The organism is Mesorhizobium sp. M4B.F.Ca.ET.143.01.1.1 (assembly GCF_004792275.1).
GTDB lineage: Bacteria > Pseudomonadota > Alphaproteobacteria > Rhizobiales > Rhizobiaceae > Mesorhizobium > Mesorhizobium abyssinicae.
The window spans coordinates 271954-328375 of record NZ_SRSR01000002.1; the positions used below are offsets into that span (position 1 = coordinate 271954).

Sequence of the window (56422 nt, forward strand, 5' to 3'; positions counted from 1 at the left end):
CGACCTCAGGCCATTCTTCTGGCGGGCGACGGCCTTGAACACCGGGTGGGCGGGATCGCCGAACTCGGCCAGCGCATGCGCGAACAGACAGCCATGGAAATCGGCGCTGCGGAACCAGCGCTCGTGCCAGTCGAGGATCGTCGCGATTTTTTGCCCGGGCGTCGCGGCTGCCGTCGCGAGCCGGTCGAGCTGGCGCTCGAAACGGCGGGCGCGATGATCCAGCACCGCGACGATCAACTCGTCCTTGCTCGGGAAATTCCGGTACATCGTCATCTTCGCGATGTCAGCCTCGGCGATGATCCGGTCGATGCCGGTGGCATGGAAGCCGTCGCGCTTGAACAGCGCATAGGCGGTGTCGACAACGTGCTGGCGTTTGGCCGAGGTGCGTGCGGGTGCCATGGCATCGCCCCGTGATGAGACAGGTCTGTCTCTTTTCTAGGACGTGAGCGTGCCTATGTCAACTGGCGAGTCGGCGCGATGGCTCGGAGACACAGACTATGGACTCACAGTTCGGGTCCGCGATGGCCAATCGCAGGCGAGCACCCGCCTTCCTGGGCCGGGAGCCGGCGGTCAGCGCTGCCCTTAGCGCGTGGCGACCACGGCCACGCCGGCGCCGATCATCGCGCCACCGGCGGCGCGATTCACGCGGCGCACGACGGCGGGCGTCCGCAGCAGGCCGCGGGCGCGGCCGGCGAGAAGCACATGCCCGCCGATGACCACCGCCTCGACGACCAGGATCACCATTGCCAGCACGCCGAGATGACCGGGTGCGAGCGATGCGCCGACCACGTTCGGCAGCAACGCCACATAGAACAACGGCATCTTCGGATTGCCGAGATTGAGCGCGACGCCGGTGGCGAAGGTCGCCAGCAGGCCCCGCCGGCCGGAGACGGGCTGCAGGTCGGGCACCACTGGCACGGCGGTCCACAGCCTGATGCCCATCCAGATCAGATAGGCCGCGCCGCCATAGCGCAGCATGGTCATGACGATCGCCATCTTGGCGGCGATGATCGACAGGCCGAAGGCGGCGAGCGCCAGGAAGATGAGGATGCCGACCACCGTGCCCACGCCGTAAGCGATGCCCGACGCGGCGCCATTGGAGATGGTGCGGGCGACGATCGTCATATTGTCCGGACCGGGGCTCGCGGCAAAGACGAAGAAGGCCGCCGCGAAGGCAAGCAGGGTCGCAATGTCCATGAAGACTCCCGAGTGTGATCAATCGCTCTCGGGAGATCAGGTTAGCCGATTTGCCACGCGGCGAAACCCGGCAAAGCCGGAATCTTCGCTACGACAACCGCGCTTGCGCCTGGCTCAGCGCAGCACGCGGCAGCGGCCGTTATAGACCATCCAGCGGTCGAAGCCCGAAACGCAGAATTCGACATTGTCGCCGATCGAGGCAAAGCCCTGGCCTTCCTCGATCAGGTACCAGATGGTGCGGGCGCGGCCGTCGGACAGGCTGACCGTGGCGCCGCAATAGCGGCGGCCGATCGGCCATTCCTCGCTGGCCGGCAGGTAGCGGTGCTGGTGGATGCGGCTGAAATCGGTGATCGCGACATCGGGCAGATGCGGCACGTGGCGCACCTGATAGGCGAAGCGATTGGTGATCTTGTTCAGCACCCAGGCCTCGCCGCAGATGCCGCCGTCCTCCTCGGAATAGACGGCGAGGTCTGCGGCATGCGCCGTCTGGGTGAAGCCGAGCGACGTGGCCAGCGGCGTGCAGAACGAAATCAGGGCGGCAAGAGCGGAACGAGCGAAGCGAGTCATGGCAGCCTCTCAAGGTCGATTGCGCGCACTGTGCGGATTCGCCGCTCAACGGTCAAGCGGTTGCGCTGGCAATGGTTTCCAAGGCATGGCCAGCGGCATCGGCGGTCGATCGTCAGTCCTCACAAGGCACCGCGCGGCCGAAGCCGGCGACACTTTCCCGCTTGGCTAGCGCCGGCCCTGCATGGGGGCAAGCTACTCGCCCGCCAGCCAGTCAATCGTCCAGCGCGACGGCTGCGCGACCGCCATCGCCTTGTGCAGGGCCGGCAGCATCAGGCGCAACTCGCTTTCCAGCGTGAAGGGCGGGTTGACCACCACCATGCCGGTGCCGTCGAGGCTGGGCTCGGCTGATGCCGGCCGGATCTCGAAGCCGATGTCGAGCAGCTTGGGGATGCCGGCATTCCTCAGCGCTGCCCTGAAGGCAGCGACCGCCTTGCGGTCCTTGATCGGATACCAGAGCGCGTAGATGCCGCCCGGCCAGCGCCTGTGCGCTCTCGACAGCCCGTCGACGAGGCGGGCGAACTCCCCCTCCTCCTCGAAAGGCGGATCGACGAGCACCAGGCCGCGTTTCTCCTTCGGCGGCAGATGCGCGCCGAGCGCCAGCCAGCCGTCGAGTTCGATCACCCTGGTCTGGAAATCGCCGGCGAAGACTGCCTTGAGCCGCTCCGCGTCCTGCGGATGCAGTTCGATCGCCGTCAGCCGGTCCTGCTTGCGCAGCAAGTGCCTGGCGATCAGAGGCGAGCCGGGATAGTTCTTCACCCCGCCTTCGGGGTTCACGGCGCGAACGGCCTCGAGGTAGGGCGCCAGCAGGCCGGCGACCCTGGTATCCAGATCCGCGCCGACCAGCCGGCCGATGCCGCCCAGCCATTCGCCGGTCTTCTGCGCTTCAACCGACGACAGATCGTAGCGGCCGATGCCGGCATGCGTGTCGATGACGCGAAACGCCTTGTCCTTCTGCTTCAGATAGTCGAGCAGTCGCGTCAGCACGGCATGCTTGACGACATCGGCGAAATTGCCGGCGTGGTAGGCGTGGCGGTAATTCATGCCGGGCTCAATTCGACGTGCCGCCGCGGCCCCAGCGCGGCGGTGGTGGCTGCGAATTCGGGTTCTGCGGCCGGCCGCCGCGACCGCCGAACGCGAAGGAAAGCACCAGCCCGATCAAGCCGGCTGCCATCAGCGCATAGCCGGCCGGCCGCGCCCGCTCGTCGATCGCGCCGGCCTCTGCACGCAGCACGAGATCCACCGCCCTGATCGGGATATCCTCGGCATCGCCCGGACCGACGGTGAAGAGATAGGGGCCGGCGCTGACCGTCTGGATCACGCCTGCCTCGTCGCGAAAGATCTTGTCCGGCGGTTGCGGGCTTGCCTGGCGCGGATTGTCGGAGTGGTTGAAGTGGAGCGTCGAGGCGAGCGCGGTGCGACCGCCCGTGGCGGCGGTGAGCGTTAGCACGGTGCGCTGCTGCGAGACGATGCGTTCGGCCCGAGCGGTGAGATCCACCAGCACCCGCAGCGGCGCGTCGCGCGCGGCAAGCGGGATCGTCACCGGCCGGAAGCGGCCTTGCTCGTAGACCCGCCAGGTGCCGATCTCGTGGCCGGAGAAATTGCTCATCGCCCAGGGATAGAGGACGCCGATGGCGACGCCGGCGAGGAGAACAAGAACGAAGAGAAAGCGCATCGAGGGCCTTGGCTAGCTAATTGCTGTGGCCGCGATCGCTTCCAGCTTTTGCGGTCGCGGCCCGGGCACCATCGCGAATCCGCTCCATCTCGTCCAGCAGCATCTCCAGGCCGAGATCGAAGGTCTTGTCGAAACCGGTGGTGCCGAAATAGGCCCCGGCCGCCACGACGCTGGGAAAATCCCGCGCCATCTCCTCGCTGCTGACGGTGGTGACCGCCGACGGGCCCTTGGCATAGCCGGCGGTCTCGTCGAGGATCGCCCCCATCAGGTAATAGCCAGCGGCACGGAACAGCCGGGCGCTGAGCTCGGGCCCGAAGCCGCCCGCCTCGAACAGGCCGATGATGCTGTTCAGCTTGGCCAGACATGGCGGCGAGTTCATGCGGTAGACGACGATGAACGGCGCGAAGGCCGGATGCTCGGTCGCGACGCGGCGGAACTCCTGCATGCCGATGCGGACCCGTTCGCGCCAGGGCAGGCCGTCGCCGGGGATCACCAGCGCGTTCATCTGCCGGTCGACCAGCGCCTCATAGAGATGCGCCTGCGAAGGATAGTGATGATAGATGCTCATCGCCTCGCAGCCGAGCGCCGCGGCGAGTTTTCGCATCGAAAAGCCGGAAAGGCCCTCCCGGTCGATCACCTCGAAGGCGGCGTCCTCGATCATCTCGCGGGACAGCCGGCCGCGCGCTCGCTTTTTTTTGATCGATGAGTCCATGGCGTCGCTTGACAGCTTACACTGTAAGGTTCATTTTCTACCCTACCTTACATCGTAAGGCTAACAAACACCAGAGGAGAAAAACATGTCGGCCCGTCGCACGCTTTCGATCACACAGTCCTCCCTTCGCCTTGCCTCCGCATCCATGCTGGCTACCGCTTGCGCGCTGACCCTGACCCTGGCCTCGGCGCCCGCCCAGGCCGACGACTACGACGCCACCATCAAGGACATCCAGTCGACCATGGGCGGCGTGCCAAGCTTCGTGAAGCAGTTCCCGAAGGCCGGTCTGCCCGGCGCCTGGGCCGAGGTCAAGGCCATCGAGCTCAGCGACAAGACGGCGCTGCCGCCCAAGGTCAAGTCGCTGATCTCGCTGGCGGTCGCCGCCCAGATCCCGTGCAACTACTGTATATGGTCGGACACGCAGGACGCCAAGCGCGCCGGCGCCACCGACGAGGAGATCCAGGAGGCTGTGGCGATGGCTGCGCTAACCCGCCACTGGAGCACCATCTTCAACGGCATGCAGGTCGATTTCGAGCAGTTCAAGAAGGAAATGGGCGGCGAATAGGAGAGGAATGGGGCGGCGGGCAGCCCGCCGGCAGCAAGGATCTGGTTGATCGACAAGGCCCGTCATCGGCGGGCCTTGCTTGCTGCCGCCGATGGCTACCGCGCTCTTCCTCCAACTCGCGCGGCGCGGCATGCTGCGCCCTTCGGTCGCCGGATCAAGCCCGGCCGTTCAATGCATCCCAGAGTGGCAGACCTCACGCCGTTCCGGTTGAAACCGGGCCGCGGCGCCCGGATGACGGGCACGCCCGCCTGCCCGGCGAGATATGCGGCAGTCGCCGTCCGGCGCCGTCGCGCCTGTTTGCGATCCGGGCGAGTGCTGACAGAAATCGCGCCAACTCTTTACCGACATAGAACGGAGCCTGGTCAAGAAAACCTGTATTTCCCAAGATTGAGAAAAGCACATCCGCAGCGCACGGAAAGACAGACACCCGCTGCATTTGCCGGTTCGATAAGTCGACACCTTCAAGTCCGCTGGCCCCTTCGCCAACAAGCTTTGCGAGGCTCCCAGAGAGCCTGCCTCGCCGGGGGCCGCAGCCGATTTCGCCCACCATTCCGGACCGGCAGGCAGCCCGATTCGTAAGGTGCATGATTAACCAATCACCAATGTATGAGGTTAACGGATCGCTAATTTAGTTGACTACAATCGCCATAGGTATATTTTTATATGCGTTGGGTGTGCAATTTGGGCGAGCAAGATCGGCGATGGTGGCAACCAGACGCGTGATCGCGATTCACGGGGCATAGCGGGCTGAGCGGCAACCAATAAGCCGTACGGCACTGCTCCCGCAAACTCAGACGTTTTTACGCACATCATGGGTGATGGCGCCTCGGCTTACGCTGAGGGTCGCTACTGTTTCGGGACTTGGTCGAGCAACGCTCTTGCTTGGCCGGGGTGGTGGTGCGCGTGCTGCGTAAGGGGGAGTCATGAGCAGGGTGATGAAGGTCGTGAAGCTCGACCCAAGGGGTGGTCGCAAGGGTGCCAATACCGATCGCGGCCGGGCGCTGGTCGCTGGCGGCGCCGGGTTCCTGGGTTCGCATCTGTGCGAGAGGCTGCTGCATGACGGATACGAAGTCGTCGTCCTCGACAACTTCCACACCGGAAAGCGCTACAACCTCAACGGCATGCATCGCGATCCGTTCTTCACCTGCATCAAGCACGACATCGTCGACGCCTTGCCGATGGATCTCGCCGTCGACGAGATATACAACCTCGCCTGCCCCGCCTCTCCGCCGCACTATCAGGCCGATCCGATCCATACATTCAAGACGAGCGTGCTGGGCTCCATCAACCTTCTGGAACTCGCCCGGCGGCACAATGCCAAGATCTTCCAGGCTTCGACGTCGGAGATCTATGGCGACCCGCTGGTGCACCCGCAGCCCGAAAGCTATTTCGGCAACGTCAACACGCATGGCCCGCGCTCCTGCTATGACGAGGGCAAGCGCTCGGCCGAGACGCTGTTCTTCGACTATTCGAGGACATACGGCATCGACGTGCGCGTCGCGCGCATCTTCAACACCTATGGCCGCCGCATGCAGCCCGATGACGGGCGGGTGGTGTCGAACTTCATCGTCCAGGCGCTGCGCGGCGAAGACATAACCGTCTACGGCAGCGGCATGCAGACGCGCTCGTTCTGCTACGTCGACGACCTCATCGAAGGCTTCATCCGGCTGATGAACGCCCCAACTTCGCCCGCCCATCCGGTCAATCTCGGCAACCCCGTCGAATTCACCATCATGGAACTGGCAGAGCTGGTCATCGACTATACGAATTCGCGCTCGCGGATCGTGCACCGGCCGCTGCCGGTCGACGACCCCAAGCAACGCAAGCCGGACATCTCCTTCGCCAGGCAGCATCTCGACTGGGAGCCGAAGATCAGCCTGAGAGAAGGGCTCGCCCATACCACGCAGTATTTCGACGCCTTGCTCGGCAGTCGCCGGCCCGTCAAGGAGGCTGTCACGTCATGAAACGCCGCCCGATCCTGGTGACAGGTGGGGCCGGATACATCGGCAGCCACACCTGCAAACTCCTGTCGGAGGCGGGCTACCTGCCGGTGGCGTACGACAATCTGAGCCGCGGCAATGAGGGGTCCGTAGCCTGGGGTCCTTTGATCGTCGGCGACGTCCGCGATCGTCGGACGCTCGAGCGGGCGATCACGACCCGCCGGCCGCAGGCGATCATCCATTTCGCAGCGCTGGCCTATGTCGGGGAGTCGGTCAGCGAACCGGCCGACTATTATTCGACCAACGTGGCGGGAACGATCGCGGTGCTCGACGCGGCGCGGGCAAACGGCATCGACAACATCATCTTTTCCTCGAGCTGCGCGACCTACGGCGTGCCGGCGTCGCTGCCGGTCAGCGAGACCTCGCCGCAGCGCCCGATCAGCCCCTATGGCCGCACCAAGCTGATGGGCGAAGAGATCATCCGCGACTATGCCTCGGCCTATGGCATGAAGTACGCGATCCTGCGCTATTTCAACGCCTGCGGCGCCGACCCGGACGGCGAGCTCGGTGAATGGCACACCCCCGAAACCCATCTCCTGCCCAGGGTGCTGATGGCTGCGTCCGGCATGATCGATGCGATCGAGGTCTTCGGCACCGACTACGACACGGCGGACGGCACCTGCGTGCGCGATTATATCCACGTCAGCGATCTTGCCCGTGCCCACCTGAAGGCGCTCATTCATCTGGAAGCGGGCGGCGACAGCCTGTCGGTCAATCTCGGCACCGGCCGCGGCGTTTCCATCAGGGAGATCCTGGAAACGGTCGCCCGGATGACGGCGCGACCGGTTCCGGTCGTCTACCGGCCGCGGCGTCCCGGCGATCCGGCCGAGCTCTATGCCGATCCGAGCCTGGCGCGCGAGCAACTGGGCTTCGTGGCGGAACTGTCCGACATCGACACCATCGTCAGGACGGCCGCGCCCTTCTTCGGTCTCGGCCCGGCAATGCCGGCGCCCGCAATTTCCGCTCCGGATCCCGTGACAGCGCCGCGCACTGCTGCGCGGGCACCGGTAAACACCAGCCCACAAGGCTGGCAGTCGTCCCTGTGAGTAATGTGTCGGGGCGTGGGCTCGCTGAGTTGGGTTGAAAACTCGCTCAGCGGGCCTCTTCTTTTTGCTGATTGCTGCGGTGGGCCGACCAGTGCCTGACGGTCACGGTTTCCACCGAAACGGAGAACCGCTCTATCTCTTGTTTTGTCGCAATTCCGGACGGAAAACCGCCTCACGCGTTTCCTGCAATTGCTTAGCCCTTGGGATCCACCAGCTTGCGGGCCGTTTCGAACTCTATGTTCTTGGCGTCGCCTTCCTGGAACTTCCGGTGCTCCCCGGAAGCATCGTCCGAAGCGTGCTTGAAGCTGTACCAGCCGCCGTCCGGATCCTTGCGCTGCTCGACGTTGCCGTCCTGGATGCGATGGCTGAAGCAGGTGCGGATCGGCGTCGCGGCATAGGCCGTGGACCGCCAGACGAGCTCCATGCACATCTTGCCGTTGCTGGTCAGCAGCCATCTGCCTTCGGCGATGGAGGTCGAATCCGGTCCGGCGGTCCAGGCACGCAAACGCCTGTCCTGCGCGAAATAGGCGGCTCCATCCTGCCAGTTCCACGTGCGGTCGGCGTAGAACAGCTGCATCTCGAACGCCGTCGGAACGGTGGCGGTCTGGGTAGGCGCTCGATCCTTCGCGGCGGCCGTGTGCGCAACGCCGGCAAGCGCCATTTCGCTGCAGGCGACGAGGGCGATCAGCAAGGCGTGCCGCGCAAGCGGCCGGCCCCTTCCGGCTCGTTGAATTGTCGGCATGATAGACGGTCGCATGTCGGTGTTCGCCTCCCCCATCCGGCGCCAACACGCACACGCAAGCCTTCGCCCCAAAGGCATCGCGGTTGCCGCCCCCGCCTGCTATTAACCGCGAGGCAAGGAGCGGTGTCAATCGCTGTTGCCCACGGATCCACGACACCGTCTCGACGGGCGGGACCAAGCTTGTGGATTCGAACAGGCTGCTGGTCTATAGGAGCAGCCGCCACCACAAGGAGCCGCGACCTTTGGGCTTAGGGGCCGCGGACAATCGGCAAGGAACCCGATGCCGGGCATCTCGGATCTTCCCGATGAGCCCACCGGAACGCGGCGGCGAAAGCCTGCGGAGAATTGGTTGAAACGAGCAATCTCGATAGTCGTTACCCTGGCGCTGCTGGCCTGGCTTGCCAGCGACGCGCGCTGGAAGATGGTGGGCGATGCCTTCGACCGCGTCACGCCAGCCACCTTCGTGGCTGTCGCCCTTACTCTGTTCGTTACCTATGGGCTGCGGGCGCTGCGCGTCTGCGACGAATTCCGCGACGAGGTGCATGGTCGTTTCGGCGCCTGCCTGCGCGTCATCCTGATCCACAATGCGATGATCAACGTCGTGCCCTTCCGCGGCGGCGAGACCGCCTTTCCGCTGCTTTTGCGCCAGGTCTTCGGCATCTCGATCATGCGCGCCAGCGCCTCGCTTTTGTGGTTCAGGCTGCAGGACGCCTTCGTCGTCGGCATCCTCGCTTGCCTGGTCTGGCCAGGGTTGCACCCGGCGCTGAGAGCCGCGGGGATCGCGGCGCTGATCGCCGCCGCCTGGTACCTGCCGCGCTGGGCGCGCGCGCCGCATGACTGGGACGGGCGGGGCCGGCTGGTGGCCAAGCTCGGCCGCATTCGCGACATCTTCACCGAAGCGACCGGACGCTCGCGCTATGGCTGGTGGTGGACGGTCGCCAACTGGGCGCTGAAGCTTTCCGTTCAGGCCTGGCTGCTGGCGCTGATGCTGGGGACATCCTTCACGACCGCCTTTCCGGGCGTGGTCGGCGCCGAGGGCGCCGCCATCTTGCCGGTGCAGGGCGTTGCCGGCTTCGGCACCTATGAGGCGGGCGCGGCGGCGGCGCTGCTCACCTCCGGCATCGCCATGAAGAGCGGCCTGCAGGCGGCGCTGGCGCTGCACCTGTTCATCTTCGGCTCGGCGATCGCCACCGGCGCGATCGCCTGGCTGTTCCCCTCCAAATCGACGCTGCCGGAAAGCCCGGCGGCGGAACCTGCAAGGAAGCCCTCGCTATGAGCCTGCTGCCCATCCCTGCGTCAGGTTTGCCCGACGGCGCGGTCATGCCGGAACATATGCTGTCGATCGTCGTGCCCATGTACAACGAGGCCGAGAATGTCGAGCCGCTGCTGGCGCGCATTCACCAGGCGATGGAGCACTATAGCCAGCCCTGGGAGGTCGTGCTCGTCGATGACGGCAGCACCGACGCGACGGCAAACGAAATCCGCCGCCTGGCGGCGCATTACGGGGCGCATGTGCATGCGGTCGAGCTGGTGCGCAACTACAAGCAGACCGCTGCCATGCAGGCAGGGCTCGATGCCGCGCGCGGCGACGTCATCGCCACCCTCGACGGCGACCTGCAGAACGATCCTTTCGACATACCGCGCATGGTCTATCGCCTGCTGACCGAGGACCTCGATCTCGTGGCCGGCTGGCGCAAGGACCGCCAGGAGGGCTTTTGGATGCGCCGGCTGCCCTCGCGCATCGCCAACAGGCTGATCGGGCGCGTCACCGGCGTGCGGCTGAAGGATTATGGCTGCAGCCTGAAGGTCTTCCGCGGCAGCGTCATCCGCAGCGTCCGGCTCTATGGCGAAATGCACCGCTTCATCCCGGCCTGGCTGGCGACGGTGACGACGCCGCGGCGCATCGCGCAGGAAGTGGTGACGCATCATGCGCGCATCTACGGCCAGTCCAAATACGGCATCTCGCGCACCTTCAGGGTCGTGCTCGACCTGGTGTTCATGTACTTCTTCATGCGTTACCGCACCCGGCCCGGACATTTCTTCGGCGGCATCGGCATCGTGCTCGGCGCGCTGGGTTCGCTGGTGCTTGCCTATCTCTTCTGCGTGAAACTGTTCCTCGGCCAGGACATCGGCACGCGCCCGATGCTGTTCGCCGGCTTCTTCCTGCTCATCGCCGGAGTGCAGATGGTGACGTCCGGCGTGCTGGCGGAAATGCTGGCGCGCGTCTATCACGAGGCGAACGGGGCGTCGGCCTATGTTGCGCGGCCGCGGCCGGATGAACAGGAAAGTGACGGCTGGCGTCGCCCGGCGTCATGATTTGACCGGACTTCCATGGAACTTGCGCCAGCAATGATCCCGCCAATACGCAGGCGCGGCAGTGCGCTTGCCGCCTCGCCGCAGGAGGTTCGATGTCGATAGTGGTGACCGGAGCCGCCGGCTTCATCGGCAGCCATGTCTGCCAGCGGCTGCTGGCGCGCGGCGACGATGTCATCGGCATCGACAATATGAACAGCTATTACGACCCGGCGCTGAAGGCGGCGCGGCTGGCGCGGCTTTCCGGCAGGAAAGCATTTTCGTTCCACCAGCTCGACATCGCCGAGCCGGGCGCCCTGGCGGCAGCGCTGGGCAAGCGGCCGGTGCGCGGCATCGTGCATCTGGCGGCGCAGGCGGGCGTGCGCTATTCGCTCGAAAATCCGCGCGCCTATATCCACGCCAACATCGCCGGGCAGCTCGAAATCCTGGAGCTCTGCCGGGCCTCCTCCGGGCTCGAGCATCTGGTCTATGCCTCGTCGAGCTCGGTCTATGGCGGCAACACGAAAGTGCCGTTCGCCGAGAGCGACCGCGTCGACGACCCGGTGTCGATTTACGCGGCGACGAAGAAGGCGGACGAGCTGATGAGCTCGACCTACGCGCATCTGTTCGGCCTGCCGCAGACGGGCCTGCGCTTCTTCACCGTCTATGGCCCGTGGGGCCGGCCAGACATGGCGAGCTGGATCTTCACCGAGGCGATGCTCGCCGGCAAGCCGATCCGCGTCTTCAACCATGGCGAGATGTGGCGTGACTTCACCTATATCGACGACATTGTCGAGGGCGTCGTCGCCGTCCTCGACAAGCCGCCCGCGTCCGACGGCCCGCGGCACAGGCTCTACAACATCGGCAACAGCCAGCCGGTGCATCTCGGCCGCTTCATCGACACGCTGGAGAGCCTGCTCGGCGTCAAGGCGATACGCGACAACCTGCCCCTGCAGCCCGGCGAGGTCGAAAAAACCTATGCCGACACCAGCGCGCTGGAGCGGGATTTCGGTTTCAGGCCGAAGGTGCGGATCGAGGAAGGCCTGCGGAAATTCGTCGACTGGTACCGGCAGGAATGGCGGCCGGAGGGCAAGAGGTAAGGCGCAAGGCCTGCGCCAGCCTCTCGCCCTCGGCTCGCGCCCCCCGGCGAAGGATCAGTGTCGCGAGCGGCGGCTTGAACGCCAGCCGCTCTTTTCCACTGCCCTTCCATATTAGTCGACGCTGATTAAAATTCGGGCAAGCGGCGTGGTGAGCACCGTCTTTCGCCATTGCGCCAGATATTGTTAAAATGCCACCTATTGGCTTTGCTGCCCGCCCTCGGAAGGCGGCGCGTCAACGCGGTACGCAGATCCTCGCTCCTACACGCATCCGTCGACGAAGGGACCGCCGACCCATAGCGAGCCGTTGTTGTACATGCTGGTGCCGCTGCCATCGGTGTAGCCGGTGGCCCGGTTGTCGATATGCAGCCTGCTGTTTGGGACCAGCTGGCCGTTCACCTTAATGCTCTTGATGAACAGGTTGCGATCGCCTGGCTTGCCCTGCCCGGCCCACAGATCATTGGCAAAGCGAAGCTCGATCAAATGCGGACTGGCCACGGCGCTGAGGTCGACGAAGAATGGCTTCGCATCGGCCGACGCCGCCTGCAGCTCGGCGCCGATCTGGTCGGGCGTTATGGCCTTGCTTTGCACGCCCGAAACGTTGATCTGGGCGACGGGCTTGCCATCCACCAGGACATCCAGGCGCGGCGGTCCTTCGAACTCCGTGCCGGTGGCGTCGATCTCCAGGTTGGTGACGGTGCAGCGCGCAGTGTCTTTGGCCTCGGCAGCGACCAGATCGGCGACGCGCCGCCGCTGCGACTGCACCCATCCGGCGATTGGCTGCAGCAGCGCGTTGCGATCGCTGGCGTCGTTGAAGAGATTTGTCCGCTCGTCGGGATCGGCCTTGAGGTCGTACTGCTCGACCTTGCCGGTGGTCGCGTTGAAGACGACCTTGCGGTCGTCCTCGCGGTAGCCGAACAGGAAGCCAGCCCAGGGATTGAAGAAGAAGATCTTGTTCGGCCGCTGCTCGCTGAACAGGCTGCGCCCCTGCCACTGCTTGGGCAGCGGAAGACCGAGTATGTCGAGGATGGTCGGGGCGATGTCGACGATGCCGCCGACGGAATGTACGACCTGATCGTGGAAGAGATGCTTGTTGATCATGATCAGCGGGATGTGGACGTTCTCCTCATAGATCGCGCTGGCATGGACATAGTCGTCATGCTCGCCGAACGCCTCGCCATGATCGCCAAGGATCACGACCAACGTTGAATCGAGCTTGCCCGACTGCTTCAGCGACTCGAGGATTTCGCCAAGCGCCGTATCGCCGACCTTGAGGGCATTGAGGTAGGCATTGAATTTTTCGTCGTCCGAGTAGTGGACCAGCCCGGTGTGGGAGGACGGCGCCATCTTCGAGAACATCGGGCTGTCGGTGATGTAGGGATAATGGGTCATCGCCGTGAACATGATGGCGAAGAAAGGATTGCCCTCGTCCTTGTTCATCCAGTCGATGGTCGACTGCGCCGTGCACAGATCACTGTTGTAATCCATATTCTTCCACTGCTCGGAACTGAGCTTGAAGGTGGGAGTGGCGCATTTCTGCCCGCGATAATCCTGGATCGTATCAAGCCCCTTGTTGAGCAGGAATTCGTCGACGCGCTGGAACCGGGAATCCGCGCTCCAGAAGAAGCCGGTGCGAAAGCTGTGCGCGGAAAGGATGTTGGAGATCGAGTCCAGCGGCAGATACGGATGCTGCATCGTCATGCCGTAGTATGAGATGTCGTTGTACATCGAGGTAAACAGAGAAAATAGCGAGTAGTGCGTGGAAGGGGCATGCGCATAGATGTTGTCAAAGCGCACGGAATCCGCCGCATAGCTTTTTATGTTTGGCGTGACGGGGTATTTACCGCCAAAGGTCTCGATATATTTGGATGGCACCGACTCCATCATGAAAATCAGCACGTTCTTGATCGGGTTCGGTACTGGCGCCTTGAAGCTCGAGGTTTCCGGCGGCCGCTCCGCGACGCTGGCGGTGTCGGGGTCATTGGCGCTGGCGTTCATCGTCAGGACCACCGGCGTCGGACTGAGCAGGGCCGATTCGACGAAATGCACGATCGGATTGTCGATCTTCGCCGCTGGCAGCGCTTCCGCATGCACGTGATAGGCCGTGCCGGCCAAGGCGCCGGCGACGCCCAGCACGAGCGTGGCCAGAAGGACCCTGTGACCGACGACACCGAGCCGCAGCCACAGTCTGGCCGCCGCGTAGCCTAGGACAAGCACCAGAAGGATGGACAACGACACGATGGCGACGTCCCTGGTGTTGAGCGCGTCGCCCATGGCGTTCCGGGCGTCGGCATTCTGCAGGAAGTCGCCATAGACCAGCCATTGGAAGGTGAACGGCTCGCCCAGCATCTTGACGAGATTTATGTTGGCAAAGCCCCAGCCCAGCGACACCAGGACGGCGAGGTAGAAAATGAAGCCGACGACAGCGCAGCCAAGCCGGCTGGCCTTGACCGGAAAAAGAAGGATCAACGCCGTCACGGTCAGGGACGCCATGACGATCAGGTCGTAGTAGCTCGATGCCAGTCCCTTGGGCATGGACGCGACAAGGCCGCCGAGCGTCGTTTGCGGATCGACGATGACGCCCCGGTAGACGCCCAGAAGCAGCCACGACAACAAGCCCGTGCAAATGATCTGCAGGCTCATGCGCCGGAAGCGCGTGTCCCGAGACGACGCTGGCGGCTCGTTCGACACCATACGGCCGCTCACGGCAATGCCCTGCCCGGCGTGCCGGAACGGCTCGCCCAGCCCGTGCCGCCAATGACGCCGGCAATCGCGAAAACACTCATAGGACTATCCGCCGCCAGTTTGCGCTTCGGCCCAGCTACGGCCGAAAGCCTTCAAACCCCCATGACAGAATCGGTCCGAGCTAAAAAAGAGTCAACAAAATCAAGTATTCGTTAACCAAACTTGTCGTGAACTGGTTAACCGGACGCGTTGACCTCACCCGAACGCGTAGAGGGCTTCCGTGGAAATGGCCCTGAAGTAGGCGGTGAATTCCCAGTAATTCTCGATGCGCTCGGCGAACGGGCGCGATGGCGGCTTCAGGATGTCGGTCTCGAAACGGTCGAGGCGCTGAGAGCCGCCGAGATAGGCTATGATCGCGTTGCCGACCAGCGGATCGGCGATGTCGCTGTAGTGGATCGGGAAATAGGGCTGCCCGGTTTCGAACAGTACGGATTTGATCTTGGCCCGAAACAGGTTCAGTTCGTGGAGATAGGCATTGAAGCGGTCGATGTCGAAATGCACCTTTTTCCGGTAGTCGCCGGCGGGCAGCGGATCCGAGGCGTGAACCGCCCAGACTCCGGACGCCTCCGCCTCGAGCAATGAAACGAACGACGCGACCGGGTTCCTGACGAGCCAGAGTTTCTTGACGCTCTCGTCTTCCAGCACCGGAAGAATGGCGGGGCGCGTCTGTTCGGGGAATATGTGGAAGCCGACAAAGCGGGCCGCGGGGTCGTCGAAAATCCGCGCTATGAATTGTTCTGGGTCGGCGTCGCGCATCTCAACGCCTTCACGCGGCAGGCTCAGCTTCTCGTGGTAGTCGCTGCGCAAGCCGACAAAGCCCGCGTTGAAGATCTCGCCATGCATCACCATCCCCTCATACTGGTTGAGATGACGGTTGAGCGCTTGCGATCCTGTCCTTTGCGAGGCGAGAAGCACGAACTTTTGGCAAGACTGCATTCGCACCAGGCCCGTGACGAATAAGACGGCTTCGAAAATACACCAATGACTTCTTGGATCAAATGCGGGCAGCCGCGGGCATGAATCGGCTGTGGCGGGCCTGCGCCCGCCACCCGTCAATGCCTTTCAGTACTGGTTCGCAGGATCAGCCGCCACGCAGGCGCGTCGGGCCGAAGCTGGCAATGGTCGTGCCGCGCTGCTCGGAAGGACATGTCGGCAGAAAGCGGCTGGCATCCGCATATGTCATGGTCGCGATCGAACCCTTCAGTCCGCCGCGCTTGGCGATCCAGCCGCGAACCCAGCCCGGATAGTTCTTCATCATGAAATTGGCGGCGACCTGGTTGCCCCGCGCCCCTGCGCCATAAGGCAGGTGGAAGCCGAACGACGCGCGCTGCGTGACGCACACCTTGCTCTTGGGCATCGACAGATAGAGCGTACAGGCCGAGTCGCACGCACCGTTGAAACGCACGAAGGTGCCGCTGCGGCGCATCTTCAGCGCACGGATAGCATAGTCGATCACATAGCCGCCGCGGTCGCCGCTGATCGTCTTGACGTTGGCACTGCCGAGGTTGATGCGCGGCCGCATAAGTTGGTCGGCGGAGCTCGCCGAGACCGTTGCGCCCATTACGACGAGCGCACCGAGAAACTTCATTGTCGTTTTCATTTGCGCCTCCTGGTATGCCGTCATGACTAGCCAGGAGCCGTAAAGATTGCTTATGCCGGGTCGCTAAAGTTGTAACAGTCGATTGTTTGCACAGTCATTTTAGCACCTGCTTGACGAGTTGGTTTACCGATGGCGCAAAAGCATGATCACCGAAAAGTAAACCTGACGCGGGCATAGTGGCGGGTGGACCGCGTCGCGAAGGGCGCTGTCGGCGGGACCGAACAGGGAATTTCGATGGTCGTTGGTGGCAAGGAGCTGGGGCCGGTGGAGCCGGAAGGCAAGCCTCGCCGCGTCTGCGTCGTGACGAGCGTGATCGGCCGTCCCGGCGAGGACGATGCTGCCATGCCCGCGCTGGCCAGGCTCTTCGCCGGAGACGGCGACGACGTCACCCTGGTTTGGGTGCCGGGCCCGGACGCGCCGTCTTCCGAGGTGGTGGCGACACACCGCGGCGAGTTGGAGGCGGCCTCCATCCGGCTGCAGGTCCTCGACCGATCGGATCAGCTGCTTCCTTGGCTGGCGACGCCCGAGAGCCGGTCGGCCGCCGTGCTGCATTACCTGGAGCGGTCCGGCCATGACCTGGTCTATGCGCCGCTCGAGGGCGGATTGCCCTACTTCACCTTGCTCGCGGCCGAGACGGCGGCGTTCGTCGCGCCGCCCATCGTGATCGTGGCCCATGCCCCCAGCGAGTGGGCCGATGAAGCCGACAAGGCGTTCATCGACAGTACCCAGGCGATTGCCGTCGCCCATATGGAAAAATACTGCGCCGAGATGGCCGACAGCACGATCTGTGCGTCGGCCGCCCTGCGAAAATGGATGTTGTCGCGGGGCTGGAAGGTCAGGAAGGCGACAGTGGCGCCGCTGCTGCGCGATCCGCTCGACCAGACCGGCGCGCGCACGATCGCCAGGAAGAGCGCAAGCGAACTCGTCGTCCTCGCCGGGTGGCGGGTCCGCGATGGCCTGACGCTGTTCTGCGATGCGCTGGACATCCTCGCGCCGACCGCGCCCGAAGGCCTTAAGGTCACCGCGTTCGGCCCGTTCGGAAGGATCATGGGCGAGCATAGCGGCGGACTGCTTCTGCGGCGCGCCGAGCGATGGCCGTTCAAGCTCAACCTTCTGCCGGGCGCCGACCTGAACGCAAGGCTCGACCACGTCGCGCGGACCGGGGGGCTCGCTGTCGTTCCCGCGCGGGCGGCATCGACCGGCGGAGTCGTCGCTGCCTGCATCGCGGCGGGAGTGCCGATCGTTGCGACCAATATCGGCGCGAACGCCGAGGCCTGGATCGCCGAGGCCGGTCAGCCCGGGCTGGTCGATCCCGATCCCGCCGCGCTGGCGCGGGCGATTTCGGCCGCGCTCGACAGCCCGCCCCGCCCCCAGCCGATCGTGCGTCAGAATCGCCAGGCCTGGCTGGATACGCGCGCTGCGCCGCGCAAGCGGGCCCGCAAAGGCGCCGCCCCATCGCCGCTGGTTTCGATCGTCATGGCCCATCGCAATCGGCCGCTCTATCTGAAACAGGCGATCGCTGCGATCGAAGCGCAGACTTACCGGGATCTCGAGCTGGTGCTGGTCGACGATGGCAGCGACCAGGACGAGGCCAGGCGATTGCTGGATGCGCTGGAACCGGACTTCCGCCGGCGCGGATGGAAGATCCTGCGCCGACCGCACCGGCATCTCGGCGCGGCGCGAAACGCCGGCGTTCGCGCCGCCAAGGGCGAGTTGATCCTGTTCGCGGACGACGACAACGCATTGTTTCCGGAGGCGGTGGACCATTTCGTGCGCGCCATGGCAGCAACGGGCGCGGACATCTGCACGGCGTTCCAGCTGATCTTCTACGAGGACGTCGTGCCGGAGAAGCGGGCCGACGGGCTGATCCAGTATCTGCCGCTCGGCGGCCCCGACGCGCTCGGCCTGATCCACAACGTCTATGGCGACGCCAATGCGATGGTGCGCCGGTCAGTCTTCTCGCGGATCGGATTCCTGGTCGAAGAGCCTGGCTACGCCGTGCACGACTGGGAATTCTTTGCGCGAGCCTCGCTTGCCGGGCTGAAGATCCGACCGATCCCGAAGCCGCTCTACTGGTACCGCTCGAAACCGGATAGCATGTTCCGGACGTCGAACTGGTACGATAATCGCCGCCCTGTCCTGGAGACATTTGGCTCCGGCCAGTTCGATGGCGCCGGGCCGCTCTACCAGCTCGCCATCGCCCAGAACACGACGCGATCCGAACTGGAAAGCGCGCGCGAAAACCTGAGGTACACACCCGCCTATCGAGACTATCTGGAACTCTGCGATCTCGAGCCGAACAGCGATGTGGCCCTGCAGAAACTGGCGGGCATTGCCGGCTCGATCGGCCGTCCCGAGACCGCGGCCGGTCTGCTTGGACGGCCTGCCACCATGGCCGTTGATGCCCCCGGTCGTCCGCGCGACGGCGGCGGTTCAACCACCCTCGCCTACGAAGTGCTGCGGAGCGCCAGGTTGCTGACGCCACGCGCCTCGGCCCTGCCACTGTTGCTTGTCGCGCCGGATGGCGGCGGCGTGTTCCTGCGCCCGCACGCGGACGGCGTCGTCGCGGCCTCGCTTGATCTCCATTTTCCACCCTTCTTTCGAAGGGTGGAGGCAACGGTCGAGATCGCGCATGCCGAGGCGTCGGCAATGGACTTCGCGCTTGCGCTTGCCCGCCCCGATCAAAGCATAGACTGGCAGGGGGATATCGCCGCCCAGACCTTTGCCTTCTCAGGCTGGACGACCGTCGAAGAAAAATTCGTGCGCCACTCGCTGGTGGCGGCGCTTCGCGCGCGGCGCAAGATGCCGCTCTCGATCGCGCTTGCGGTTCGTTTCGCGGGAAGGCCGAATGGTTCGCCGACCAATGCCTTCTTTCGGCAGCTTGTATTGTTCAGCGACTAGCGCCTTCGCGGCGGATTCGGACGTTAACCTTGCGCCAGGATGGGGCTCGGCACACCCGCAGTTATGGTTGACAAAATGCTAACAAAACAATAAATTCAACGTGGTGCGTGGTGAAAGGGGTTAGTTATGCGTAAGATCCAATCGCTACTGTTGGGTGGGCTTAGTATTCTTGGTGTAAGCGTCGCTTTCTCGGGCGCGGCGCAGGCGCAATTCGAAGTCGGGGTCAAGGAGGCCGAGCTCGCATGTGAGCAGGCCCTCAGGATCGGCACGATCGAGGCGCTCGAGGACTATCTGCATCGCTATCCGAATGCTCCGACGGCATGCAAAGCGCTTGCTTTGAACAGCCTGGCGCAGTTCGATCCGGATGGCGACGGCGGAGATCATGGAGAGGGTGGCGGCGGCTACGGCGGATAGGTACCCGCCGCAGTTTCCAGTTCGCTATGTCAGGTGGCCGTGCCTTGGCGCGGCCCGACGGCGTTTGCGACGAACTCGGCGTAGCGATCCGAGGTTTTCATCCAGCCGAGGTCCACAAGCTGCGCGGCGTCGTGATAGCGAACGGAGCGATGGTTCCGGAGCGACAGTTTCGGATTGCGCTCCAGCGCCTCCATGTAGGCGGCGCGCTCCTCGAGCGTCTTTTCCTTCAACTGCGTGTTCTCGCTCAGCGACGACGCTGATTTCTGGCGGAAGCCCCAGACGAATTTGAAGTGCAGCAACGCGACGCGGAGCTCGCTGAACCGGACCTTGCTGATCGTGTGCTGCGCCACGTGATAGTGCCTGCCGCGCTCCCATCGCACGATCGGGACCTTGCTCAGGCACGGCGGAAAAGTCTGCTTGAACCGGCCGTGCCAGAAGACGCGCTCCCGCACGCCGCCGAACATCTGCTGCGGCGGATACAAGCCGTCACGCGCACGCAGCCAACCCGGCTCCGGATCGAAATAGGGTGAGGCCTCGATAAGCGGGATCTTGCCGTCATAGCTGCACTCGGCCAACGGGCCGTCGGCGTACATGTCGATCATGGAGCCGATCACCGCGTCCGAGCCGGTCGCGTCGAGATAATCGCAAAGCCGGTGCAGATCCACCCGCTCGAAATCCGGGTAGACGAGCAGTTCGTCGGCGTCGATCGACAGACACCAATGGCCGGTGCCGAAGACGTTCATCAGCGTGTTGATCCACCGCGGTGGATCGATGTTTTCGGCGAAATGCGATCCCTCGGTGTGGAAGCAATGGCTGTCCGCCTGCTCCAATATCAGTTCGCGCGTACCGTCGGTGGAGCCGTTGTCCAGGAAGAAAAACCGATCGACGCCAAGGCCGCGATAGTGATCGAGAAGCTTGGGCAGCAGCGTCGCTTCGTTGCGCAGTCCGACAAAGCACAGGATCTCGCCTGCGGCCACGTCGATCGGCCGCTCGTCGAGTCGCGCGAGGTGTTTTGGGGATTGCAGGCCAACCATCGGAACGTCATCAATCCGGTTACGCGAACGCGCGGGAGCGCTATTGTGAGCCGCAAAACAATTATCAAAGTATTATCCAACTGTTGGCAAGACTGTTTCGAGCGCGGCGGCAGGCTGACAGTGGACCGATAGGGGGACCGATTGAGCGTTGGTTCGAAGGCGGGCACGACGCCCAAAGGCAAGCGGCAGGCAAGCCGGAAGCCGCGCAATGTATGCATCGTTTCGGAGGTCGAATTCGGCTCGACAGTGACCGCCGATCCCGGGTCGGCGACCTACGCGCTGGCACAGCATCTGGCGGCGACCGGCGATACGGTGACGCTGCTCTGGGTGCCAAGCCCCACAGGCAGCCAGCCGGACGAGCAGGAGATCGCCAGGCTCGGCAAATGGTGTTTCGACAATTTCCTGGTGCGGCTCGAATTGTTGCCGCCATCGCCCGAATTGCTGCGTGGGTACGATTCGAGCGACAAGCATTCCGTGGCCGTCTACCACTATCTCAAGCAGAACGCGTTCGATGTCGTCTATTTCGCGCTCGAAGGCGGACTGGCGCATTTCCCGACCGTTGCCAAGCGGACCGGCGTCTTTCCCGATCCTCCCGCCATCGTCGTGCTTGCCCACGAACCGCTGATGTGGAAGCTGCAGGCGAACGGTCGGGCGGTCGAGCGCAAGGAGCAGATGACCGTCGCGCATATGGAACGGATTTCGGCCGAGACCTGCGACCATCTCGTCGTCACCGGCCAGTCGCTGCTCGACTGGATGACCAAGGCAGGGTGGAAGCTGCCGGCCAGCCGCCATGTTGCCGCTCCGCTGGTGCCGGAGGAATGGCGTTCGAACTTCCACTCCGATCATTATCGGCCGCGACAGCGGCTGACCACGGAAGTGGTTCATTTCTCGGGGACCGAGGCGCGCGGCGGCCTGACGCTGTTTTGCGATGCGCTCGACCGTCTTGCCGACAGCGGCATCACCGATCTGGCGGTGACTGTCGTCGGCGCCTTCGGGCATGTGCTTGGCGAGCATTCGGGCGGCATGATCGTGCGGCGCGCGCAGCAATGGCCGTTCAAGCTCAAGCTGCTGCCGATTCGCGACGAGCCGGACATTTTCAGGTATCTGCGGCAGAGCCATGCGCTGGTGGCGATCACCCATGCGGCGGCACAGCTGCCGATGGATGTGGTGGCCTGCATCGACGAGGAGATCCCGTTCGTCGCCACCGATGTCGGCAGCGTACGCGACATGCTGCAGCCCAAGTCGGCCGATGCCGTCCTGATGGCGCCTGCCGCTTCCGCCATCGCGGCCAAAATCGCGACGGTGCTGGAAAACCGCTCGATCGTCGCGGCGAAGCCGATGCATGGGCGCGAGGCCCGCGCCAAGGCCTGGAGCCGGCTGCACGAGAAATTCGGCCGCGAACCGCGCAAGGCCGCGAGCCCGCGCCGCAGCCGGCCGCCGCTGGTTTCGATCATCACCGCGCACTACAACCGGGCGCAGCTGTTGCCGCAGGCGATCGCCTCGGTTCGCCGCCAGGACTATCCGAACATCGAATTGGTCGTCGTCGACGACGGCAGCACCGATCCGGACGCGGTTCGGCTGCTGGCGGAACTGGAACCGGAGTTCGAGCAGCGCGGCTGGCGGATCATCCGGCAAAAGAACGGCTTCCTCGGCAAGGCGCGCAACACCGGCATCTGCGCCGCCAAGGGTTCGCTGATCCTGTTCCTGGACGACGACAATGCGCTGTTCCCAAACGCCGTCAGCACGCTTGTCGCCGGCATGCAGAACTCCGGCGCCGATATATGCACGACCTTTGCCAAGTGGCTCAACGAGCCCTTCGTGCCGCCGGATACCAAGAGCGGCTACATGCTCTATTTCCCGGTCGGCGGCCCCACCGACATCGCCCTGATCACCAATCCCTATGGCGATGCCAATGCGATGTTCCGGCGCGAGGTGTTCGACAAGATCGGCTACCTCAACGAAGAGCGCGGTTTTTCCGCCAGCGATTGGGAATTCTTCCTACGCGCCGACCTCGCCGGCCTGGAGGTCGTTACCGTGCCGGAGCCGCTCTATTGGTACCGGTCGGCGCCGACAGGCATGAACCGGAATGCCGAGTGGCTGAGGAACCGCAGGCCGATCATCGAGGTCTTCCGCAAGCACAAATTCGCGCGAACGGACATGTTCGTGCAGCTCGGCATCAGCTCGAACACGGCCAGCCACGAGAAGGACCTCAACCTCTGGAATCTGGAATTGCGGGTCAAGGACGAGCGGTATCTGAGGCTGAGCGCGGGTTCCGCCAATGCCCCGGACGCGATGCAGCTGCTGGCCGAGATCGCGGCCCGCGAAGGCCGGGCGGACACCGCGATTTCGCTGCTCGCCCATGCGGGGCGATCCGACTTTACGCTTGGCGTGGTCGACATGCTCAAGGCAGCCGCCGACGAAACCGTGCCGGAACTGCATTCCTCGCTCTATCGCGAGCACTACCTTTCCGTCGAGCCGCTGCGCCTGGCGCATGTCGGTTCACATCCGGATGCCGATGCCAATCCGCTGAGCTATGTCGAACAATCGCCGGATCAGCTGTTTCTCGAAGCCAAGGGCGGCAACATCACCATGGCCTTGCTGAAGGGCGTCTGCCCGCCGGGTGCTATCGGCGCGAGCTGCTGGGTCTATCTCGACGAGGACCTGACCGAGCCCGCGCAGTTCCAGCTGGCGATCGTCGACGCGGAAAACCAGACCTTCGGCGACCTCGCCAAGGTGCTGGAGAGCAATGGCGGGAGCGGCTGGGCGGATGTCAGCCGGGCGCACGAGGCGCGCGAGATCCAGGCGGCCGTCAGCTCGCCGTCGTTTGCCAGGCGCGACCTGCTGCTCGCGGTACGGACTGCCGGCAGCCGCGTGCTGGGAGGCTTTTCGAGCATCCAGGTTCGCCATGCGGTTTCGAACGGCGCGAGACACCCGCGTCTCAACGCGCCGCAACAGCGCCAGCGCATGCGCCGGATAACCAATGACGAGCTCAAGCATGCGGCGCTCGTCACCAACCATCCCTCCGACCTGCCGACGCTGCTCGTCGCCGGCGACAGTGGCGGCATATTCCTGCGGCCGAACACGCATGGCCCGGTCGTCGCCGCGCTCAATTCAGCCTTCCCGGCCTTTGCCAGAAGCGTCGTGGCAACGGTAGAGATCGCTCATGAGGAGGCGTCTCCTTTCGAGTTCGCCATGGCGCTGGGCAAGCCGGAGGAAAAGCTCTCCTGGAAAGGCGATGCCCCGACCGGCGCCCTCGCCTTCTCCGGATGGACACGGGTTTCGAGACCTTTCGAGCTGCAAGACTTGAAAGTCTCGATCCGCGAGATAGATCGCAAATGGCTGACGATCTATCTGGCCATCCGCCTGCCGCGCGGCTCCAAGTCGATGCCGTCCAATGCCTTCTGGCGCAAGCTGCTGCTCGTGTGGGACTGACGAACGCCGGCCGCGGTTTGCCCACCTTGCCGCAGTAAAGAGCGGGGCGTTAGACTAAGCCGCAGCAGGAGGCGCCAAGAAAATGAAGAAATCATTCATTCTTGTTCTGGCCTTTATTAGCGCTGTCGCAAGTACGGTAACTTTCAGCGCAGTCGCCCAGGAACGCGACGTTGGCCCGAACTGCACGCAGTGGAACTCCTATCGCGTCCTCTTCAAGAAGGGCGACGGCAAGATAGCGGAGGATTCCGCCAACGCGTTGAAGGCTTTCATCAAGGACGCCGGGAAGGATTGCGGCTACAGGCTCTATGCGACGGCGAGCAAAGAAGGTGGCTACGACAAGGCTGACGGCATTGCCGGCCGCAGGCTGAACGCGACCAGCGACTTCCTCAAGGTACAAGGCGTCAAGCCGGAAATGGTGCTGGCGCTCTCGCATTGGGTCGACGACAGCGCCACAAACACGAACACGGCGCGGAGCGCGATCGTCTACACCTTGCCGAAGCAAGGCATATCGTGCCGGCAATATGAGAGACGCGCAGCTGTCCAGGTCCATCTGTTTTTCGACAGCCAGTCCTCTGTGATTTCATCGCGGATCAAGAATGACCTCGAGAAGTTCGCCGCGAGCATCAAGGACTCGCGCTGCAACGTCGAACTGACGGCCTTGGCGGCCAAGGAATTCAAAGGCGCCAATGCCGTAAAGACAAACAAGGCACTGGCCAGGCAGCGCTTGAAAGTGATCGTGGACATCCTGACCGCGGCTGGGATCGACGGTGACCGGCTCATCGACACGAACGTCGAATATGTTGGCGACAGCAAGCCGAACGTCGCCAGGAATCGCCTGGCGATCGCCTCGCTGATGTAGCGGCTCGCCGAGCCCTTCCGGGATCTTCAGCCGCGGATCGCTCGGCAGCGACGTCAACCCGGCTGCAGTTGCAGGCGCCCGTTGCGGGCCATCAGCCAGCGCAGGCCGCAAGCCAACACGACGTTGAGCAGCGCAAGCGCACCGAGAACGGCGAGCGTGCCTTGCGCTCCCGTACATTGCATCAGCAGCGCGCCGAGCGAAGGGGCGGCCGACTGGGCGATCAGGCTCGGCATCGCGAGGCGGCCCATCAGTTTCGCGTAGCCCGACGGCCCGAACAGAGCGAGCGGCAAGGTGCCGCGCGCGATCGATTCAAGACCGATGCCGGCGCCGTAGAAGCCGAGCGCCACCGGCATGGCCGGCATGCCGGTCCAGAGCGCCAGGACGCCGATGGCGACAAAGCTCGCCGAGACGAGCTTGGTCCAGATCGGATGATGGTAGCGCGCGATCATCATCTCGACGGCGCGCGCCGTCACCTGCGAAGGACCCACAAGGGCGCCAAGACCAACAGCGGCGGCGAGCGCCAGACCGCCGGCCTGCAGGATCGACAGCAGATGCACCGAGAGCGTCGAGGAGATCACCGCCGCGAGCGTGATGGTGGTGGCGAGCAAGGCCATGACGGGGAAGGATGGATTGCCTGCCGTTGCGGCGACGTTGCGGTCGATTTCGGATACGGCGCCGCGTTGCGGCGCCCGGCGCGGGAGCAGGGTGAGATAGAGCGGCAGCGCGATGAGGAGCTGCACAGCGGCATAGGCAAGGCAGGCGCCGCGCCAGCCGATCGCGGCCATCAGGAAGGCCGAGATCGGCCAGCAGACGGTGCTGGCGAAGCCGCCGAACAGGGTCAGCGTGGTGATGGCCGAACGCGCGCCGCCGCCATAGAGGCGGCCAAGCGTGGCGAAGGCCGCGTCATAGAGCCCTGCCCCCATGCCGAGCCCGATCACCAGCCAGGCGGCGATATAGGCGGCAAGCGAAGGCGCCATCGCCAGGCCGATCTGGCCGGCGCCGATGCAAACGGCGCTGAAGGCTAGCACATTGCGGCCGCCATGGCGCTCGATCGAGGAGCCGACGCGCGGCGAGATCAGGCCGGCGACCATAAGCCCGAGCGACAGGCCGCCGACCACCCATGCCAGCGGCCAGCCGGTGTCGCGGGCCACCGCCGGCGCGATAACCGCCGGCAGATAGTAGGACGAGCCCCAGGCCATGATCTGCGTCAGGCCGAGCACGGTGATGATCGTGCCGCGGCCGCGCATGCCCGCCGGGGTGCTCATGCGGCGACGCCGCAGCCGCAACCGCCCTTGCCGGCGGCTTTCGCCTCGGCGTCGGCGACGCAGCAGGCATCCGCAACTTGCGGGGCTGGGCCGCCGCAGCAGCCAGCGGACACGTCGTCGGTTGCAGCGAGCGCTGCCGGCACCGTGCAGACCCCGGTTTGCGGCAGCACCAGTTGCACCGCATCGGCGGAGGCCATGTCGCCTGCCAATGCGGCCGCGACAGAGCGCACCTGCTCGTAGCCGGTCAGCAGCAGGAAGGTCGGCGCACGGCCATAGCTCTTGATGCCGACGGTGTAGAAGCCAGGCTCGGGATGACTGAGTTCGCGGTGTCCGTGCGGAGGCACGTCGCCGCAGGAATGCTCGTTGGGATCGATCAGCGGCCCCAATGCCTTGACGCCTTCCAGCCATGGATCGAGGTCGAGCCGCAACTCCCTGGCCAGGCCGAGATCGGGCCGCTGGCCGGTCGCGGCGATGATGCGGTCGACAGGGCCGATGCGCTGCAAACCGTCCGCCGTCTCGCCCTCGACAAACAGGCGGCCGCCCTCCCCGCGAATTGCCGTCGTGGCAAACCCTGTGACCAGTCGGACGCGGCCGCTCTCGGCTAGGTCCCGGACGTCGGATCCAAGTTCACCGCGAGCCGGCAAGGCATCCAGATCCCCGCCGCCATAGATGCGTACGAGATCGGTGCCGCGCGTCGTCCAGATGAAGGCCGTTCCCGGCTCGTCATCCGCCAGCCTGGCAAGGTCGAGCAAGGCATTGGCGGCCGAATGGCCGGAACCTGCGACCAAAGTGGTACGGCCGGCGTAAAGGGTTCGCTCCCGGCCGAGAATGTCGGGAATGCCGTAGGCGATGCTGTCGGCGAATTTCGCCTCGCCCTCCGCGGCGATGCCGCCGGCACCGAGCGGATTGGGCGTGCGCCATGTGCCGGAGGCATCGATGACGGCGCGGGCGCTGTCGCGCCTGATGCCGCCGGTGGTTTCGACCACCAGCATGAAGGGACGCGCCTCGCGCTCCTTGCCGCGCACCTTGTCGGCGCCCCAGCGCGAGATGCCGGTGACGCGGGCACCGGTTTCGATCACCGATGACAGTTGCGGCAGTTTCGTGAGCGGCTCAAGATAGAGATCGACAAGCTCATTGGCTGTGGGAAACGCTTCGGGGTCGGGCATGTCCCAGGCAGTCGCTTCGAGCAGCTTTCTCGCCGCCTGGTCGACGCAATAGCGCCACGGCGTGAAAACGCGGACATGGCCCCAATCCCTGAGGTTGGAGCCTGCTTCGTCGCCCGCCTCGTAAAGCTTTACCGGCACACCCTGCTCCTGCAGGTGGACGGTCGCCGCCAGGCCGACAGGGCCGGCGCCGATGACGGCGACTGGGAGATCGTTCTGCTCGCTCATGCTTTCACCTTCCGTAATTCCGGGAGTATCGAAATAGCAGGCAAAAAATTATGCCGCCGCCTCTCCCGTTACGGGGTTGCAGGCGGCGTCAGCGCAGCATTCGTCAGCGAGGAAGCCAATCAGATCGCGCATTATCGGATAGTTGGCGCGGCAGATCAGCGTCGTCGCCTGCCGCTCCTGGCTCACCAGCCCGGTCAGGATCAGCCGGTGCAGATGATGCGACAGCGTCGAAGCGGCAATGCCCAGGTTCTCCTGCAGGTAGCCGACCGGCCTGCCGGCCTCACCTGCCCTGACCAGGATGCGATAGAGGTTCAGCCGCGTCGGATTGCCGAGCGCTTCCAGCTGCTTTGCCGCTTGTTCGAGTTTCATGGAAATAGTGATACACCCAAGACAAACGGTCGTCAAACTACATTTCGATGAAATTCGAAATAGACCTCAACCAGCCCGCTTGCCGTCGGCGTCGATCACCACCTCGCCATCCTCCTTGGTGAAGGGGCCGATATCCGGATTGGGCAGGATGTCGAGCACCGCTTCCGACGGCCGCGCCAATATCGTGCCCTTCGGCGTCACCACGATCGGGCGGTTGATCAGGATCGGATGCGCCAGCATGAAATCGAGGATATCGTCGTCGCTCCATTTCGGATTGGCGAGGTCGAGTTCGGCGTAGGGCGTGCCCTTCTCGCGCAGCAGCTGGCGGGGCGTCATCGCCATGGCGGCGATCAGTTCGACGAGCTTTTCGCGCGAAGGCGGCGTCTTCAGATACTCGACGACCTCCGGCTCCTCGCCCGACTGGCGGATGATGGCCAGCGTGTTGCGCGAGGTGCCGCAGGCGGGGTTGTGATAGATAGTGATGCTCATTCGGCGGGCCTCGGTGCGGGGTTGGATTGAGGATCGGCAAGCAGCCAGCCGGCGAGCGCCAAGGCGAGCAGCGTGCCGGCCAATTCAGCCACGATGAAGGCCGGGACATCGTGCGGCCGGATGCCGGCAAAGGTGTTGGAGAAGGCGCGTGCAACGGCCACTGCCGGATTGGCAAAGGAGGTCGAGGCGGTGAACCAATAGGCGGCGGTGATGTAGAGCCCGACCAGCCAAGGGATGGCATCGCCACGGAAGCGCAGGCCAGCCAAGATGGTGAAGACCAGCCCGAAACTCGCGACTAGCTCGGCGATCCACTGCCCTGCCCCGCTGCGCACCGTCGTGGACAGCTCCACCAGAGGCAAGCCGAACATGGCATGCGCAACGAACGTGCCGGCGAGGCCGCCGAGCAACTGGGCCGCGACATAGCAAAGTGCGGCATGCCAGCCGATCTCGCGCCTCAGGCCAAACACCAGCGTCACAGCCGGATTGAAGTGAGCCCCTGAGATCGGGCCGAGGATGGTGATCAGCACCACCAGGATGGCGCCCGTCGGGAGCGTGTTGCCGAGCAGGGAAAGCGCGACGTCGTCGGTGAGACGATCGGCCATGATGCCCGAGCCGACGACGGCAGCGACCAGCATCGCGGTGCCGAGCGCCTCGGCAACGAGACGGCGGGGAAGATCGACAATCATGTGCGGATCCGCATGTCTTGTAGTGCTAGCATTTGCAGCTCACGGCCTGGAGTGCCGGCTGGCAGAGCTGCGGCGCGCCGTTGCAGCAATCCTCCATCAGATAGGCGAGCAGGTCGCGGAAGCCGGTCATGTCGGCGACATAGCGGATTGTGCGCCCCTCGCGGCTGGCGTTGGCCAGTCCGGCATGGTCGAGCACCTTCAGATGCGCAGACATGGTGTTCTGGACGATGCCGAGCCGCGCGGCGATCTCACCGGCCGGCAGGCCGCCCGCCCCGGTCTTCACCAGCAAGCGGAAAACCTCCAGGCGGGTGTCCTGGCCGAGCGCCGCCAATGCCCGAAGGGCCGCTTCCTTATCCATGCACATATCCGAAAATCTGGATTTAAGGATGCTTATCTTCACCGTGTGACAGTTGCATGACAGCCACGCGAACGTTGACAGGTTGATCGCATTTGACTGGCGCCGCGGCGGTCCGCGGCTGGAACGCGGCCTGCTTTGCGCTAAGGATGCAACATTGATCGACGGATGAGAATCATGACTGGCGACCTGAGCAGGACCGTGCGGTTGGTGGCGATCCTGAACCTTGCCTATTTCGGGATAGAATTTGCGATTGCCGTCCGGATCGGGTCCGTATCGCTATTTGCCGACAGCATCGATTTTCTGGAGGATGCGTCGATCAATCTCCTGATCCTGGTCGGGCTGGGTTGGGCGGCCCGCAATCGGGCGCGGCTTGGAATGCTGCTCGCCGGCGTACTCCTGGTCCCGGCTTTGGCCACGCTATGGACCGCATGGCAAAAGCTCCATTTTCCGGTTCCGCCCTCGCCCGTACCACTCACTCTCACGGCGATGGGTGCGATCCTCGTGAACCTGTCATGCGCACTCATGCTCGCGCGTTATCGCCATCATGGAGGAAGCCTCTCCCGTGCGGCGTTCCTGTCGGCGCGCAACGATGTCCTTGCCAACGTAGCGATCATCGCTGCCGGTCTGGTCACGGCATTCCTGTGGAATTCGGCCTGGCCCGATATCATCGTCGGGCTTGCCATCGCTGTCTTGAACGCCGATGCCGCCCGCGAGGTTTTCAGTGCCGCGAGGCGCGAGCAGGCCGAAAGTTGAATCCGACATGACACATTCAGGCGGCCTGGTTGTGATGCCTCTTCCCCGAAAATCGCGCCGGGCACGGCAATGGAACTCAGAACGTATCGAAGCGACGCTCCACCTCGCGCGCGAACACTTCCCGCTTTTCGTCCGATATGCTGTGAACGGAGTATCGCGACAGGTACAGATGCCGCACGCCCCGGCCGCACATGGTCTTCAGGCCGCGCAGCAGCACCTTCTTTCCGGGGTTCTGCATATAGAGTTGGGTGTACCACCACGGCGACCCGCATGTGGTGACCACGCCCATGCGGCGGATATTGAGCAGCGAAGGCTTGATCAGGCCGTCATCGGGCGGCACCTCGTAAGCGATGCCTGGGCGCCATACGCGATCGAAATAGCCTTTCAGTATGGCGGGCATGCCCGACCACCAGGTCGGAAAGCAGAAGACGCATGCCTCTGCCCATAACAGCGCATCGACATAGACCTGCAGATCCTTCGGCACCTGGGAGGGATCGTAATGGCCACGCCATTCCTCGGGCAGCATCGCCGGATTGAAACCCATCTTGTACAGGTCGAAGTCGATGACTTCGTCGCCTCTCGCCTTGAGCGTCTTGACGATGCGCTGGTGAAGCGACGCCAAATAGCTGTCAGCCGCCGGGTGCGCGTAGAGTACGTTGACCTTCATCGGATGACGCCCTCAAGCCTTCCACCCCGAAGGTACTAGTCGAAGCTAATAGGCTTGCCTAGCTGCCGGCACGCCCTTGCGGTTGGCGTCATCCTTGCCGCTTCGGCTAGGCCACGCAGATCCCCGGCACCGCGACCTTCTCGAACAGATGCGGCGACGCGACGGCCGAGGACGGATAGGCCGAGATCTTCGCCCTGAACTGCGGATGCGTGAAGGCGGCGCGGAAGGCGGCGGTCGATTCCCACACGGCATAGTTCAGGTAGGTCGGGCTGTCGCCGATCGCGCGGTGAAGCTGGGTCGAGATGAAGCCCGGCTGCTGCTTCATGAACACGGCGTCGTCCTGCCAGACGTCGAGGAAGGTTTGCTCGTCGGCCTTGTCGAGCGTGAAGACGTTCACCAGCACGACGGCGGTGGCATCGATGGCGACCTGGCGGTCGATCGGGAAAGCGGGGTCGAGGGGACGCATATGGGTCATGAGGGTTTCCTTCAATTGGTGTTATGATGTCAATCTGTTACGATGCCTACATATGCATTTGACAACATGATGTCAATATCGATACAAGGTGACAAATGCCCAGCACGAAACGAACACCGCCCGGCAAGGCCTTGAGCGACCTCATCCTCGACCTGTTCAGGCTGAACAGCCGCATCAGCGCGGCCGGCGACAGGCTGGTCGCCAATCTCGGCCTGACCAGCGCTCGCTGGCAGGTGCTGGGCGCCATCGTCGCCGCCGCGCATCCGCAGCCGGTGGCGTGGCTGGCGCGGGATCTCGGCGCAAACCGCCAGAACGTGCAGCGCATCGTTAACGATCTCGAGGGCGAAGGGCTGGTCGCCTTCAAGGCCAACCCACATCACCGGCGGGCGCAGCTTGTCGTGCTGGCCGACAAGGGGCGTGCAGCCTACGACGCGGCCATGCGCCTGCAGGCCCCCTGGATCAACAACCTCGCCGACGGGCTTTCGGTCGAGGACATCAACACCATGCACGGCGTGATCACGGCGCTGCGCAAAAAACTGGAAGGCAACGACGACGCTGAAGAGCAGAGCTGACCGCTGCGGAACGGTGGCTGTTCCATCCACTTGCTGAGCGCTGTCCCGATGCTGGCGCTGGTCGGTTCCCGGGATCGCCGGCTTTGGACGACCCGAGCCGGCTGACGATACAGGCGCGGCTCCGTTGCCAAGCGCGCCGATTTCGCGCAACGGTTCCGCCAACCGCAATCACCGCCGTGGGCTTGCCGATGCCAATGTCCCGTGCCCGATAGCACTGTCCTCGTCACCGGAGCGCGCGCGCCGGTGGCGCTGCATCTGGCGCGGCTGCTGCATGGCGCCGGGCGACGCGTAATCCTGGCCGACACCCCTGCCCGGCCGATCGCCGCCGCCAGCATAGCCTGCGCGCTCTATCGCCGCCTGCCGCCGCCGCGCTTCGAGCCGGCGGCCCATGCCGAGGCCGTCGAGGCGCTGGTGCGCGCCGAAGGGATTGGCCTGGTCATCCCGACCTGCGAGGAGGTTTTTCATCTGGCGCTCGCCTGGCGCGGCCGCGCGATCCCGGCGCGTCTGCTCGCCCCCGGTATCGAGCTGCTTGCCGAGGTCCACAACAAGCATGCCTTCATCCGGCTGGCCGAACGGCTTGGCCTCGCCGTGCCGCAAACGACGCTGCTGCAATCCAGAGCCGATCTGGAAGCGGTGCGCGGCCGCGCGCGCGAACTGGTGTTCAAACCGGTATGGTCGCGCTTCGCCAGCCAGGTGCTTTTGCGCCCCTCGCCCGACGAACTCGATGCCGTCACCCCCTCGCTCGCCATGCCCTGGGTAGCGCAGCATTTCGTGACGGGCGAGGAGATCAGCGCCTATGCGGTGGCGCGCGAGGGCAAGCTCAAGGCGTTCGCCCTCTATCGCTCGCTCTACCGTGCCGGCAAGGGCGCCGGCATCTTCTTCGAACGCATCGAGGATGCGTGGGCGCGCGAGCTGGTCGAGCGCATCGCCGGTGGCACGTCATGGACCGGGCAAATCTCCTTCGACCTGATGCGGCAGGTGGACGGAACAGTGCTGCCGCTGGAGTGCAACCCGCGCGCCGTCAGCGGCCTGCATTTCTTCCGCGATCCGGCGCGCTTCGCAGGCGCCGTGCTGGGAGACGGGCCCGAGGTCAGACCCGATGTCACCGCGCCCCAGACAGTGCGGCTCGCCATGTGGATCTACGGGCTGCCGGCGGCCTTGCGCTCCGGTGGCCTCGGCCGCTTCAGCAAAGCGATGCGCGGTGCGGAGGAACTGCTCGACTGGCCCGGCGATCCTGCACCGGTCAAGGCGCAGTGGCCGGCGCTGGCCGAGATCGCCGGCATCGCGCTTCGAGAACGCATCGGCCTGCAGGCGGCGTCAACGCGCGACATCGAGTGGAACGGGCCTGAGGAGCTCTTCTGAGGTCCGGCGCGAAGGAACGACACGCCGAGTTCTCCAATGCACCGTCTAAAGCTCGATCTGGTGCACGCGCGGCTCTTCCGCTGCCGGGGGCAGTTCGCCCGCGATGATCGCGGCGATGTCTCGGCGCAGGAAATCGAGCGGCCCGATCACCGGCAGCGCTGGCGGGGCAAAACGGGCGTTGTCACTCGCCGATTTCAGCACGCGGCGATCCTGCTGCAACGCGATGTTGAACAACGGTTTGAAGGCAAGCGCCTTGATCCCGCCGAGCCAGCCCTGGCGCGGGCCGATCAGCCAGCCGACGCCCTCGACGGTGCGCGCGTCGGCCTGGCGCAGATGGAAGGTGGTGGCGAGCGCGAGCCCATCCTTGCCCCAATATTCGAGTTCGGCGATGCCGGGGTAACGGAAGCGGCCGATGGTTTTCGCGCGCTCGCCTTCCAATAGCCGGCTGATCAGCCCCTGCTGTCGATCCTCGCCGGTGTAGCAAGCCTCGACCCAGCCCTCACCGCCTGTCACTTCGACGCGCACGAGATGGCGCTTCGAACCCAGGCCGCGCAGCAGGCCCTTGTGGGTGAAGTGGGTGTGGGTGGCATCGAGGATGTTTTCGGCCGCGTCGATCACCGTCGACTGCGTCGAGCTGCGCACCCGCCGCACGACGACGTTCTTGCCCTGCATGCAATGGAGATAGGGTTCGGCCTCGGGCGTGCCCGACGAGACGAAGACGACGCCGTCGCGCACGATGGCGCCAAAGCGGCGCACCCGGTAATGCGGCATCTCGCCGACATGACCGGGGATGGCGGTGCAGCGTCCTTCCCCGTCATAGCGCCAGCCGTGATAGGGGCACTCGATCTCGCCGCCGACGAGCTTGCCGGTCGACAGTTCGACCAGCCGGTGCGGGCAGCGGTCGAACAGCGCCGCAATGCCTTGCGCCGAGCGGAACAGCACCAGCGGCTGGCCGTCGAACAGGATGCGCTTCGGCTTGCCCCTGATGTCGCCCGACAGCGCCACGGCCTGCCAGTGATCCTTCCGCTTTTGGCGCTCGCTCAAAGTTCGAACCTCCTGAGCAGGGGAATGCCTACCCGCGCCAGCACGGTTTCCATGACGCGGATCGCCACGCGTTGGCGACGCGGCAGATGACCGGCATAGACGGCGTTGTATTCGATCGCCGCGACGGCGCCGCGCCGTCGCTTGAAGCTTGCGGCCCCGGCGCTCATGTTGAAGAACAGGCCGCGCGCCGTGGCATGGTCCTGCGCCATCGCCATCACCATGCGATAGAGGCCCTCCGCTATCGGCAGCCCGGTGTCGTAGCCGACGATCGGCTGGGTCAGCGTGCCGCCGTTCTCGAACAGGCCGGTGACGGCGACGAGTTCGCCGCCCGGCCGACGCAGCCCGACCAGGCTGAGAACGCCGCGCCGGTGCATCTCGGCGATGTAGCGAGCGGTGTAGTGCGGGTTGAGCGGCGTGTATTTTTCCAGATAGAGCATGCTGTAGAGCTGTTCCGCGCGCGCATAGTCGGCTTCGCTGAAATCGGCACCGCCGACGCGCTTGAAGGGCGTGCTGCCGAGCCGCTTGCGGTCGCGCTTCATGTCGTTGCTCATGGCCGGCGCCGAACCGCGGTCGGCGAAGATGTAGATCTGGCGCGCCGCCAGCATGCGAAAGCCTTCCGCCTTCAGCGCCGCGATGGTGGCCGGGTCGGCGATCTCGTTCAGCGAACGGATGACGATGGCGCGGTCCGGGAAGCGCACCGCAAGGTCGGCACGCAAGGCGGCGATTGCGGCACGGTCGAGCAGCGGCACCGGATTGGTCGAAAAGAGCCAGTTGTTGAGCTGAACCTGATGGTCGAGGCCGCTTGCGCGCACCAGCGGCGCGCAGGCGCCGATCAGCGCTTTGAGCGAACGCCGCAGCGACGGGTGCGCGATGAAGTTGCGCGTCTCGTCGACGGCATAGTCGATATAGGCGCCGGACGGGCAGCAGATGTAGCAGTTGGGCGCGTCGCTGGTGTCGTTCAGGGTCAGCGGGAAGGTGCGGCCGGCGACCTCCACGCTTTCGACCGACGTGGTAAGGTTGGAAACGAGAGCGCGTACCGGCACGTCGTTGAAGAGCCGGACGAAAGCCTCGACCTTGCCGGGGCTGTTCTGGACTCGGTCCGCCTGCTGAAGCGGTCTCTCCATCATGGCGGCCGGGCTCACGGCGCCACTCCCAGCCGGCATTCGACGCGGCGCAATTTGCGGCCGGTCTCCAGCGGCAGGGGCGCCCGCACCAGATCGACCGTCGCCATCGCCTTGCGCGCCGCAAGCAGCGCGAGCACCGCCTGATGCGCGGCAGTCGCCGCCTCGTCGGCGAGATCCGGCGCGAGCCTCAGCTCAATGGCATCGGTCGCCGACTGCACCAGCCGGAAATCGTCGATGCGACGGTCGGCCTTGAGCACCGCATTGCGCAGTATGTCGGGGGTGAGCAGGACCTGGCCAGCGACCGATTCCAGCCGGAAGACGTCGTCCATGCGGCCAACGACCTCGTCGACGCAGCGCAGCGGCGAACCGCATTTGCAAGGCTGCTCAGAGAGCCGCAACAGGTCGTTCATCCGGTATCGCGCCATGATCTGGGTCTGACGGCGGAAGGCGGTGACCAGCGGCGTCACCAGCCCGTCGCCGGCCGGCTCGAATTCGAAGAACACCGAATCCTCGGCGAGATGCAGGCCGCCCTGCCGGCAGGTCACCGCGAACAGGCCCTCCGTCGCCATGTAGATCTGGTCGAGCGGCAGCCGGAAGAAATTTTCGATAACCGGACGGTCGACCGGATCGAGCGTCTCGGCGGCCGAGAAGACGCGTTGCGGCGAGAGCCGAAAGCCCGACGTCGCGAAATGCCGCAACATCTTCGGCGGCGCGATGATCACCGTTGGCCGAAAGTCCTCGAGCGTCGCGCGCCAATGTTCCGGGCCGAGCGTCAGGTCGAAGAAGCGCAGGTCGATGCGCCGCGATTTGCGCGCGCTGTCGTACAGTCCCGTGTTCTGCGGCAGGATGACGGCGACGCGCATGCCGCGCCACAGAAGATCGGGTGCCGCCTTGGCGAGGATCGTACCCAGCCAGCGGTATTTTTCCGCCTCGGAGATGACGAACAGGCCGCGATTGCCGGACGTACCGGTACTCGCGCCAACCGTCAGGTCGCCGAGGCGGCCGTCGGCGGAAGCGGCGGCCCAGGCATCGCGGGCCGATACGCCGCCGATATTGAAGCGCTCGAAATTCGCCATCAGCAGCGCCTTGTCGGTCACAGGCAGGTCGCCGAGCTGTCGCGGCGCCCGGCCATAGAACGGCGCCAGCGGCAGGTCGTGGTCGAGCCAACGACGCAGGGTGGCCGCTTGCCAGCGCTCGAAGGCCGGCCGGCTTTTGCGCGAAACCCAGCGCGTCAGCACGAAGGAACCGATGGCTTCCGCGAGCCCGTTCATCCGGCCACCGCCGGCAGATCGTGCGCGCTCAGGTCGTACTGCGTCATCGCGGGGTCGTGGCAGAGCATCACCTGTCCACCCGTCGCCTGGAAGCGACGCAGCATCTCGCAGGTCGGGCCGATGGCGGCAACGTCCTCGGCGATGAGGCTGGAGGGAAAGCCGGGGGCGCGCTTCGGATCGAGTGCGGCGAGCAGCCATTGCGCGTCGACGGCATAGAGCAGCGGCCGCTCCAGCCCGGCGAACAAAAGGCCGAACTGGCCGTCGGCATGGCCGGGCAGATCGACCGCCACGACGCTGCCGTCGCCGAAGAGATCGGCGCCGCCGGGCACGCCGCCGCGCGTGTCGATCCGCCGCTTCGTGGACAGGCCGTCGAGCCTTGCCTCGAAGTCGGCCGGGAAGAGTTCGGTGAAGACGCCGTGGCGCAGGTTCTGCCTCGGCGTGCGCGCCTTGAGGCGCGCCCAGGCGGAGCCGCTGGCGATGAAACGGGCGTTGGGAAACAGCGACAGACCCGAGATGTGGTCGGCGTGGAAATGGCTAACGATGACGGCGCGGACATCGCCGGGCGCAAGGCCGAAGCGCTGGAGCACCGGCAGCACCTGCTCTGCCGCTTTGAGCTCGGGCCGCAGCACCGCGCCATAGAGGCGCAGCATCCAGCCGCGCCCCTCGCCCGTGACAGACTCCGGCGTGTAGCCGGTGTCGACCAGCACCGGCCCGGCCTGCGGATGCAGGATCAAGCCGTAGCGGACGCGCAGCCGCACACTGTGCCAGCCGCCGCCGCGCAGGATCAGCCGTTCGGCGGCACTGACCCAGGCACTGTTAGCAAAGTGGACCTTCATGCCGGGCCTCCGCCGGCGAAGGTGCGGTCGAGCCCCTGCGCGAAGGCGATTTTCGGCGCCCAGCCGAGCAGGCGGCGCGCCTTGGCGAGGTCGAGACTTTGCGCGTAGGCGAAGAGGCCGAGCCCATAGCGCGTCACCGGCGGCTCGGGACGGCCGGGAAGAGCGAGCGCTACCGCCTCCATGGCGCCGGCGGCCAGCATCGCCGGCCAGAGCGGCATCCGCCGCCAGCGCGCCGCGATGCCGGCGCGGGCGCAGGCCTCGTCGGCGATGCGGCGCACCGGCAGCGGCTCGCCGCCCGACACGTTGAAGACCTCGCCTTCCGCCTCCGGCGGCGCGGCAAGCGCCACCATCACCGCATCGACGACATCGTCGACATGGGTGAGATCGATGCGGGCGCGGCCGTCGCGGAAGACCGGCAGCGGACGGCTCTTCGCCGCCTTGATGAGGCGCGGCAGCAACGCGCGGTCGCCGGCGCCGTAGATGCCGCGCGGCCGCAACGCTACCGGGTGGATGGCGGGCGCCGCCAGCACCAGCCGCTCAGCCTCGCGTTTGGTGCGGGCATAGTGGTTGACCGGATCGGGCAAGGCGGCGTCCTCGGTGAGACCGAGCTGGTCGCGAAAGGCGAAGCACACGGACGGGCTGGAAATGTGGACGAAGCGGCTCACACCTCGCCGGGTCGCGAAATCGAGCAGGTTTTTCGTCGCCGTGACATTGGCCGCCTCGAAATCCGCCAGGCGCCCGAACGGCGCTGACAGTGCCGCGCAATGGACGATCCGCTCGACCCTGCCCAGTCTCGGATCGAGCGCGCTGTCGAGCGGCTGCGACAGGTCATGGCGGATGATCCGATGGCCTGCGGCCTCCAGCGCCGCACAACATGCCGCATCACGGCCGAGCCCGAGCGCCAGCGTGCCGGACGCGGCCAGCCTTTCCAGCACATGGGAGCCCAGAAAGCCGCTGGCGCCGGTGACGAGCACGGCCATCGTCAAACCTCCAGCGCCATGCCGCCGAAGGACACGCCGGCCGAGGTGCCGAGGAACAGCAGCCTGGCGCCCGAGGCGATCTGGTCCCCGCGCCGCGCGACATCGAGCGCGAACGGAATCGAGGCAGCGATCTGGTTGCCGTAGCGGGCGGAGATGTCGACGAGTTTTTCCGGCGCGAAGCCGGTCTGGCGCGCCATATGCGCCAGCGCGAACGGGCTTGCCTGATGCGGCACGACGAGGTCGACATCCTCGCGCCGCCAGCCGGCGCGCTGCAAAAGCTCGGTTACGAAGCCGCTGAAATGGCGCGAGGTGACGCGGAACAGTTCCTTGCCCTCCATGTGGAACAGGCTGTGGCGGGCGAATTCCTCCGGCTGGCGATGGAAGTCGAAACGCGTGCCGCCCGATCCGATGCCGCAGACCTCGTAGGCCGAAGGATAGGTGCGCATCAGATTGGCCACCACACTGCCCTCGCCGGGTCCGGCCTTGCGCAAAATCGCCGCCGCCGCGCCGTCGCCGAAGAGAGCGGCGACCTCCGGCTGGTCGCGCCACGGCAGCGCGCGCGAGGCGACCTCCGAGGAGAATACAAGCGCCGTGCTGAATTGCCCGGCCTCGATCAGGCGCGAAGCCGTCTCGAAGGCGGTGAGGAAGCCGAGGCAGGTGCTGTTGACGTCGAAGGCGGCGGCCGAGCCGTCTGGCAGGCCAAGGCGCTGCATGACCAGTGGCGCGGTCGCCGGCAGCGGCTGATACGGCACGCCGCAGCCGCCGATGATCAGATCGACCTCACAGACTTCCAGCCCGGCATCGGTCAGCGCCAGACTGGCCGCCGCGCAGGCCAGATCGATCTGCGATTCGCCTTCGCAGACGTAGCGCTCGACGACACCGGTGGCGGCTTCGAGCCGACCCTGGGCAAGGCCAAGCCGTTCCTCCAGCGCGCGCGAGGTCACGCACTGAGCCGGCACCGCCCCACCGGTTCCGATGATTTTGATACGCATTCTCAACCCGCCGAATGAGTTCGCGTCTATCTAATCCATAAAGCGGATCAGGGGCGATGGCCATGATGGTGGCCCAAGGGTGAGAGTTATCCGGGCGGGGTCGCATCGCCCCAGAAATCGTCTATCGGCGCCGCGCCGACGTTTCCTATCTAATGATTGGCGCCTATCAGTATGGAACCTACGCCTTGCGCTCCCAGCGCCGATCCGGCGTCTGCTGCCAGTAGGTCACCGTGTGGCCGGCCTCCTTCATCGTCTTCCAATGGCTGCGCGCGCCTTCCAGTTGCGCGGCGTCGTGGCCGTCGAACAGGAAGACGGCGCGCTCGTAGCCCGAGAGGTCGGCAGGCGCCGCGCCGTCGACCAGGAAACGGATCTGCGCGGCATTCGGGTTGCCCTCGCCGGTGGTGAGCAGGATCTGCTGCTCGCCCGGATAGGCTTCTCGGTCGGTGGCATGCGCCAGGAACGAATCGTCGCGGAACGTCCACAGATGCTGGTCGAGCGCGTCGCGCCGCTCCTCGGTGCCGGTCTGCACCACGGCGCGCCAGCCGCGGTCGACGCTGCGCTCGAGCAGGCCGGGCAGCGCCTCCTCGAGCGTCGATTCGGTCAAATGGTAGAACAGGATCTCGGCCATGATCGCGCCTCGAACGGCCTTACCCCTCGTAGTGGTCGCGCACGAGACGGTCGAGCAGCCGCACGCCGAAGCCCGAACCCCAGGACTGGTTGATCTCGCTTGGCGGCGAGCCCATCGCCGTGCCGGCAATGTCGAGATGCGCCCAAGGCGTCTCCTTGACGAAGCGCTGCAGGAACTGCGCGGCGATGATGGCGCCGCCGTAGCGGCCGCCAATGTTCTTCATGTCGGCGTTCTTGGAATCGATCAGCTTGTCGTATTCGGCGCCCAGCGGCATGCGCCACAGCCGCTCCTGCGTCGCCTGTCCGGCGCCGGAGAGCCGGTCCGCCAGCTCGTCATTGTTGGAGAACAGGCCGGCATAGTGCTGGCCGAGCGCGACCATGATGGCGCCGGTCAGCGTTGCCAGATTGACCATGAATCTCGGCTTGAAGCGGTCATTGGTGTACCAGAGCGCGTCGGCCAGCACGAGGCGGCCTTCGGCATCGGTGTTCAAAACCTCGATGGTCTGGCCCGACATCGAGGTGACGATATCGCCGGGGCGCTGGGCGTGGCCGTCGACGGCATTCTCGACCAGGCCGATGACGCCGATGACATTGGCCTTGGCCTTGCGGGCGGCAAGCGCGTGGATGAGCCCGGTGACGGCAGCGGCACCGCCCATGTCGCCCTTCATCTCCTCCATGCCTGAGGCCGGCTTCATCGAATTGCCGCCGGTGTCGAAGGTGACGCCCTTGCCGACGAAGGCAACCGGCGCGTCCTTGGCCTTGCCGCCCTTCCAGTGCATGACCGCCATGCGGGCGCCGCGCGGCGAGCCTTGCGCGACGCCGAGCAGCGAGCCCATGCCGAGCTTCTTCATCTCCTTCTCGGTCAGAATCTCGACCTCGACCCCGAGCGCCTCCAGGTCCTTGGCGCGCGCGGCGAACTCCACTGGGCCCAGCGTGTTGGCCGGTTCATTCACAAGATCCCGCGCGAGAAGCACGCCGTCGATCACCGCCGCCTCATCGGTGAAAGCCTTCTTTGCCGCGGCGGGATCGGCGCAGTGGATGATCACCTTGACCGGCTTCTTCGGCTCGTCCTTGTCCTTCTTGGTCTTGTACTTGTCGAAGGAATAGCTGCGTAAAAGGATGCCAGCGGCGAGGTTCGCGGCCTGCCTACCGCCGGCCTCGGCGCCCGGAACATCGAGCACGACGGCGACTTCCTTCGCCTTGCGCAGCAAGGCCGCGATGGTGCCGCCCAGCCTCAGCCAGGCCTGGTCGTCGAGGGCGGCGGCCTTGCCGGCGCCGACCGCCACCAGGCGGTCGAGCGAAGTCCCCTCCGGCGCCAGCACCTCGGCGACGGTGCCGAACTTGCCGGAAAAGTCGGCCACCGGGAACGCGCGCGCGAGCGCCCCGGCCGGATCGCAAGCCTTGCCGGCTTCGCCAACCGCGCCATCGTCGGCCGCCAGCACGAAGGCGCTGCCCTTTTTCGGCGCGGCAAATTTGGCGAAGGCAATCGAAGGTGTCGAAGTCATCAGAACCTGCTTTCGGGGATGGGCGCCGCACAACGGCTTTCAAGAGTGCGCGACATTTGGTCGTTTTCCATCATTTGGCAAGACTTTGGCCGAAATCGCAGCCTATATCGCCGCCGCAACCATCAGTGGATTCGTCGCGGCATGGCCCCGCATTCCTGCCGTAACCTCTTGTTAACCACCAATGTTTTGCATTTCTTATGCATTGCCTTGGACACTCCGGCCAGCCGGGGCGCGTGATGTGGAACGGGAACCAGATCGAGCCGCCAATGCAGCCAGTTGTACTGCCGTCGCCGGATGACTACCTTGTCGGCGGGCATGATGCCGTTCGGCAAAATCGAGAAAGCCTTCATGAAGGTCGTTGAACGCTACATCATGCGTCGCGCAGCGACGGTCTTCGTGGCCGCGCTGACCTGGACGCTGGCGATCGTGTGGACGACGCAGGTGCTCGCCAAGATCGATCTCGTCACCGACAGCGGCCAATCGGCGCTGACCTTCTTCGAGGTCGCGGCGCTGATCATCCCGTCGATCATCCCGATCGTGGTGCCGTTCGCGCTGGTGGTGGCGGTGGCGCAGACGCTCAGCGTCATGAACACCGATTCGGAACTGGCCGTCATCAATGCTGCCGGCGCCTCGCGCTGGACCATCGCGCGGCCGATCCTCCTGCTGGCGCTCGCGGCCAGCGTCTTTTCCTTTGCCGTCGACAATGGCGTCGACCCCTATGCCAGGCAGAAGAACCGGCAGCTGGTGGCGTCGTCGCGCGCCGACCTTCTGTCGCTGATCATCCAGGAAGGAACGTTCCGCAAGATCGACGACGGCCTGTTCCTGCAGATCGGCGAACGCCTGCCGGACAACAGGCTCGGCGGCATCTTCGTGGCCGATTCGCGCGAGGAAGGCGCCAACCTGATCTACTACGCCAAGTCCGGCAGCATCGTCGAAAAGGGCGACGAGAAGGTGCTGATGATGAATGACGGCGTCATCAACCGCAAATCGCTGACCGGCGACCTGTCGGTGATCCGCTTCACCTCCTATGCGTTCGACCTCTCGGCCTTCATGTCGGCGGCGAACGAGATCACGCTGCTGCCCAAGGACCGCACGACGCAGTACCTGCTCAACCCGGATCCCAACGACAAGATGTTCCAGCGCAAGCCGGGCAGCTACACCGCCGAGCTCGACCAGCGCTTCTCCGAATGGTCCTACCCGCTGGTGTTCGCGCTGATCGCGCTGGCGGTGGCGGGCGACGCGCGCTCGCACCGGGAAGCGCGGATCCATCCGCTGATCACGGCCATCGCGATCGCGCTGTTCGTGCGCTGGCTCGGCTTCTTCGCCGCCGGCAAGGCCGACAAGGTGCCGCTCTATGCCTATATGGTCTACGGCCTGCCGATCGTGGCCTCGGCTGTTGCCACCTGGTTCATCGTCTCGTCGAGGTCGATGGAACTGCCGGCGGCCTGGGCGGACTGGATGACCAATTTCGCCGGCCGCGTCAGCGAGACCTGGACGGCCATCAAGCTGCGTCTCTCCCGGCGCGCTTCCGGCCAGGGGGCATGACGATGGGCTGGACGCTGGGCCGCTACTTCTTCTTCCGCTACGTGTCGATCACCATCTGGTTCTTCCTCGGCCTTCTGGCGCTGGTGTTCCTGATCGACTTCACCGAACTGTCCGGCCGCACCACCGGCCTGCCCGGCTTCACCTACGGCACCGCCTTCGCGATTTCGGCGCTGAGGATGCCGATGATCATGCTGCAGACCGTGCCGTTCGTCGGCCTGTTCTCGGCGATGGCGACACTGGTGTCGCTCAACCGCAAATACGAGCTGGTCATCGCGCGGTCGGCCGGCGTTTCGGCCTGGCAATTCCTGCTGCCCTGCTGCATCGGCGCGCTCATGTTCGGTGTGCTGTCGGTCGGAGTGCTCAATCCGATCGCGGCGCACGGCTTCTCCTGGTCCGAGCAGATGGAAAACCAGCTGCGCGCCGGCAATTCGAACGCGGTGCCGGCCGACACGACGCCTTGGATCCGGCAAAAGACCGCTTCCGGCGACACCATCATTGGCGCCCGGGCGATTCTCAACCAGGGCCTGGAAATGGCCGACGCGGTGTTCTTCGTGCTCGACCACCAAGGCAACATCGTCGAGCGCAAGGACGCGGCGCACGCCTTCCTCCGCGACGGCTATTGGGAGTTGCAGGACGTCAAGGTGTTCAAGGACGGCACTATCCGGCCCGCGACATCCGACCGGGTCCAGACCAACCTCAAGCCTGAATTCGTGCAAGAGCGGCTGGCGCGCCCGGAAACCATCCCCTTTTACGACCTGCCCGGCAAGATCGAGGTTGCCCGCTCCTTCGGGCTGAAGGCAAATGCCTTCGCCATGCAGTTTGATTCGCTGGTGGCGCTGCCGTTCCTCCTCGTCGCCATGACGCTGATTGCGGCAACAGTTTCAATGCGATTTGCGCGTATGGGGCAGTCGGCGACGATGATTCTGGGTGGCGTCCTCGCCGGCTTTCTGCTTTATGTCGTTTCGGTATTGGTCAAGGCATTCGGCGTGGCGGGATTCGTCCCTACGGCGGTGGCCGCATGGGTTCCGGTTGTCGTGGCTATGTTCTTCGGGGTGACGTTTCTGCTATACAAGGAAGACGGCTAGTGAGGGAGGCGGTTTTGCGCAGCCATAGGCACGCCGGTTTGGCACGCCTCTATGGGGCGACCGCCTTGGCATGTCTGTTCGCCTGCGCGGTGCCGACGGTACCGGCGCTGGCGCAGGACATTACGGCGAATCCCGTTCCGTCCGGCACGCAGATGCTGCTTGCCGCAGATACGCTCGTCTACAACAACGACAACAACACGGTGACCGCCGTCGGCGGCGTGCAGATCGACTACGGCGGCAACAAGCTGGTCGCCCAGCGCGTCGAGTACAACCGCAACACCAAGCGCCTTGTCGCCAGCGGCGCGGTCGAGCTGATCAACAGCGACGGCACCAAGATCAATTCGGACCATATCGACATCACCGACGACTTCGCCGACGGCTTCGTCAACGCGCTGCGTGTCGAGACCGTCAACAAGGCCTATTTCGCCTCCGAGAGCGCCGAGCGCATGGGCGGCGTTCTGACCACCTTCCACAACGGCGTCTACACGGCCTGCGAACCCTGCGAGGACAAGCCGGACAGCGCGCCGACATGGCGCGTCAAGGCGCGCAAGATCATCTGGAACGGCGAGAAGAAGACGGTCCGCTTCGAGAATGCAAATTTCGAGTTCTTCGGCTTCCCGCTCGCTTATCTGCCGGCTTTCGAGATCGCCGACCCGACGGTGAAGCGCAAGAGCGGCTTCCTGATCCCCGGTATCGTCTACAAGAGCGACCTCGGCGTCGGCGTCAAGATCCCCTATTACTTCGCCCTGTCGCCGACCTATGACCTCACCGTCACCGGCACCGGCTACACCAAGCAAGGCTTCCTCGGCGAAGCCGAATGGCGCCAGCGCTTCAACAATGGCGAATACAGCCTGAAGATCGCCGGCATCCATCAGCAGGATCCCGACGCCTTCATCGACAACGGCGTGCGCAATGTCGATTCGGGCGCGGCGGGCGATCCGAACAAGTTCCGCGGCATGATGGGCACCAAGGGCCAGTTCGCCATCAACGACCGCTGGAACTTCGGCTGGGACGTGCTGCTGCAGACCGACAAGAACTTCTCGCGCACCTATGCCATCGACGGCTACAGCGACACCGTCCACCAGTCGTCGATCTACCTGACCGGCCTCAACGACCGCAACTATTTCGATGTCCGCGCCATGCGGTTCGAGGTCCAGGAAAACACGCTCTCCAGCGACGCGACGGCGCGCGCCGGTGAACAGCCCTGGGTGCTGCCGTCGCTCGACTACGCCTACATCCCCGATATGGCCGTGGCCGGCGGGCAATTGTCGCTCAACGTCAATGCGCGCGTTATCAGCCGCGACCGGCTCGACGTGGCGCTGGCGGATCCTCTCGATGACACCTCGATCAACAATGTGCGCGGCATCGAAGGCCAGTCCAGCCGGCTGACAACCGAGGCTGAGTGGAAGCGTACCTTCACCACCGATGGCGGCCTGCAACTGACGCCGCTGCTGGCGCTGCGTGGCGACGCCGGCTATGTCAACGCCAATACCGCCTCGCTGAACGCGATCAACCAGATGGCGACCAATCTGGGCGAACAGGACGACATGCGCACCTCGCTGGCCCGCTACATGGCGACGCTAGGCCTCGAAATGCGGTGGCCGGTGCTGTTCTCGATGGCGAGTTCCAGCCATATCGTCGAGCCGATGGCGCAGGTATTCGTGCGTCCGAACGAGCAGTATGTCGGCGGCCTCGCTGTTCCCAACGAGGATGCGCAGAGCTTCGTCTTCGATGCCACGACGCTGTTCGAGCGCGACAAGTTCTCCGGCTACGACCGCATGGAAGGCGGCACGCGCGCCAATGTCGGCTTCCGCTATTCCGGCGCCTATGAGGGTGGCTGGAGCACCAACGCCATCTTCGGCCAATCCTACCAGCTGGCCGGCCAGAATTCGTACACCGCGCCCGACCTGGTCAATGTCGGCGCCTATTCGGGCCTCGACAAACCGACTTCGGACTATGTCGGGCTGATCGGCTTCAACAGCCCGAGCGGCTTCTCCGGCTCGCTCAGCGGCCGCTTCGACGAGCAGACCTTCGACGTCAGGCGCGCCGAGGTGAAGGCCGCCTATTCCGGCCTGCCGGTTTCGCTCACTGCCAAATATGCCTTCATCCAGGCGCAGCCACTCTACGGCTTCGAAACCGATCGCCACGAGGTCACGCTCGGCGCTTCGACCCACCTTGCCGAGAACTGGCGCGTCTTCGGCACCGGCACCTACGACATCAAGCAGAGCGTTCTGGTCAAGGACGGCGTCGGCTTTGCCTATAATGATTCCTGCTTCACCTATTTGATGACGTTCTCGGAATCGCGCGACCTTGTGACCAAGGAAGTGTCGCAGAATGTCGGCTTCAACCTGTCGTTCCGCACGCTTGGCGATTTCGGGTCGTCGACCAGCGCCATCGACACCATCCAGTGACGGCTGGCTGACGACATGGTTTCGCCGCATAGGGCTGGCAGGGGTTTCGGTCACATTACGCATGACCCCGAAACCGGAAGACATTTGCCGAAGGATCATGCGCCAGATCAATTGCCATAGCGTCTGCCGCGGGTCCGAGGGGACGCTCGGCGCTGTAGAAGCGGGACAGAATTGGGATACGTGAGATGAGGAAATACCTGTTTTCAGCAGGCTTCGCGCTGCTGGTGGCGGCGACCTCGGTTTCGATCACGGCGATGACGCCGCCTGCCTTCGCCAGCACGATCAAATATGTCGTCAACAACGTACCGATCACCACCGGCGACATCGCGCACCGGGCCGCATTCCTGAAACTGCAGCGCAAGAAGGGCGATGCTGGGCAGGAAATGATCGACCAGACGCTGCGCATGGCCGAGGCCCGGCGGCTCGGCATCCGCATCACCGATGCCCAGGTCGATGCGGCGTATCAGCGCTTTGCCACCAACAACAAGATGCAGCTCAAGCAGCTCGACGGCATCATGGCGCAGTCCGGCGTCACCAAGGAGCACTTCAAGGACTTCATCCGCGCCCAGATGGCCTGGAACCAGGCGTTGGGTGCCCGCTATCGTTCCGGCGAGGGCGGCGCGGTGACAGAGCAGGACGCGGTGCGGCGCATGCTGGACAAGGGCGGCGCCAAGCCGACCGCCATGGAATACATGCTGCAGCAGGTGATCTTCGTGGTGCCGGCCTCCGAGCGCAGCGCGACACTGGCCAAGCGCAAGCGCGAGGCCGATGCCATGCGCGCGCGCTTCAACGGCTGCGACAGCACGCGCCAGTTCGCCAAGGGGCTGCTCGACGTCACCGTGCGCGATCTCGGCCGGGTCCTGGCGCCTCAGCTGCCGGCTGACTGGGCCGACCAAATCAAGGCGACCAAGGTCGGCGGCGCCACCGCCACCCGCGAGACCGAGCGCGGCATCGAATTCATCGGCATCTGCTCGTCGCGCGAAGTGTCCGACGACAAGGCGGCGCAGATGGTGTTCCAGAGCGAGGGCGGCAACGACAAGGACGCCGACGAGCTCTCGAAGAAATATGTCGACGAGCTGCGGAAGAAGGCCAAAATCGTCGAGCGCTAGATTGGCAGGGTTTTGGGCGTGAGTGAACGAGACGACAGAGCCACCTCCTGTCCATACCCGGGCAGATCGCCCCGCAAGACGGCCTAGACATGCGCAAGACCGATGCCCCGCTGGCAGTGAGCGTCGGCGATCCATCCGGCGTCGGCCCGGAGATCGCCATCGCCGCCTGGCTCGCCGGTGAAAGCGCCGGGGTGCCGCCCTTCTACCTGCTTGCCGATCCGACACTGATCGAGGCGCGCGCGCACCACATCGGCGCCAGGATAGCCATCGCCGAAACGCTGCCGGCGCAAGCAGCGCGGATGTTTTCGCGGGCGCTGCCGATCGTGCCGCTCGATGCCGGCCATGTCGACAATCCCGGGCGGCCCGACATCGCCAATGCCGCAGGCACCCTCGAAGCCATCGATCGGGCCGTGGCCGATTGTCTTGCCGACCGCGCCGCGGCCGTGGTCACCTGCCCCATCGCCAAGAAGCCGCTCTACGATGCCGGCTTCCGCTTTCCCGGCCACACCGAATATCTGGCGCATCTGGCGGGACTGCACACGGGCGCCGAGGTGACGCCGGTAATGCTGCTTGCCGGCCCGGAACTGCGCACCGTCCCGGTCACCATCCACATCCCGCTCGTCGACGTGCCGAAGGCGCTGACGAGCGAGCTGATCGTCACCACCGCACGCATCACCGCCGCCGACCTGAAAACCCGCTTCGGCATCGCCAGGCCGAGGCTCGCGGTCGCCGGCCTCAACCCGCATGCCGGCGAAGGCGGTGCAATGGGGGTGGAGGACAGGCGGGTCATCCAGCCGGCGATCGAGCAACTGAGGGCGGAGGGCATCGACGCCTTCGGACCGCTGCCGGCCGACACCATGTTCCATGCACGGGCGCGAGCCGGCTACGACGCGGCACTTTGCATGTACCACGACCAGGCGCTGATCCCGGCCAAGACGCTGGCCTTCGACGAGGCGGTCAACGTCACGCTCGGCCTGCCCTTCATCCGCACCTCGCCCGACCACGGCACCGCTTTCGACATTGCGGGCCAGGGCATCGCGCGCGCCGACAGCCTGATCGCGGCCCTGAGGCTCGCCCGCCGGCTTGCCGACAGCGGGACCGAGGCCGTGGCCGCATGAGCGCATTGCCGTGAGCCTGACCGCATGACGATCGACGGGTTGCCGCCGCTGCGCGAGGTGATCGAACGCCATGGGCTGCAGGCGAAGAAGTCGCTCGGCCAGAATTTCCTGCTCGACCTCAATTTGACCGGCAAGATCGCGCGCTCCGCCGGCGACCTCGCTGACGCCACCGTGATCGAGGTCGGCCCCGGCCCCGGCGGATTGACGCGGGCGCTGTTGTTCAACGGCGCCAGGCGGGTCGTCGCCATCGAACGCGACGAGCGCTGCCTGGAAGCGCTGGCGGAGGTCTCCAATTACTATCCCGGCCGTTTGCACGTCATTCCCGGCGATGCGCTGAAGACGGACTTCGCCGCGCTTGCCGGGGAAGCCGGCGGACCGGTGAAGATCGTCGCCAACCTGCCCTACAATATCGGTACCGAACTCCTGATCCGCTGGCTGACGATTGCCGAATGGCCGCCCTTCTACCAATCGATGACGCTGATGTTCCAGCGCGAGGTAGCCGAGCGCATCACCGCCGCCCCAGGCAGCGATGCCTATGGCCGGCTCGGCGTGCTCGCCGGCTGGCGCACGCAAGCCAGGATCGCCTTCGACGTGCCACCGCAGGCCTTCACCCCGCCGCCGAAGGTGACGTCATCGGTGGTGCATCTGGTGCCGCGCACGGCCCCCTTGCCGGTAGAAGCGAAAAAGCTCGGCCGCGTCACCGAGGCCGCCTTCGGCCAGCGCCGGAAAATGCTGCGGCAAAGCGTCAAGAGCCTCGGCGGCGAGGCCTTGCTGGTCCGCGCCGGCATCGACCCGACGCGGCGGGCGGAGACGCTCAGCGTGGACGAGTTCGTAAGGTTGACGAACGCGGTGTAGTGCTGCGGCCTCTCCTTCTCCCCTTGTGGGAGAAGGTGGCCTCGCGAAGCGAGGTCGGATGAGGGGTGTTGGACGGATCGCTACGCAGAAGGGCGTAAGCGCAGAAAAGCCTTCTGCTTTTCACGCCTCATTTCTTCCAGCACCCCTCATCCGTCTCGGCGCTGCGCGCCGATCCACCTTCTCCCACAAGGGGAGAAGGAGAGGCGCACCGCCTCACTCCGTCTTCTCGTCCAGCAACCCCGAAACGAAATCGAACAGGCCCGGCCGCCTGTCGCGCCGCAGCCGCTCGGCGGTGACGATGCCGCGCACCTCGGCGAAGGCGCGGTCGAGATCGTCGTTGACGATGACGAAGTCGTATTCCTTCCAGTGCTCGATCTCGAGGCGGGCGTTCTTCAGCCTGGTCTCGATCACCGATTCCTGGTCCTCGGCGCGGCGTTTCAGCCGCGCCTTCAATTCCTTCATCGACGGCGGCAGGATGAAGATCGAGACGATGTCGGCGCGCATCTTCTCCTTGAGCTGCTGGGCGCCCTGCCAGTCGATGTCGAACAGCATGTCGCGGCCCTGCGCCAGCGCCAGCTCCGCCGGCTCGCGCGGCGTGGCGTAGCAATTGCCGTGCACCTCCGCCCATTCGAGCAGGGCGTCAGAATCGCGCAGCCGCTCGAACTCGCGCATGGTGCGGAAGTGATAGTGCACGCCTTCGATCTCCGAGCCCCGGCGCGGTCTGGTGGTGACCGAGACCGACAGCTCGAGACTGGAATCGCTTTCGAGAAGATTGCGCGCGATCGTTGACTTGCCGGCGCCCGACGGCGACGACAGAACCAGCATCAGCCCGCGGCGGCGGATGCGGGACCCCAGATCCCTGGCAACCATCGGCTCCTTGGCAACCATCCGGGTCACTCCAGATTCTGAACCTGTTCGCGAAACTGGTCGACGACCGCCTTCAGCTCCAGCCCGATGGCGGTGACCGCGGCAGCGTTCGACTTCGAGCACAACGTATTCGATTCGCGGTTGAATTCCTGTGCCAGAAAATCGAGCTTGCGGCCGATGGCGCCGCCATTGGCGAGCAGCACACGCGCGGAAGCGACATGGGTCTTCAGCCGGTCGATCTCCTCGCGGATATCGGCCTTGGTGGCGAGGAAGGCCGCCTCCTGGTGAAGCCTGCTGGCGTCGAGATTGGCCGAAGCATCCAGCAACAGGCGGACCTGCTCGGCGATGCGTTCGCGGATCGCCGCCGGCTCGCGCGACGGATCCGCCTCGGCCTTCAGCGTCAGCGCCTCGATGGCGTCGATGTGGCCGGCAAGCAGCGAGCGCAGGGCGGCGCCCTCGCCCTGACGGGCCATTTCCAGGCCTACCAGCACCGTTTCGAGCGAGGCCAGGATGGCGCCGTCGAGCGCCGCCCGCGCCTCCTCGGTTTCGATCGTCTCGGGAATGTCGAGCACGCCGCGCAACGCGAGCAGCCCGTCGGCGGTGGCGGGGGCGGCGCCGAATTGCTCCTGCAGGCGCTTGGCCAGCCCGGCCAGATCCTTGAGGAAGGACTCGTTGACCACCGGCTGCACCTGCTGGCCGGCGGCGCGGCCGACCGTCAGCGTCGCCTGGAAATTGCCGCGCGAAAAACGCTTCTGGATCGTCTGCCGGACCGCCGGCTCGAGCCGCTCGAAGCCTTGCGGCAGCCGCAGCCTCACCTCGACGCTCTTGCCGTTGACCGATTTCACCTCCCAGGCGATCGAGGTGCCGTCATGTTCGGCGACCGCCCGTGCAAAACCGGTCATGCTCTGCAGATTCATAATGCCCTTGCGCCCCCTTGCGCGCGGTCGCGGACGTTGCGCGACCCTGAGCGGTTGATGGCATCGCCGAACCGCTCTAACTATTTGTTTCTACGCAATTCCGAACGGAAAGCGTTGCACACTTTTCCTGGAATTGCTCCAAAAAACCACGGCGCCCCCTCGAAGCGTACGCCGCCGTCAAAATATCAACGCCCCCTTGCAGCCGGGCGCAAGTTCAAAAGCGTTTGTCTATTGGGCGGCGCCCGCATCGCCACCGGCGTCACCGCTATCGTCGCCGGTGGCCGGCGCGTCGGTCTGGCCCTCGACCTTGGCGGCGCCAGCCTTGGCGGCGTCCTCGGCCTGCTTCTTCTGTAGTGCCCGGTAGCGGGCGACGTTCTGGTTGTGCTCTTCGAGCGTCGCGGCAAAGACATGGCCGCCGGTGCCGTCGGCGACGAAATAGAGATCGTCGGTCTTTGATGGATTGGCGACGGCCTCAAGGGCCGCACGGCCGGGATTGGCGATCGGCGTCGGCGGCAGGCCGTTGATCAAATAGGTGTTGTAGGGAGTCTGCTTGTCGATGTCCGACTGGTAGATCGGACGGTCGGCGGGTTTGCCCTTGCCGCCGAACAGGCCGTAGATGATGGTCGGATCGGACTGCAGGCGCATGCCCTTGGCGAGACGGTTGAGGAACACGGAGGCCACGCGCGAACGCTCGTCCCCCCTGCCCGTCTCCTTCTCGACGATCGAGGCCAGTGTGACGAAGTCCTCGACATTGGCGATCGGAAGGTCCGGCGCGCGCCGCTCCCAGACATCGTCCACCAGCTTCTTCTGGTCGGCAAGGAGCTTGTCGATCATCTGCTGGCGCGTGGCGCCGCGGGTGAAGCGCAGTGTGTCGGTGGCGAGGCTGCCCTCCGGCGGCATGGCCGCCGGCATGTCGCCGGTCAGCGCATCCTGCTCGGAGATGCGCTGCAGCGCCTGCTCGACTGTCAGCCCCTCGGGGATGGTCAGCGAATACATCACCGACTTGCCGCTCTTCAGCATTTCCATGATGTCGAGCATCGAGGCGCGCGGCTTGATCTCGTATTCGCCGGCCTTGAGCGCGGAATCATTGCCGGTGGCACGCACGCCGAGGCGGAAGATGCGCGCGTCGCTGATCAAGCCGCGCCGCTCGAGCTGGTCGGCGATGTCCTGAACGCCGGTGTTCGGCTTGACCAGGAAGGTGTCGCCATTGGCCGACGGGCCGGGTTCGGTGAACGCCTGCTTGCCGAAATAGAGCGCGGCGCCGGCCGCCAGGATCATCAGCATCACCAGCGAGATGACGAAATTCATGAACACGACGACCTGGCTGCGCGAGGCGCGCGAGCGTCGCGGCGGCGGCGTGCCGGCCTCGGGACGCAGCGCCTCGGCCGCCGTCTTCGGGACGATCGGACCAGTTGCGGCCTGCTGCTTGCCGAAATCTCCGCTGCCGCCCGGATTTGTGTTCATAGCGCCCTACCATCTGATCTCTTGGAGAGGCGCACGTCCCAGCGGACGCGCGGACCACGCTCCAACATTTCAACCCTGCGCCTCGTGCCTTGCGAAAACCGGCCGCGGTTTTCTGTCCGACGCGCGAATCCCCAAGGGCAGAGTAGGGGCGAATATGGCAAAATTGACGACAGGCCGCGCGAGCGGCCGCCGGCCCCACACTCAGCCATTGTAACGCTGGAAGACGAGCGAGGCGTTGGTGCCGCCGAAGCCGAAGGAGTTGGACAGCGCCACGTCGATCTGGCGGGCGCGCGGCTTGTTCGGCACGAGATCGATCGCCGTCTCGCGCTCCGGATTGTCGAGGTTGATGGTGGCGGGGGCCGTGTTGTCGCGGATGGCGAGGATCGAGAAGATCGCCTCCGCCGCGCCCGCCGCGCCCAGGAGATGGCCGATCGACGACTTGGTCGACGACATCGAGATCTTCGAGGCGGCATTGCCGACAAGGCGCTCGACGGCGCCAAGCTCGATCGTGTCGGCCATGGTCGACGTGCCATGGGCGTTGATGTAGTCGACGTCGGCGGGCGAAAGCTTCGCCCGCTTCAGCGCCGCCGTCATGCAGCGGAAGGCGCCGTCGCCATCCTCGGCCGGCGCGGTGATGTGGTAGGCATCGCCGGTGAGCCCGTATCCGGTGACCTCGGCATAGATTTTGGCGCCGCGCGCCTTGGCGTGTTCGAGCTCCTCAAGCACGACGACGCCGGCGCCCTCGCCCATGACGAAGCCGTCGCGGTCGCGGTCATAGGGACGGGAAGCCTTTTGCGGCGTCTCGTTGCGCTCGGTCGACAGCGCGCGGCAGGCGGCGAAGCCGGCCAGCGAAAGCCGGGTCACCGGGGCCTCGGCACCGCCTGCCAGCATCACGTCGGCATCGCCGAAGATGATCAGGCGGGCGGCATCGCCGATAGCGTGCGCGCCGGTCGAGCAAGCGGTGACGACGGCGTGGTTCGGGCCTTTCAGCCCGTGCCGGATCGACACCTGCCCGGAGACCAGGTTGATGATGTTGCCGGGGATGAAGAACGGGCTGATACGGCGAGGCCCGCGCTCGTGCAGGATCAGCGCATTCTCGGCGATGCCCTCGAGCCCGCCGATGCCGGAACCGATCATGACGCCGGTGGCGCAGCGCTCCTCCTCGGTGCCCGGCTGCCAGCCGGAATCCTTCAGCGCCTCGTCGGCGGCCGCGATCCCGTACAGGATGAAGTCGCCAATCTTGCGCAGTTCCTTCGGCTCGAGCACGGCTTCGGGATTGAGCGTGCCGTTGGAGCCGTCACCGCGCGGAATGACGTGGGCGATCTTGCAGGCAAGATCCTCCACTTCGAACTCGGTGACGCGCTTGGCTGCGCTGCGGCCGGTCAGCAGTTCCTTCCAGCTGTGCTCGAAGCCCATGCCAAACGGCGAAACCAGGCCAAGGCCCGTGACGACGACACGCCTCATCGCAGGTCCTCCCCGGTGATGCCCGCGAAAAGCCTCAGGCCGAGGCCTTGTCGATGTACTTCACCGCGTCGCCGACGGTCAGGATGGTCTCGGCGGCATCGTCCGGAATCTCGACGCCGAATTCTTCTTCGAACGCCATGACGAGTTCGACCGTGTCGAGGCTGTCAGCGCCCAGATCGTCGATGAAGCTCGCCTGCTCCGTCACCTTGTCGGCATCGACGCCCAGGTGCTCGATGACGATCTTCTTGACGCGCTCTGCGGTGTCACTCATTTGGGGCATCCTCGTCTTATGTTGAGTTGTCTTCGTTAGCGGGCGGAATGCCGCTAATCAAGCTGAAATATGGTCTTGCGGGTAACGCAACGCCACAGGACCGGTTTTTGCCCGAACCGCCGGGTTGCCGGCCGCATTACACGAAAAATGCGGGAGGTCCAAGCCGAAATGGCGCTTTTCACAACCGCCGGACCATAGTCGGAACAAGGCTGCTCAGATCATCGCCATGCCGCCATTCACATGAATGGTCTGGCCGGTGACATAGGCCGCTTCGTTGGAGGCGAGATAGGCGACCGCGGAGGCGACTTCGGCGCTGGTGCCCATGCGCCGGGTCGGGATCGCCGCCATGATCGTCTCTTTCTGCTTGTCGTTGAGCTTGTCGGTCATGGCCGATTCGATGAAGCCCGGGGCGACGCAGTTGACGGTGATGTTGCGGGTGGCGATCTCCTGCGCCAGCGACTTGGAAAAGCCGATCATGCCGGCCTTGGAGGCGCAGTAATTGGTCTGGCCGGGATTGCCGGTGACGCCGACCACCGAGGTGATGTTGATGATGCGGCCATGGCGGCGGCGCATCATCGGATGGGTCAGCTCGCGCGTCAGCCGGAACACGGCGGTGAGGTTGACCTCCAGCACGCTGTCCCAATCGGCATCCGACATGCGCACGAACAGGCCGTCCTTGGTGATGCCGGCATTGTTGACGAGGATGTCGACGCCTTCGAGATCGGCTTCCGCCTTCTGGCCGAGCGCCTTGACCTCGTCGCGGTCGGACAGGTTGGCCGGGAATAGTTTCACGCGGTCGCCGAGTTCGGCGGCCAGCGCCTCGAGCTTCTCGAGGCGGGTGCCGTGCAGGCCGACGATGGCGCCCTGGCTGTGCAGCACGCGGGCGATCGCCTCGCCGATGCCACCCGATGCGCCGGTGACGAGCGCCTTGCGGCCGGTCAGTTCGAACATGTTGGTCTCCTGATCTCAGAGAGCACCCTTCACACGGGTGCGTTCAAATCGCCAGTGGATTATGCGAGCGCGGCCAGCGCCGCCTCGACATCGGCTGCCGTGCCGACGGCGCCGGTGGCAACGTCGCGGTTGATCCGCCGCGCCAGGCCCGACAGCACCTTGCCGGCACCGACTTCGTAGAGCGTGGCAACTCCGTTGGCGGCGAACCACTCCACCGTCTCGCGCCAGCGCACGCGGCCCGTCACCTGCGCGACCAGGCGCCGGGCGATCTCGTCGGGATCGCTGGTCGGGGTGACCGTGACGTTGGAGACGACGGGAACCACCGGCGAATTCTTTGCCACGCCGGCCAGCGCCTCGCGCATGATTTCGGCGGCAGGCTGCATCAGCGCCGAATGGAAGGGGGCGGAGACCTGCAGCATCAGCGCCCGCTTGGCGCCCTTTTCCGTGCACAGCTTTGCCGCCAGCTCGACCGCCGGCTTGGCGCCGGAGATCACCAGCTGGCCGCCGCCATTGTCATTGGCAACCTGGCAGATGGAGCCTTTTGCAGCCTCGGCGCAGGCTGCCTCGACATCGGCCTGCTCGAGCCCGATGATTGCCGCCATGGCGCCCTCGCCCGCCGGCACCGCCGCCTGCATGGCATTGCCGCGCACGCGCAGCAGGCGCGCGGCGTCCGCCACCGAAACGAAGCCGGCGGCGGCAAGCGCCGAATATTCGCCCAGCGAAT

53 protein-coding genes (2 of these 53 running past the window's edge) are annotated in these 56422 nt (G+C 65.1%); 19 read left to right on the plus strand and 34 right to left on the minus strand.

From position 1 onward, the window contains the following. From EN786_RS05570 to EN786_RS05595, 6 genes are all read right to left on the minus strand, one after another. Nucleotides 1–399 carry the 5' portion of a TetR/AcrR family transcriptional regulator gene (locus EN786_RS05570; RefSeq protein ID WP_127283596.1) on the minus strand. Its footprint begins 183 nt before the window's first position, so the window shows 399 of its 582 coding nt (coding positions 1–399); it begins with the start codon at nucleotides 397–399; the stop codon falls past the left edge of the window. 183 nt (nucleotides 400–582) lie between these two features. Further along, nucleotides 583–1197, minus strand: a complete 615-nt coding sequence (locus tag EN786_RS05575) for a LysE family translocator (RefSeq protein WP_127309361.1) — start codon at nucleotides 1195–1197, stop codon at nucleotides 583–585. Between the two features lie 114 nt (nucleotides 1198–1311). Beyond that, entirely contained in the window at nucleotides 1312–1764 is a 453-nt protein-coding gene (locus tag EN786_RS05580; RefSeq protein ID WP_127283594.1) for a hypothetical protein, read from the minus strand. A gap of 192 nt (nucleotides 1765–1956) precedes the next feature. Continuing rightward, nucleotides 1957–2805 (minus strand): 23S rRNA (adenine(2030)-N(6))-methyltransferase RlmJ, encoded by an 849-nt coding sequence (locus EN786_RS05585; RefSeq protein ID WP_127283593.1) that lies wholly within the window; start codon nucleotides 2803–2805, stop codon nucleotides 1957–1959. A gap of 7 nt (nucleotides 2806–2812) precedes the next feature. Then, nucleotides 2813–3436, minus strand: a complete 624-nt coding sequence (locus EN786_RS05590) for a hypothetical protein (RefSeq protein ID WP_127309362.1) — start codon at nucleotides 3434–3436, stop codon at nucleotides 2813–2815. Nucleotides 3437–3452: 16 nt separating this feature from the next. Further along, nucleotides 3453–4148, minus strand: a complete 696-nt coding sequence (locus tag EN786_RS05595; protein WP_135908054.1) for a TetR/AcrR family transcriptional regulator — start codon at nucleotides 4146–4148, stop codon at nucleotides 3453–3455. A gap of 85 nt (nucleotides 4149–4233) precedes the next feature. On the opposite strand from EN786_RS05595, the gene EN786_RS05600 reads away from it, so the two are divergent. The 3 genes from EN786_RS05600 to galE all read left to right on the plus strand — a co-directional run bounded on the left by EN786_RS05600 (nucleotide 4234) and on the right by galE (nucleotide 7759). Further along, a complete protein-coding gene (locus tag EN786_RS05600) occupies nucleotides 4234–4713 on the plus strand; it encodes a carboxymuconolactone decarboxylase family protein (protein ID WP_187331187.1) in 480 nt (159 codons plus the stop codon). A gap of 935 nt (nucleotides 4714–5648) precedes the next feature. After that, on the plus strand, nucleotides 5649–6677 hold the full coding sequence (locus tag EN786_RS05605; protein ID WP_245478165.1) for a UDP-glucuronic acid decarboxylase family protein: 1029 nt from the start codon (nucleotides 5649–5651) through the stop codon (nucleotides 6675–6677). Beyond that, nucleotides 6674–7759 carry a UDP-glucose 4-epimerase GalE gene (gene galE / locus EN786_RS05610; RefSeq protein WP_127283589.1) on the plus strand — a complete coding sequence of 362 codons (1086 nt, stop codon included), beginning with the start codon at nucleotides 6674–6676 and terminating at the stop codon, nucleotides 7757–7759. Before EN786_RS05605 ends, galE begins: the two co-directional genes overlap by 4 nt. A gap of 193 nt (nucleotides 7760–7952) precedes the next feature. Here galE and EN786_RS05615 read toward each other — a convergent pair whose 3' ends face one another. Further along, nucleotides 7953–8450, minus strand: coding sequence for a DUF995 domain-containing protein (locus EN786_RS05615; RefSeq protein WP_245478163.1), 498 nt, complete (start codon nucleotides 8448–8450; stop codon nucleotides 7953–7955). A 400-nt stretch (nucleotides 8451–8850) separates the two neighbouring features. On the opposite strand from EN786_RS05615, the gene EN786_RS05620 reads away from it, so the two are divergent. From EN786_RS05620 to EN786_RS05630, 3 genes are all read left to right on the plus strand, one after another. Then, a complete protein-coding gene (locus EN786_RS05620) occupies nucleotides 8851–9777 on the plus strand; it encodes a lysylphosphatidylglycerol synthase domain-containing protein (RefSeq protein WP_127283588.1) in 927 nt (308 codons plus the stop codon). Next, nucleotides 9774–10817 (plus strand): glycosyltransferase family 2 protein, encoded by a 1044-nt coding sequence (locus EN786_RS05625; protein WP_127283587.1) that lies wholly within the window; start codon nucleotides 9774–9776, stop codon nucleotides 10815–10817. Before EN786_RS05620 ends, EN786_RS05625 begins: the two co-directional genes overlap by 4 nt. Before the next feature lie 92 nt (nucleotides 10818–10909). Then, on the plus strand, nucleotides 10910–11893 hold the full coding sequence (locus EN786_RS05630) for an NAD-dependent epimerase/dehydratase family protein (RefSeq protein ID WP_127309363.1): 984 nt from the start codon (nucleotides 10910–10912) through the stop codon (nucleotides 11891–11893). A gap of 258 nt (nucleotides 11894–12151) precedes the next feature. Here EN786_RS05630 and EN786_RS05635 read toward each other — a convergent pair whose 3' ends face one another. The 3 genes from EN786_RS05635 to EN786_RS05645 form a co-directional block, all read right to left on the minus strand. Then, nucleotides 12152–14596, minus strand: coding sequence for a sulfatase-like hydrolase/transferase (locus tag EN786_RS05635; RefSeq protein ID WP_127283585.1), 2445 nt, complete (start codon nucleotides 14594–14596; stop codon nucleotides 12152–12154). 234 nt (nucleotides 14597–14830) lie between these two features. Then, nucleotides 14831–15571: a hypothetical protein gene (locus tag EN786_RS05640; RefSeq protein ID WP_127309364.1), complete on the minus strand. Its 741-nt coding sequence runs from the start codon at nucleotides 15569–15571 to the stop codon at nucleotides 14831–14833. Between the two features lie 145 nt (nucleotides 15572–15716). Continuing rightward, nucleotides 15717–16235 carry a hypothetical protein gene (locus tag EN786_RS05645; RefSeq protein ID WP_245478164.1) on the minus strand — a complete coding sequence of 173 codons (519 nt, stop codon included), beginning with the start codon at nucleotides 16233–16235 and terminating at the stop codon, nucleotides 15717–15719. Between the two features lie 234 nt (nucleotides 16236–16469). Between EN786_RS05645 and EN786_RS05655 the strand changes: the two genes are divergently transcribed. After that, nucleotides 16470–19136, plus strand: a complete 2667-nt coding sequence (locus tag EN786_RS05655) for a DUF6212 domain-containing protein (RefSeq protein WP_189340311.1) — start codon at nucleotides 16470–16472, stop codon at nucleotides 19134–19136. A 126-nt stretch (nucleotides 19137–19262) separates the two neighbouring features. Then, nucleotides 19263–19550, plus strand: a complete 288-nt coding sequence (locus EN786_RS05660; RefSeq protein WP_135908056.1) for a hypothetical protein — start codon at nucleotides 19263–19265, stop codon at nucleotides 19548–19550. A gap of 29 nt (nucleotides 19551–19579) precedes the next feature. On the opposite strand, the gene EN786_RS05665 is transcribed toward EN786_RS05660, so the two are convergent. Beyond that, nucleotides 19580–20584, minus strand: coding sequence for a glycosyltransferase family 2 protein (locus EN786_RS05665; RefSeq protein ID WP_127309367.1), 1005 nt, complete (start codon nucleotides 20582–20584; stop codon nucleotides 19580–19582). Between the two features lie 141 nt (nucleotides 20585–20725). Between EN786_RS05665 and EN786_RS05670 the strand changes: the two genes are divergently transcribed. Both EN786_RS05670 and EN786_RS05675 read left to right on the plus strand, forming a co-directional pair. Further along, entirely contained in the window at nucleotides 20726–24016 is a 3291-nt protein-coding gene (locus EN786_RS05670; protein WP_135908058.1) for a DUF6212 domain-containing protein, read from the plus strand. A gap of 82 nt (nucleotides 24017–24098) precedes the next feature. Further along, entirely contained in the window at nucleotides 24099–24875 is a 777-nt protein-coding gene (locus EN786_RS05675) for an OmpA family protein (RefSeq protein ID WP_127285213.1), read from the plus strand. A gap of 53 nt (nucleotides 24876–24928) precedes the next feature. Here the strand turns inward: EN786_RS05675 and EN786_RS05680 are convergent, their stop codons facing one another. The 6 genes from EN786_RS05680 to EN786_RS05705 all read right to left on the minus strand — a co-directional run bounded on the left by EN786_RS05680 (nucleotide 24929) and on the right by EN786_RS05705 (nucleotide 29433). Further along, nucleotides 24929–26140, minus strand: a complete 1212-nt coding sequence (locus EN786_RS05680; RefSeq protein WP_127285214.1) for an MFS transporter — start codon at nucleotides 26138–26140, stop codon at nucleotides 24929–24931. Then, the gene (locus EN786_RS05685) at nucleotides 26137–27531 is read right to left on the minus strand and encodes an NAD(P)-binding protein (protein ID WP_127285215.1); all 1395 of its coding nucleotides are present in this window, start codon (nucleotides 27529–27531) and stop codon (nucleotides 26137–26139) included. Before EN786_RS05685 ends, EN786_RS05680 begins: the two co-directional genes overlap by 4 nt. A gap of 48 nt (nucleotides 27532–27579) precedes the next feature. Next, nucleotides 27580–27900: a metalloregulator ArsR/SmtB family transcription factor gene (locus EN786_RS05690; protein WP_127285216.1), complete on the minus strand. Its 321-nt coding sequence runs from the start codon at nucleotides 27898–27900 to the stop codon at nucleotides 27580–27582. Nucleotides 27901–27966: 66 nt separating this feature from the next. Continuing rightward, the gene (arsC, locus tag EN786_RS05695) at nucleotides 27967–28389 is read right to left on the minus strand and encodes an arsenate reductase (glutaredoxin) (RefSeq protein WP_127309755.1); all 423 of its coding nucleotides are present in this window, start codon (nucleotides 28387–28389) and stop codon (nucleotides 27967–27969) included. Continuing rightward, nucleotides 28386–29075: an MIP/aquaporin family protein gene (locus tag EN786_RS05700; protein ID WP_127285218.1), complete on the minus strand. Its 690-nt coding sequence runs from the start codon at nucleotides 29073–29075 to the stop codon at nucleotides 28386–28388. Before EN786_RS05700 ends, arsC begins: the two co-directional genes overlap by 4 nt. A gap of 25 nt (nucleotides 29076–29100) precedes the next feature. Beyond that, entirely contained in the window at nucleotides 29101–29433 is a 333-nt protein-coding gene (locus EN786_RS05705) for a helix-turn-helix transcriptional regulator (RefSeq protein WP_127285219.1), read from the minus strand. Nucleotides 29434–29607: 174 nt separating this feature from the next. Between EN786_RS05705 and EN786_RS05710 the strand changes: the two genes are divergently transcribed. Further along, nucleotides 29608–30186, plus strand: coding sequence for a cation transporter (locus EN786_RS05710; RefSeq protein ID WP_127285220.1), 579 nt, complete (start codon nucleotides 29608–29610; stop codon nucleotides 30184–30186). 76 nt (nucleotides 30187–30262) lie between these two features. On the opposite strand, the gene EN786_RS05715 is transcribed toward EN786_RS05710, so the two are convergent. Both EN786_RS05715 and EN786_RS05720 read right to left on the minus strand, forming a co-directional pair. Continuing rightward, complete coding sequence (locus tag EN786_RS05715) at nucleotides 30263–30853, minus strand: NAD(P)H-dependent oxidoreductase (protein ID WP_127285221.1); 591 nt, start codon at nucleotides 30851–30853, stop codon at nucleotides 30263–30265. A gap of 106 nt (nucleotides 30854–30959) precedes the next feature. Beyond that, nucleotides 30960–31328, minus strand: a complete 369-nt coding sequence (locus tag EN786_RS05720) for an antibiotic biosynthesis monooxygenase family protein (protein WP_127285222.1) — start codon at nucleotides 31326–31328, stop codon at nucleotides 30960–30962. Nucleotides 31329–31423: 95 nt separating this feature from the next. Between EN786_RS05720 and EN786_RS05725 the strand changes: the two genes are divergently transcribed. After that, nucleotides 31424–31900 (plus strand): MarR family winged helix-turn-helix transcriptional regulator, encoded by a 477-nt coding sequence (locus EN786_RS05725; RefSeq protein WP_127285223.1) that lies wholly within the window; start codon nucleotides 31424–31426, stop codon nucleotides 31898–31900. 201 nt (nucleotides 31901–32101) lie between these two features. Continuing rightward, nucleotides 32102–33262 (plus strand): hypothetical protein, encoded by a 1161-nt coding sequence (locus EN786_RS05730; protein WP_127285224.1) that lies wholly within the window; start codon nucleotides 32102–32104, stop codon nucleotides 33260–33262. Between the two features lie 45 nt (nucleotides 33263–33307). Here EN786_RS05730 and EN786_RS05735 read toward each other — a convergent pair whose 3' ends face one another. The 8 genes from EN786_RS05735 to EN786_RS05770 form a co-directional block, all read right to left on the minus strand. Continuing rightward, the gene (locus tag EN786_RS05735) at nucleotides 33308–34306 is read right to left on the minus strand and encodes a Rieske 2Fe-2S domain-containing protein (protein ID WP_127309754.1); all 999 of its coding nucleotides are present in this window, start codon (nucleotides 34304–34306) and stop codon (nucleotides 33308–33310) included. Then, complete coding sequence (locus EN786_RS05740; RefSeq protein WP_245478205.1) at nucleotides 34303–35448, minus strand: GNAT family N-acetyltransferase; 1146 nt, start codon at nucleotides 35446–35448, stop codon at nucleotides 34303–34305. Before EN786_RS05740 ends, EN786_RS05735 begins: the two co-directional genes overlap by 4 nt. Further along, complete coding sequence (locus EN786_RS05745) at nucleotides 35445–36701, minus strand: F390 synthetase-related protein (protein WP_127285227.1); 1257 nt, start codon at nucleotides 36699–36701, stop codon at nucleotides 35445–35447. Before EN786_RS05745 ends, EN786_RS05740 begins: the two co-directional genes overlap by 4 nt. Continuing rightward, entirely contained in the window at nucleotides 36698–37537 is an 840-nt protein-coding gene (locus EN786_RS05750; protein WP_127309752.1) for an MBL fold metallo-hydrolase, read from the minus strand. The genes EN786_RS05745 and EN786_RS05750 overlap by 4 nt, the downstream gene beginning before the upstream one ends. Continuing rightward, on the minus strand, nucleotides 37534–38517 hold the full coding sequence (locus EN786_RS05755; RefSeq protein WP_127309751.1) for an NAD-dependent epimerase/dehydratase family protein: 984 nt from the start codon (nucleotides 38515–38517) through the stop codon (nucleotides 37534–37536). The genes EN786_RS05750 and EN786_RS05755 overlap by 4 nt, the downstream gene beginning before the upstream one ends. A gap of 2 nt (nucleotides 38518–38519) precedes the next feature. After that, nucleotides 38520–39509: a 3-oxoacyl-[acyl-carrier-protein] synthase III C-terminal domain-containing protein gene (locus EN786_RS05760; protein ID WP_127309750.1), complete on the minus strand. Its 990-nt coding sequence runs from the start codon at nucleotides 39507–39509 to the stop codon at nucleotides 38520–38522. Nucleotides 39510–39687: 178 nt separating this feature from the next. Then, complete coding sequence (locus EN786_RS05765; protein WP_127286764.1) at nucleotides 39688–40137, minus strand: DNA polymerase III subunit chi; 450 nt, start codon at nucleotides 40135–40137, stop codon at nucleotides 39688–39690. A gap of 19 nt (nucleotides 40138–40156) precedes the next feature. Beyond that, nucleotides 40157–41641: a leucyl aminopeptidase gene (locus EN786_RS05770; protein ID WP_127286765.1), complete on the minus strand. Its 1485-nt coding sequence runs from the start codon at nucleotides 41639–41641 to the stop codon at nucleotides 40157–40159. A gap of 348 nt (nucleotides 41642–41989) precedes the next feature. Between EN786_RS05770 and lptF the strand changes: the two genes are divergently transcribed. The 6 genes from lptF (at nucleotide 41990) to rsmA (ending at nucleotide 49764) form a co-directional block, all read left to right on the plus strand. Further along, entirely contained in the window at nucleotides 41990–43186 is a 1197-nt protein-coding gene (lptF, locus tag EN786_RS05775) for an LPS export ABC transporter permease LptF (RefSeq protein WP_127286767.1), read from the plus strand. Nucleotides 43187–43188: 2 nt separating this feature from the next. Beyond that, nucleotides 43189–44271, plus strand: coding sequence for an LPS export ABC transporter permease LptG (lptG, locus tag EN786_RS05780; protein ID WP_127286766.1), 1083 nt, complete (start codon nucleotides 43189–43191; stop codon nucleotides 44269–44271). Further along, nucleotides 44271–46682, plus strand: coding sequence for an LPS-assembly protein LptD (locus EN786_RS05785; RefSeq protein WP_187331191.1), 2412 nt, complete (start codon nucleotides 44271–44273; stop codon nucleotides 46680–46682). Before lptG ends, EN786_RS05785 begins: the two co-directional genes overlap by 1 nt. Nucleotides 46683–46867: 185 nt before the next feature. Beyond that, nucleotides 46868–47791, plus strand: coding sequence for a peptidylprolyl isomerase (locus tag EN786_RS05790; RefSeq protein ID WP_127287107.1), 924 nt, complete (start codon nucleotides 46868–46870; stop codon nucleotides 47789–47791). Between the two features lie 89 nt (nucleotides 47792–47880). Further along, on the plus strand, nucleotides 47881–48909 hold the full coding sequence (gene pdxA, locus EN786_RS05795; RefSeq protein WP_127392414.1) for a 4-hydroxythreonine-4-phosphate dehydrogenase PdxA: 1029 nt from the start codon (nucleotides 47881–47883) through the stop codon (nucleotides 48907–48909). A gap of 24 nt (nucleotides 48910–48933) precedes the next feature. Further along, nucleotides 48934–49764, plus strand: coding sequence for a 16S rRNA (adenine(1518)-N(6)/adenine(1519)-N(6))-dimethyltransferase RsmA (gene rsmA, locus EN786_RS05800; RefSeq protein WP_127285717.1), 831 nt, complete (start codon nucleotides 48934–48936; stop codon nucleotides 49762–49764). A gap of 213 nt (nucleotides 49765–49977) precedes the next feature. Here rsmA and gmk read toward each other — a convergent pair whose 3' ends face one another. The 7 genes from gmk to fabD form a co-directional block, all read right to left on the minus strand. Then, nucleotides 49978–50652 (minus strand): guanylate kinase, encoded by a 675-nt coding sequence (gene gmk, locus EN786_RS05805; RefSeq protein WP_245478501.1) that lies wholly within the window; start codon nucleotides 50650–50652, stop codon nucleotides 49978–49980. A gap of 5 nt (nucleotides 50653–50657) precedes the next feature. Next, nucleotides 50658–51548, minus strand: a complete 891-nt coding sequence (locus tag EN786_RS05810) for a YicC/YloC family endoribonuclease (RefSeq protein ID WP_127285716.1) — start codon at nucleotides 51546–51548, stop codon at nucleotides 50658–50660. Between the two features lie 228 nt (nucleotides 51549–51776). After that, the gene (gene mltG, locus EN786_RS05815; protein WP_127311673.1) at nucleotides 51777–53012 is read right to left on the minus strand and encodes an endolytic transglycosylase MltG; all 1236 of its coding nucleotides are present in this window, start codon (nucleotides 53010–53012) and stop codon (nucleotides 51777–51779) included. Between the two features lie 201 nt (nucleotides 53013–53213). Then, entirely contained in the window at nucleotides 53214–54476 is a 1263-nt protein-coding gene (fabF, locus tag EN786_RS05820; protein WP_127311674.1) for a beta-ketoacyl-ACP synthase II, read from the minus strand. Nucleotides 54477–54510: 34 nt separating this feature from the next. Next, nucleotides 54511–54747 (minus strand): acyl carrier protein, encoded by a 237-nt coding sequence (locus EN786_RS05825; RefSeq protein ID WP_006203723.1) that lies wholly within the window; start codon nucleotides 54745–54747, stop codon nucleotides 54511–54513. Nucleotides 54748–54960: 213 nt separating this feature from the next. Continuing rightward, nucleotides 54961–55698, minus strand: a complete 738-nt coding sequence (fabG, locus tag EN786_RS05830; RefSeq protein ID WP_127285713.1) for a 3-oxoacyl-[acyl-carrier-protein] reductase — start codon at nucleotides 55696–55698, stop codon at nucleotides 54961–54963. A gap of 59 nt (nucleotides 55699–55757) precedes the next feature. Then, nucleotides 55758–56422 carry the 3' portion of an ACP S-malonyltransferase gene (fabD, locus tag EN786_RS05835; protein ID WP_135858055.1) on the minus strand. It continues 277 nt past the right edge of the window, so 665 of the gene's 942 nt are visible here — the last part of the coding sequence; its start codon lies beyond the right edge, outside the window; the stop codon is at nucleotides 55758–55760.

Bases quoted from the DNA above. Each gene is read 5' to 3' on its own strand.
- lptF (WP_127286767.1), top strand. From the start codon at position 41,990: ATGAAGGTCGTTGAACGCTACATCATGCGTCGCGCAGCGACGGTCTTC.
- EN786_RS05700 (WP_127285218.1), bottom strand. From the start codon at position 29,075: ATGATTGTCGATCTTCCCCGCCGTCTCGTTGCCGAGGCGCTCGGCACC.
- EN786_RS05770 (WP_127286765.1), bottom strand. From the start codon at position 41,641: ATGACTTCGACACCTTCGATTGCCTTCGCCAAATTTGCCGCGCCGAAA.
- lptG (WP_127286766.1), top strand. From the start codon at position 43,189: ATGGGCTGGACGCTGGGCCGCTACTTCTTCTTCCGCTACGTGTCGATC.
- EN786_RS05745 (WP_127285227.1), bottom strand. From the start codon at position 36,701: ATGAACGGGCTCGCGGAAGCCATCGGTTCCTTCGTGCTGACGCGCTGG.
- EN786_RS05720 (WP_127285222.1), bottom strand. From the start codon at position 31,328: ATGACCCATATGCGTCCCCTCGACCCCGCTTTCCCGATCGACCGCCAG.
- EN786_RS05675 (WP_127285213.1), top strand. From the start codon at position 24,099: ATGAAGAAATCATTCATTCTTGTTCTGGCCTTTATTAGCGCTGTCGCA.
- rsmA (WP_127285717.1), top strand. From the start codon at position 48,934: ATGACGATCGACGGGTTGCCGCCGCTGCGCGAGGTGATCGAACGCCAT.
- galE (WP_127283589.1), top strand. From the start codon at position 6,674: ATGAAACGCCGCCCGATCCTGGTGACAGGTGGGGCCGGATACATCGGC.
- gmk (WP_245478501.1), bottom strand. From the start codon at position 50,652: ATGGTTGCCAAGGAGCCGATGGTTGCCAGGGATCTGGGGTCCCGCATC.
- EN786_RS05790 (WP_127287107.1), top strand. From the start codon at position 46,868: ATGAGGAAATACCTGTTTTCAGCAGGCTTCGCGCTGCTGGTGGCGGCG.
- EN786_RS05580 (WP_127283594.1), bottom strand. From the start codon at position 1,764: ATGACTCGCTTCGCTCGTTCCGCTCTTGCCGCCCTGATTTCGTTCTGC.
- pdxA (WP_127392414.1), top strand. From the start codon at position 47,881: ATGCGCAAGACCGATGCCCCGCTGGCAGTGAGCGTCGGCGATCCATCC.
- mltG (WP_127311673.1), bottom strand. From the start codon at position 53,012: ATGAACACAAATCCGGGCGGCAGCGGAGATTTCGGCAAGCAGCAGGCC.
- EN786_RS05655 (WP_189340311.1), top strand. From the start codon at position 16,470: ATGGTCGTTGGTGGCAAGGAGCTGGGGCCGGTGGAGCCGGAAGGCAAG.
- fabF (WP_127311674.1), bottom strand. From the start codon at position 54,476: ATGAGGCGTGTCGTCGTCACGGGCCTTGGCCTGGTTTCGCCGTTTGGC.
- EN786_RS05640 (WP_127309364.1), bottom strand. From the start codon at position 15,571: ATGCAGTCTTGCCAAAAGTTCGTGCTTCTCGCCTCGCAAAGGACAGGA.
- EN786_RS05705 (WP_127285219.1), bottom strand. From the start codon at position 29,433: ATGGATAAGGAAGCGGCCCTTCGGGCATTGGCGGCGCTCGGCCAGGAC.
- EN786_RS05680 (WP_127285214.1), bottom strand. From the start codon at position 26,140: ATGAGCACCCCGGCGGGCATGCGCGGCCGCGGCACGATCATCACCGTG.
- EN786_RS05760 (WP_127309750.1), bottom strand. From the start codon at position 39,509: ATGCGTATCAAAATCATCGGAACCGGTGGGGCGGTGCCGGCTCAGTGC.
- EN786_RS05590 (WP_127309362.1), bottom strand. From the start codon at position 3,436: ATGCGCTTTCTCTTCGTTCTTGTTCTCCTCGCCGGCGTCGCCATCGGC.
- EN786_RS05645 (WP_245478164.1), bottom strand. From the start codon at position 16,235: ATGAAAACGACAATGAAGTTTCTCGGTGCGCTCGTCGTAATGGGCGCA.
- EN786_RS05765 (WP_127286764.1), bottom strand. From the start codon at position 40,137: ATGGCCGAGATCCTGTTCTACCATTTGACCGAATCGACGCTCGAGGAG.
- EN786_RS05685 (WP_127285215.1), bottom strand. From the start codon at position 27,531: ATGAGCGAGCAGAACGATCTCCCAGTCGCCGTCATCGGCGCCGGCCCT.
- EN786_RS05690 (WP_127285216.1), bottom strand. From the start codon at position 27,900: ATGAAACTCGAACAAGCGGCAAAGCAGCTGGAAGCGCTCGGCAATCCG.
- EN786_RS05660 (WP_135908056.1), top strand. From the start codon at position 19,263: ATGCGTAAGATCCAATCGCTACTGTTGGGTGGGCTTAGTATTCTTGGT.
- EN786_RS05715 (WP_127285221.1), bottom strand. From the start codon at position 30,853: ATGAAGGTCAACGTACTCTACGCGCACCCGGCGGCTGACAGCTATTTG.
- EN786_RS05600 (WP_187331187.1), top strand. From the start codon at position 4,234: ATGTCGGCCCGTCGCACGCTTTCGATCACACAGTCCTCCCTTCGCCTT.
- EN786_RS05575 (WP_127309361.1), bottom strand. From the start codon at position 1,197: ATGGACATTGCGACCCTGCTTGCCTTCGCGGCGGCCTTCTTCGTCTTT.
- EN786_RS05625 (WP_127283587.1), top strand. From the start codon at position 9,774: ATGAGCCTGCTGCCCATCCCTGCGTCAGGTTTGCCCGACGGCGCGGTC.
- EN786_RS05710 (WP_127285220.1), top strand. From the start codon at position 29,608: ATGACTGGCGACCTGAGCAGGACCGTGCGGTTGGTGGCGATCCTGAAC.
- EN786_RS05750 (WP_127309752.1), bottom strand. From the start codon at position 37,537: ATGAAGGTCCACTTTGCTAACAGTGCCTGGGTCAGTGCCGCCGAACGG.
- EN786_RS05810 (WP_127285716.1), bottom strand. From the start codon at position 51,548: ATGAATCTGCAGAGCATGACCGGTTTTGCACGGGCGGTCGCCGAACAT.
- EN786_RS05755 (WP_127309751.1), bottom strand. From the start codon at position 38,517: ATGGCCGTGCTCGTCACCGGCGCCAGCGGCTTTCTGGGCTCCCATGTG.
- EN786_RS05595 (WP_135908054.1), bottom strand. From the start codon at position 4,148: ATGGACTCATCGATCAAAAAAAAGCGAGCGCGCGGCCGGCTGTCCCGC.
- arsC (WP_127309755.1), bottom strand. From the start codon at position 28,389: ATGAGCATCACTATCTATCACAACCCCGCCTGCGGCACCTCGCGCAAC.
- EN786_RS05725 (WP_127285223.1), top strand. From the start codon at position 31,424: ATGCCCAGCACGAAACGAACACCGCCCGGCAAGGCCTTGAGCGACCTC.
- EN786_RS05825 (WP_006203723.1), bottom strand. From the start codon at position 54,747: ATGAGTGACACCGCAGAGCGCGTCAAGAAGATCGTCATCGAGCACCTG.
- EN786_RS05665 (WP_127309367.1), bottom strand. From the start codon at position 20,584: ATGGTTGGCCTGCAATCCCCAAAACACCTCGCGCGACTCGACGAGCGG.
- fabG (WP_127285713.1), bottom strand. From the start codon at position 55,698: ATGTTCGAACTGACCGGCCGCAAGGCGCTCGTCACCGGCGCATCGGGT.
- EN786_RS05585 (WP_127283593.1), bottom strand. From the start codon at position 2,805: ATGAATTACCGCCACGCCTACCACGCCGGCAATTTCGCCGATGTCGTC.
- EN786_RS05605 (WP_245478165.1), top strand. From the start codon at position 5,649: ATGAAGGTCGTGAAGCTCGACCCAAGGGGTGGTCGCAAGGGTGCCAAT.
- EN786_RS05630 (WP_127309363.1), top strand. From the start codon at position 10,910: ATGTCGATAGTGGTGACCGGAGCCGCCGGCTTCATCGGCAGCCATGTC.